Origin of the sequence: Bradyrhizobium sp. CB2312, from assembly GCF_029714425.1 — a bacterium.
Classification (GTDB): domain Bacteria; phylum Pseudomonadota; class Alphaproteobacteria; order Rhizobiales; family Xanthobacteraceae; genus Bradyrhizobium.
Genome location: NZ_CP121668.1, coordinates 2,661,573 through 2,719,243 on the forward strand (window position 1 = coordinate 2,661,573; position 57,671 = coordinate 2,719,243).

Below are 57,671 nucleotides of genomic sequence, written 5' to 3' on the forward strand. Positions count from 1 at the left end.
GGTGAATAGTCGACCGCGTCAATTTCGGCGAGGTCGGCGGCTTTGACGAGCGCGAAGGTCAAGCTCCCGCTGCCGCAGCCGAGGTCGAGAATCCTTTCGCCGTCGGCAGCCCCTGTGAAGTCGATGAATAGCGGCGCGAGTCTTCGGCTCCAGCGGCCCATGAGTTGCTCATAGCCCGCAGCGCTGTGGACGCTGAATTCCGAGGTCATCGAAGTCTCCGTGCGCTCGGACCTCGACGGGGTGGTTACCAAGCCGCTAAAGCAATCGCATTGCAATCGCGGCGAGCACGCCGTGCGGCTGCTCTATGACGCGTATGAGAAGATCCGCCACGGCGGGCTCCATTTGACGGCTACCATGCCTCCTCGAGGCCGAGATGCTCGAACACCTCGCGACGAAGCTCAACGAAATGCGGATCGCCCCGGTGGCGAGGATAGGGCTGGCTGTTGACGACTTCGGCCTTGACCCGTGCAGGTCGGTCGCTCAGCACGATGACGCGGCCGGCGAGCAGGAGCGCCTCCTCGACATCGTGCGTGACCAACAGCGCTGTGAAGCTCGAGCGCTGCCAAAGTGATACAAGTTCCGTCTGCATCGCGATGCGAGTGAGCGAGTCGAGCTGGCCCAAAGGTTCGTCGAGGATGAGCAGCGTCGGGTCGTTGACAAGCGCACGCGCCAGAGCCGCGCGCTGTGCCATGCCGCCGGAAAGCTGGTGCGGGTAGGCATTGGCGAAGTCCGTGAGCCCCACCAGGCGCAAGGCGTCTTCGATACGTCCGCGATGGGTGCGCAGCAAGCCGCGGGCTTCCAGACCGAGCGCAACGTTGCTCCATACTGTCCGCCATGGATAAAGCGTGGGGTCTTGAAAAACGACGACGCGCGACGGATCGGGTGCTTCGATCTCCCTTCCCTCCGTTAGCAGGGCGCCGGCTGTTGGAGTGTCGAGCCCCGCGACCAGTCGGAGCAGTGTCGATTTTCCGCATCCACTCGGTCCAAGGATAGCGACAAATTCGCCGCGGCCGACCTGCAGGCTGATGCGGTCCAACACCGGTAGGGGCTGCCCTTCGAAATTGAAGCGATGGCTCACTTCGCGGAGTGTTAGCGTCGATCCACGGACCGAGTGATCGCCTGACATCGCCGCTACCATCGCACCAGACCTTTCTGCCAGGATAGCAGGCGATCCCGGAAGCGGAACAACAGCGTGATCAGCCCTGAGCACAAGAACGCCATGAGCAGCAGCGCGGCGTACATATTGGCATAGGCCGCCCAACCCTGCGCCCATTGCAGATACCAGCCGAGCCCCGCCTTTACGCCCAGCATTTCGGCTACCACAAGAACCGCGAACGAGTTGCCCAGACCCATGAACAGGCCAACAAAGACATGTGGCATTGCCGCCGGAATGGCCACCTTGAGCACGAGAAAGCGCTGGGTTGCGCCCAAGGTCCGCGCAATATCGTAATAGGCGCTCTTCACGCCGGCGACGCCCGACCAAGTGAGCACGGTGACCGGAAACCCGGTGGCGAGCGCGATCAGGAAAATGCTGGCGCTGAAGCTCGACGGGAAAACGAAAAATGCGAGCGGCAGCCAAGCCGTCGCGGGCAGCGGCCCGATGAACCGCAAGACCGGGTGAATCCAATAGCCGGCGAGCGGCGACCAGCCGATCGCCACGCCGGTCACGAACCCCACCGTCGCACCGAGAAAATAGCCGGTCGCTAGCAGACGAGCTGAGGCGAAGATGCCCTCAGCCAGCCGGCCCCAATCGTCGATTACGACTTCGATGATCGCCTGCGGCGGTGGAAAAAACGGCAACGGCAACAATCCGAGCTTTGCCGTGACGGTCTCCCAAGCAGCCAAAAACACCGCCAGCGCGAAAAGCCACGGAAAAAGCCGCTGGAGGCGCTGAAAAGCAACCAAACGAACGCCGACAAGGGCCGCCAAGGCAAGGACAAGGGCCAATGCGCCGCACGCAATGGCGAAGCCGCCCGTGTAGGCCCAATCGCTTTCGAGCTTATCTGGCCAGAACGCAGCGAGCGCGGCGACCATAGACCATGCGGCGGCCACAGACAGTCCGCCGATTAGCGACCGAGCTGTAGAACTTTCAAAAAAGCCGAAACCCGATTTCTCTGATGGCCTCGGCACTTCATCGATGACCGAGCTCACTGCGGATGTTCCCAATCGGCTCAGCTTAGAACGTCAAGATAGATGCGGTCGGCGAACTTGGCCGGGTCAGTGCTTCGCTTGATGACGTTCACTGCCTTGAGTTCATCGGTATAGAGTAAAAGTTGCTTCTTGAGCACCGCCCCGACGGGATGATTGTGGTGAGTATGGCTGCGATACATGGTGGCGAGATCCTCTACGGACCCTCTCCCGCCGTAGCCCGAATAGATCGTTGCGGCATCGGCGGGATCGCTGGCAACTCGGTCCGCCCCCTCTAGTATCGACCGTGTCAGAGCGGCCGCCACCGCCATTTCGCTTCGGGTGAGGCTGCCACGTATCGCGAGAACGCAGCAGGTGCGGTCGGCGAATTCACCCGATAAATTCGTCGCGATCTCGTTGAGTTTGCCTTCCTTAAGCCAGATGTAGGGCAGCGGATCTATCTCGGCTAGCGCCTGCACTTCGCCCTTATCGACGGCAAGCGCGAGCAGATTGGCCGGGTACTGGCGCCACTCTACCTCTTGGGCCGGATCGATGCCCTTCTTGGCGAGATAGATCGAAAAGAAGTTCTTCGCCGGGCTCGCCTGATCGCTAATCGCGATAGCCTTGCCGCGCAGGGATTCCAGGCTGTCAATATTCGCGGCCTTGGAGCCGAGGAGCCGGATGCAGCCGCCGTGCACACCCGCGGTGATCCGAACATCGAAACCTTGCTCCAACGGTTTGAGCCAGCGCAGGGCCAATCCCAAACCAGCATCGGCCTTGCCAGTCGCAATCGCCTCCAACAACTGGTCGGTCGAACCGCCGAAATTGACGAAATCGACATCGAGATTGTGCTTGGCGAAGATACCCCGTTCTTTTGCGACCGGCGCAGCGACCGTGCACGCCGCGTTCGCGTTCCAGGCGAGCTTTAGGTGCCGGGGCGGCCCCTGCAGCTCTTCGCTGTTGGCCGCGGTGCGGCAAATAAAAGGGGCGCCAGGAATATAAGACAGCGATCCAGTCCCGGATGCCGTCAGCGCGCGAGCCGCTCCGAACATCCCAAACGGCGCTGCGGCGCCGAGGGTGCAAACCAACGACAGCACCGAGCGGCGGGAGAAGGCGCCCCGCTTCGCTTCGGACAGATCTTTCGTTAAACTGTTGCCAATTTCGCGCTTTTCCATGTGTCGCTCCCAAACTCGCGTGTGAATGGAATGGAACTGGGTGGCGCTTTGCGGGGCCGTAGCTCCCCTCTCTTCGGGCATCATGCGAACCCGTCTGCTACACAAGCGTGAAGCGCTTCACATTACCGCAAAAAATTGAAAGCAGATAGCTGCGCGGCGATTAAGGCAGCCGTCAATCGTATTGACCTACTCACGGCAGCGTCTGTCACTTTTGACCCGCGATCGGCGAGAGCGGATGATGGATCTTCCGGTGGGTGCGAACGCACCAGCATGGAGCCTCTGTGTTGCGCGAATTGAGGGATGCCTATTCCAACTATTATAGGGTGAGGCCGAACTTCTAACGTTAGGTCCAGCAGGCTCTGGAATAGTCGGATTGTCGCAGTAGAAGGCTAACGATTCGTTCGGCTTTGCGCCTTTGACCCATGTCGGCTTCCCGCTTCGCTTGCTTGATCGCGGGAATACCTCAATGTTGCGGTCGGAGGCATCCTTGCAAGGAGGTCGCATGATTACCGCCGTTGTACGATACAAACTGCCGCCGCAGATCGACTGCGCCGCGTGTCGCGAACACTTTCACAAGATCGCACCTAACTTCCGCGAGGTGACGGGGCTGATCAGCAAGCACTTCATCTGGTCCGAAAGCGGCTGGGCCGGCGGCGTGTACCAGTGGGAGCGCATCGAGGACGCCAAGGCGTTCTACACCGGGCCGTGGCTCGACGGCATCATCCAACGCTACGGCATGAAGCCGCAGATCGATTTCTACGAGGTCGTTGCGGTGACAGACAACACGTGCGGCAAGGTTGAGCTGTTTAAGGAGGCCGTTGCCTCCAAATGACCCCTGAGCAGATCTCGCTGATCTGCTGTGCGAGAGGTGGCGGTCCGTCGCGCAGGCGAATGCCGGCGCTCGCTTCCGCCTGTGGGGCGAGCTCTTGACGCAAGCCGGCGCGCCGCAGGCTGCACCGCGACGCGCAGTGTCGCCTAGGCGAGGCTCATAAAGTCGCGGACGTCAGCTTTCGACGACCAAGCGGAAATCCTACGATCAGCCAGAGCATTGTCGCTCGTGACCCAACTCCCACACGGCGACGTGCGTCGTCGTGCAGCCGATTAACTCGATTTTACCCCATTGAAGCTCCGAGCTGACGTCCGCCGTGCCGCTGGTCTCGAGGCACGGCGGCGTTCACGCGCGTCACCGCGCGCTGCCCGTGGTAAGCTCTTGCGAGTGCACCGGGATCATCAGGTGCTCATTGGGTTTGCCGGGGAACATGACGTAAGGCTGGGTCGCGTCCTTGACGTCCAGATCGCGCGGATAGGGACTGAGCATCTCACGTGCTGCGCCCCCGACAATCATCACGTGCGGGCCGGTCTGGACCCAATGCTTGTGCGTGTGGCGTTCGGCATGATCATGATTGCTCGTGCCGGTGTCCCCGGCCAGCATGAAAATCAGGCCGATCTTGTTCGGCGGCTCCTGTTTGGCCTGTAGAGCTTTGCGCCATTCCATGGCGTTTTGGTCATCGCATTCGGGCGTTCCGTCCGTGCCGATAAAGCACGTGAAGCCGTTCGATCCGGTTTGGACGGTCTTAGAAGACCCATCCGCCTGCGGCATGGTGATCGTCGCGTTATTCACGACCGAGGGCGGGGCGGCGGTCTTCACCTTGGCGATGTACTCTGGTTCGGTCTTCGGGACTTCCTCCGTTGGAAGAGCCGATGCCGAAGTGGTGGTGAAGGCTGCCAAAGCTACGCAGAACCCAACCGACGCGAGAGCATAGAACCTATTCATGGCTTACCTCCTGCAAGTGGGGCAACCGCACGAATTGTACACCGAAAACGACCGGTGCATCCTCCGAAAAGTATGGCAGGGAAATCTTCAAGTTCCGCCGCCGCCAAGTCGGGGGAAACTAGCTGCCGTTGAGCTAGTGCATTAAATCAATCCTTGAGCGGACGCGACTTCGCTAGAAGCTCAGCACCCACGTGCTCAACATGTCGATCACGGTCCAAAGACAGCAGAGACTCCCACCAAGGTGCGCCATGCGGGCGTGGCTTGCACGCCGTTGTAGTCGTTGAAGACTGGGATGCCGACAAGCACGTAGCTCGACCAGTTATCGACCGTCAGCCGAAGACCCGGCGAAACGAAGATCGTGTTGCCGCCCGAATTGGGATCACTGATCCCGGCAATTCGCTGTCTGCCATGCAATTCGCCGTTGATCTCGAGTAGCGCATCGAGCGCAATGTGGCCGTGCGGTGCGGCGATAGTCGGAGCCTTGGTTACCCTGGAGTGGCTACGACCAGCATGCGCATAAGCTTTCCGTGGATCGTGCGTATGCGGCTCGCTCGTGGTCTCGCCGAAAACCCGGTAAGAAAGCGCGGCGTTATAATGGAAACGGTTGCCAAGGTTGGTATTTTGCGTTCCGGTGCCAGTAGCAATCGCGAGCACGTTGGCATGGAAGCTCAACGCTGAGGTTAGACGCTGGCTAAACGCTGCGCCGACTAGCCCGTCCCAAGAGCCCGATCCTCGCTGAAATTCGGCCTCGAAGAGTTCACCGAACCTGTCAACGAGATCGGTTGTACCCGTCGGAGCCTTGACCCCAAACAGTACTGCCGCTTGCGTTCCGCTTACCTGATTGTTCACGAAGCGGTACTGTCCAAGTAGTGTGACATCACCAAATCCCGATGTACTGCCACGGTCACGCACAGCGGCCTGGTCCGCCGGGTCCTCCTGCGCGGCTTCGAGGATGCCGGTGCGGCGTACCCTTTTAACCCTGACGGACCCGCCATGCGGGCGCTGCAATAAATTGGAGGGCGTGGTAGACTTTCTGTCCCCTCGGTCCGGACTGGATAGCGTGAAGTCCCTAGGGGGCCGTGATGCAGCAGGTTGCCGACTGGCTCGAAAAGCTCGGCATGTCCGAGTACGCCCAGCGTTTTGCTGAAAACCGCATTGATTTCTCGGTCCTTCGTGAACTGACCGATCAGGACCTGAAAGAGCTCGGGGTCGTCCTCGGTGATCGCCGAAAAATATTGCGCGCGATTGCCGACATCGACGATATCGAGAAGAACGCACCAGCCGCGCCCGCCGGGGCGACTGCAGCGCAGCGTCGTACACCCATCGCGTCAGAGCCAATCCCCATCGCGACGCCACCGCCGATCTCCGCCGAGGCCAGCGGCGAGCGCCGCTATGTCACGGTGATGTTCTGTGATCTCGTCGGCTCGACCAGCATTTCCGCGCAGCTCGACGCCGAGGAGTGGCGCGACCTCGTCGGCGGTTATCTCGATGCCGCGTGCGCTGCGGCGACCGAGATGGGCGGCCATGTCGCCAAGAAGTTGGGTGACGGGCTCATGGTGCTGTTCGGCTATCCGGTGGCGCAGGAGAACGACGCCGAACGCGCGGCGCGGGCGGCGCTCTTGATCCAACGCGCACTCGCCGACGTGAACCGCAAGGATACTGAGGCTGGCAAGCCAGCGCTTAACGCGCGCATCGGGATTGAAACTGGAGCGGTCGTGATCGACGCGGCGGGCGAGATTTACGGTGACGCGCCGAACGTTGCGGCACGGGTGCAGGCGCTGGCGGAGCCGGGTACGGTCGTGGTGACGGCGCGGGTGCAGCACCAGGTCGCCGGGCTGTTCGTCGTTGAGGACCGCGGCAGCCATGAACTTAAGGGCGTGCCGGAGCCGGTGACACTGTACCGGCTGGTGCGGGCAAGCGGTGGCGGACGCCGCGCGGGACAGCGCCATCTCGCGCCGCTGGTGGGTCGCGAAGAAGAGATCGCGATGTTAATGCGGCGCTGGGAGCGGGCGCGGCGGGGCGACGGTCAGTTGGTGATGATTGTGGGCGAGCCAGGATTGGGAAAATCCCGCCTGATCGAGGAATTCCACCCGCGGCTGCGCGAGGTGCCGCACACTTGGGTCGAATGGAGTTGCTCGCAGCTTCTGCAGAACACGCCGCTGCACCCGATCGCCGATTGGGGTCGGCAGCGCTTCGGCGGCGCCGACATACCCGCCGAGCGGCGTCTCGCGGACCTGGAGAATACGCTTGCGCTGGTCAAACTCGACCCGGCGGAGAATGTCACCTTGCTCGCGCCATTATTGGACATCCCCTTGTCGCAGGACGGTACGCCGACTTTGGAGCCGGAAGAATTGCGGCGCCGACAGCTGACAGCGCTCACCAATTGGATCATGGCCGGCGCGCGAACTCAGCCGGTGGTGCTGGCACTTGAAGATGTGCACTGGGCTGATCCGACCACGCTCGAACTGTTGCGCGGCATCGCCGAACGCGGTGCGCTGGCGCCCTTGCTCGTTCTCATCACCGCCCGGCCGGAGTTCCGGCCGCCATGGGGCATGCGCTCACATCACAGCACAATCTCCCTGGCTCCGCTCGATCGCTCGCAGGTGCGCCAGATGGTCGGCGAGCTTGCCTCTCGCTATGCGCTGTCAAGGGAAGTGGTTGACGGCGTGACCGATCGCACCGGCGGCGTGCCGCTGTTTGTCGAGGAGGTGACACGGCTCTTGCTGGAGAGCGGCGGGCGGGGCATCCAGGCGATTCCGCCGACCCTGCAGCAATCGTTGACGGCGCGGCTCGACCGGCTTGGCCCGGCGCGCGAGGTCGCCCAGATCGGTGCCGTTATCGGGCGCGACTTTTCCTACACACTCCTTCGCGCCGTGACCGCTATGGAGGACAGGCCGCTACAGATTGCGCTGGAACGGCTCGCCGAGGCGGACATTCTGCTGGTACAGGGCCTACCGCCCGATGCCGATTATCGCTTCAAGCACGTGCTGATCCAGGATGCAGCTTATGAGAATTTGCTTAAGAGCCGGCGCCAGGTTTTGCACCGCCGCGTCGGCGAAGTGTTACGCGATGATTTTGCCGCCACCGCTACGGTCGAGCCGGAACTGTTGGCGCATCACTTCACAGCGGCCGGGCGCAGTGATGCCGCGGTCGAGTATTGGCAACGGGCGGGGGATTTGGCGATGGTGCGCTCGGGCCACGCCGAGGCTATTCATCACTTTTCCGTTGCGCTGGACCTCTTGAGCAAGCTCGGTGAAAAGCCCGATCGTGCAGCGAAAGAGTTGGAGTTATGCGTCAAGCTCGGGCCGGCCCTTATGATGGTGAAGGGCCCAGGGTCATCGGAGGTCGAAGCAATCTATAGCCGCGCCGTCGCTCTCGAGGCGGGTGAAGAAAATTCAGCGCGGTTCAAGGCATTGTGGGGCCTCTACTATCATTCGATGAGCTCCGGACGCTTGCGTGCGGCGACCGCTCATGCCGACGAGCTTCTCGGGCTCGCGCAGCGCTTGGGCGCTGATGATCTCGTCCTAGAGGGGCATCACGCGAAGTGGGCGACGTCGCTTTGGTGCGGCAACTTGCCCGCTGCAGGCGATCATTCTCAAAAAGGCATTTCACAATACGACTGCACCCGGCATCATGCTCTCGCGTTCGCGTTCAGTGGTCATGATCCTGGCGTGTGCGCTCACGCGGCCGGCGCGATCAACCTGGCGCTGTTAGGCTTCCCTCAAAAAGCAATGAAACTCAGTGCCGAGGCCGTCACGTTGGCTCGGAGCTTGTCCCATCCGTACAGCCTCGCCCTGGCAATGTGGTTCTGTGCGATCGTCCTTCAGATCGGCCGCCAGAGACAATCCTGCCGTGATCTTGCAACTGAGCTGATCGAACTGTCGCGAGAGCACGACTTTCCCATGATGCACGGCGCTGGGATCTTCTTCTTGGGGTGGGCGACCGCGGATGGCGGCGAACTGGAGCACGGAATCGCTTCGATGGAACAGGGTCTCGCGCTCTTTTCGGCTGTCCGCCAAGTCACCAGACCTTACATGCTGGCCGTTTTGGCAAGCGCTAAATCAGATCTCGGTAGGCCGGACGAAGGGCTCGAATTGTTGAAGGATGCGCTCGCCTTGACAGCGGTGAGCGGTGAAGTTTGGTGCCAGGCCGAAATGCACAGCCTTAGGGGGCGGCTGCTTGCGGCGCGCGGGCAAACCGACGAGAGCGAAGCCTGTTTTCGATGCGCAATCGAAGTCAGCCGCGGACAGAGTGCGAAGACGCTGGAGCTGCGTGCTGCCACAAGCCTCGCGCGGCTCTGGAGCGACCGAGGCAGGAACGCCGAAGCCCGCGATCTCCTCGCCCCGATCTACGGCTGGTTCACCGAGGGTTTCGGCACGCCCGACTTGCAGGACGCCAAAATGTTACTCGACGCGCTGGCGCCATGAGGGCACCGATCTCGCGAGGTCTGTAAGGAACGTCCGCAGTTGATGCTGTGGACGGCTCCTCCACCGGCACGAGAGTGCCAAGGAGTGGGCGCCGTTTTAAGGCTCCCACGATTCGGAGGAGCAGCCTATGCAGTCAATTTCGGCGATCGGTCTTGATATTGCGAAGTCAGTCTTCCAAGTGCACGGCGTTGATGCATTGGGTCAAGTGGTCGTACGCCGTCAGTTGAAGCGCCGGAATGTCCTGGCATTTTTCCAGAAGCTGCCGCCTGCCTGGTGGGGATCGAAGCTTGCGCATCATCGCACCATTGGTCCCGTGAGCTGCAGGCGTTGGGACATACGGTACGGTTGATGCCTCCGGCCTATGTGAAGCCCTACGTCAAGCGGCAGATGACGCCACGGACGCGGAGGCGATCTGCGAGGCGGTGGCGAGGCCCAACATGCGGTTCGTGCCGACCAAGACAGTTGAGCAGCAGAGCTGTTTGATGCTTCACCGGGCGCGTCATCTCTTCATCCGCCAGCAGACTGCGGTCATCAACTCAATCCGCGCCTATCTTGCCGAGTTCGGGATTGTCGCCCCTGTTGGGCGTCGTGGTGTCGAGCAACTGCTGGAAGTCGTCGCCGATAAAGCGAAGACCGGGTCCCGGAGGTTGCCCGGATGTGCCTTGCTGCTCTTGGCGGTCAATTGCGCGCCCTAAAGGCCCAGATCCTTGAGTTCGACCGACGCATCATAGCCTGGCATCGATCAAACGCGACGAGCAAGCGACTGGACGCGATCCCCGGCGTCGGTCCGGCACTGGCGACAGCGCTGGTCGCCAGCATTGCCGATCCCAAAGCCTTCCGATCCGGGCGAGACTTCTCGGCCTGGGTTGGTCTCGTTCCAAAGCAGAGCTCGAGCGGGGGCAAAGACAAACTAGGCAGCATCAGCAAGCAGGGCGATCGCTACTTGCGCAGCTTGTTCACGGCTGGTGCGCTCGCCGTAATCCGCTACGCCAAGATCCATGGGACCGATCATCGGCCCTGGCTCACGCGATTGTTGGCCCGGCGGCCCACCAAGGTCGCCGCTATCGCGCTTGCCAACAAGCTCCCCAGGATGGCCTGGGCGATGATGGCCAGGGACGAACGCTACCAGGAACCGGCCGCGCTGGCGGCCTAAACGAGATCGCGTCGGGCATATCCGGCGTGACGTAACGGTTGGGAGGACGGACAGCACGTAATGCAGTGCCGGTCGACCCGGCGATCAGGATAACCCACATGGGCCATGGCATCTCGAATGCGTGCTTTTGACCGGGACCTGATCCGCGGAGGGCATTATGGCCAGCGGTCACGTGTACCGCGCGAAAAGGCCGAACACATGGCTGCTCCGACCAACCCTGCAGCGTGAAGATTCTTCTTGCCAACCCGGAGCCGTCCACACATGGCCCGTGGCCGACCCCCGCCGCGTGCGCCGCAATGTCCGCTTCGAACGGAGAGCTGACCAAGGGCATGCTGCCTGTCGAGGGCAGCCTTTGACCATCTGGGACATTCATCCGATCTTTTTCGGACGCTTGAAATTAGCTAGAATTGAGTGAGCTGCCCTCGAAGCGAGATCGCCGAAATCTCGCAGGGGAACGGGCGGCCATATGCCGCCGGCAGGCATTTTACTCCCATCTGGCGCAATCTTTTTAGCTGGCGCCGCAACGATCACATCGACAGGGCGAGCTTACCTTGCGTGCGATCACGGATGAGCTAAGGGAGAAACTGCAATGAACAGGCGCAATATTCTTGACATCGCGGCAATCACCACACTGGCTTTCGTCCTCCCGACCAGCAGCGTTATGAGCCAGAAAGGATCAATGAAGGAGCAACTGGCGGGAACTTGGACACTCGTCTCCGCTACGACCAAGCTCCCGGACGGCAGTCCGGCGTGGGGCACGAATCCGAAAGGGCTGCTGATCTTGACCGAAAATGGATACTTCTCGTCGCAGATCGTTCGCTCCGATCTTCCAAAATTCAAGTCCGAAAACCGCGCGCAGGGTACACCAGAGGAAAACAAGGCCGTGGTAGAGGGAAGCAGTTCCACCTTCGGTACCTATACGGTCGATGAGACGAAAAAGACCTACACGTTGAAATTTGAAGGAAGTTCATTCCCAAATCGGGTGGGGACCGAACAGACGCGGGCATTCACAATCGCTGGCGACGAATTAAAGATCGCCAACCCATCAACATCGGTCGGCGGCTCTTCAGAGCTTGTCTACAAACGCGCCAGGTAGGTCCAAAGCTCGCACACGTAGCACCATAGTAGCTTGTATGTCGTGGCGCCTGCTCTTGGTCCCTTTGAGACATGCCCGCCTATCGAGAAGGTCCGTTCACCCGGGTAGACCGGAAGTCGCCGTGATCCGGTAAGGCCGACGCCAATGACCCTGAACGGACCCGCTCGATTAGACTTGCCCCGCCGCGCCACTAAACCTCAAGCCGCAACGGGTGTCGTCAACTCGACGGCACCATCGGCACGCAGAGCAATTCGACCCCCAGTGGCCCCTTTCGATTTGAGAATGCAAAGATGAGGAGGACAACATGCCGAACGGCTACTGGATCGGGCGCATCGATGTGATCAAACCCGAATACACCAAAGCCTACGGCCCCGCCCTCACAGCGGTGCTCCGCAAATACGACGCGAAATTCCGGGTGCGCGGCGGCACCTTCGAGGCGGTGGAGGGCGAGGCGCGCGAGCGCAACATCGTGATCGAGTTCAAGGACTACGAAACCGCGCTCGCCTGCTACCGCTCACCGGAATACACCAAGGCGAGGGCACTGCGCGCGGGCGCCGTGGACATCGATATCATCGTAATCGAAGGCTACGACGGCCCGCAGCCAACGGATTGAGCCCCGCTTTGGCGGCGCGCACCACGCAGCCTGATATTTTGCCTCGTAGGTCGTTCGCACCGCCGAAGGTCTCATTCTGGCCCGAAGCTGCTGGCGGCCGATGGGCAGAGCCTGTCCGCTCTGCCCAGGTGATTCAGACATCAACTTGTTCGGCAATCGCGAGCGCGTCGTCCACCTCGATGCCGAGATAGCGTACTGTGCTTTCGATCTTGGTGTGGCCGAGCAAGAGCTGCACGGCTCGTAGATTCCCTGTGCGCCGGTAGATCAGCGTTACCTTGGTGCGGCGCAGAGAGTGGATACCATACACCCTCGGATCAAGCCCGGAACAAATACTCACCTGGCCTCTTGCCGGCTTCCTTCAAGTCGTCAACGCCTTGCCGGGTTTGATCCGTCAACTCGAACTTGACCGGCCTCCGGTCTTCTTCTGCCGGACGGTCGCACGATCGACCGCATAGCCATTCGGAGCGACATCTTCGACCCTCAAGGCGACGACGTCGCAACCACGCAACTTGCTGTCGATGGCAAGGTTGAAGGGGCAAGGTCGCGGGCCCGTCTTTCGATCAGGAGCCGGGTTCGGATCAACCAGACTTGGTTTGGCCGCAGCAGAGGTTTGGCTCCGATCAGCTTTCCCTTGTTCCAGGGTGTCCGACGAGCTTTGGTGGAGAGGCTGTTTTCGTCAGGCATGATCGTACTCCTCGGTTCGTGAGGGTACCGAGCATCCGTGTTGATGCGCAGATCGTGTCTGCTTTCAGAGGCTTGCGGCCATACGGGTGCCGCCGGGCCGACTTAGGTGCGCAGCGAGTGCCCAAACCGGTCATTCTTCTAGACAGGCTGCCTCGCCTGGGGGATCATGTAGTGCTGCGCGAACCGGGGCGCCGCCATGGACGTCGGAGGTTGGCTGCGGAGGCTTGGCCTCGAACATTATGAGGCAGCCTTCCGCGAGAACAAGATCGACGACACGGTCCTGCCGAGTTTGACGGCGGAGGACTTGAAGGATCTTGGTGTCGAATTTGTCGGGGATCGCCGCAAGCTGCTCGACGCCATCGCTGCCTTGCGCGCTGGAGCGAGCGCACCAAAGCCACTCTCCGACGCTTCCCCAGCAACCGACAAAGCCGCCAAGGACACCGCCGAGCGCCGCCAGGTCACCGTGATGTTTTCAGACCTTGTCAGTTCGACGGCGCTCTCGGCCCGTCTGGACCCGGAAGACCTGCGCGAGGTCATTTCGGCCTATCAGAGGAGCGTCGCCAAGACCGTGCGCCGTTTCGGGGGCTTCGTCGCCAGATACATGGGCGACGGCGTGCTAGTTTACTTCGGCTATCCGGCAGCGCATGAGGATGACGCCGAGCGTGCAGTTCGGGCTGGCCTGGCGCTGATCGATGCGGTCGCCACGCTTCCGGCTCCTGAGCCCCTACAAGTGCGGATAGCGGCTGCCACCGGGATGGTGGTCGTCGGGGATCTTGTGGGGTCCGGCGAAGCGCCGGAGCATGATATTGTCGGCGAGACACCGAATCTCGCGTCACGCCTTCAAGGCGTCGCCGAGCCGAACACAGTCGTCATTGCCGAGGCCACACGCAATCTGCTCGGCAATCTCTTCGAGCTGCGGGACCTTGGACCAAAGGAGCTCAAGGGGATCGCCGGTCCGGTGCGAGCGTTCGCGCCGCTGCGGGCAAGTTCGGTCGAGAGCCGCTTCGAGGCAATGCACGCCGGCGGCCTCACTGCGCTCGTCGGACGAGAAGAAGAGCTTGAACTGCTGTTGCGCCGCTGGGCGAGAGCCAGGGCCGGCGCCGATCCTATGGGGACTCCACGCGCATGTTACAACGACGGGACGGGTTGCTGAGTCTCTTGGCTGGGCCGCGCAAACACTGGATGCGGCCGAGGTGTACCACGATGGGGATCTCCTGATCGTCGGGCATGCCGACGCCGCGGTGTCCAATTTTTATCTCGGCGAGCTAATGAAGACCAGAGAGCACGCTGGAAAGGTGCTGGCGCTCTACACCGAAGAGCGGCACGGGCCTCTGGTTGGTCTCCTTAATCAGGACCTGAAAATGTTCGCTTTATTCTGGATGGCGCTTTCGACCTGGATGCGCGGCTATCCCGAGCAAGCCGTAAAGATCAACGACGCCCAGGAGTTCCATGCGCGCCGGGTCGGGCATCCTTTCAACCTGAGCTCGTGTCTGACGTATGGCGCATTGGTTTTCGAGCACGTCGGCGAGCCTGAGGAGCTGTTCAAGCGCGTCGAAGAAGGCGAGCGAGTGGCCCGCGAAAACAGCCTTCCGTTTGTGACAGAGGTATTGGTACGTTGCCAATTTGGAGTTGCACTGATCCGCAAGGGCGAATTCACCGCAGGGGTAGCCTCGCTGAAGGCGGGCGTGGCCATCTGGGAGAATGGAGGTGGAAGGCTCGGCAACCCCCACCTGAAATCGGTTCTCGGCGAGGGAATCGCGCAACTAGGCGATCTCGATGGTGCGCTCGATCTGATCGGCGAAATCATCGTCCAGATTGAGCGGCCGGGCTGGGAAGAACGGCACTACTATGCTGAAACCCTCAGGATCAAAGGCTGGGTGCTCTCGCTCAAAGGTGACTTGGAAGGTGCGGAGCGCAATTACCTCGCCTCGCTCGACCGGGCGCGCCAGCAACAGGCGAAGTCCTGGGAGCTGCGCACTGCGACAAGCTATGCGCGGCTCATGTGTCAACGCCGACATAAATCTGACCCACCTTCGCGGAGTCGCCGAAGTAATTCTGACCCACCCCGGCGCTATATTGTGCTGGCCAGCTGCGGAGGGGAGCCCGTAGCGGCTGGCCAGCACAATGTCCTATTTTTCTCCGGTAACCCTCCTGGCGGCCTGACCGGCTTTGCGTTTGTCGCGCAGGCGATAGCTTTCACCGCTGACCTGGACGATGTGGGCATGATGCAGCAGGCGGTCGAGCATGGCGGCCGTCAGCGTCTGATCGTCAGCGAAGGCGCCAGCCCACTGCGTGAACGGGAGGTTGCTGGTGAGCACGATCGAGCCACGCTCGTAACGTTTTGCCACCACGTTGAAGAACAGATTGGCTTCCTCACGTCCGAACGGCAGGTACCCGATCTCGTCGATGACGATCAGCTTTGGCGCCATCACCGCTCGATTGAAGTATTCTTTCAGGCGGCCTTGGGCTCGCGCCGCGGCCAACTGCAGCATGAGATCGGCGGCGGTGATGAAGCGGACCTTGTGACCGGCCATAACCGCCCGGTATGCCAATGCGAGAGCGATGTGCGTTTTTCCAACGCCGCTCGGACCTAGCAGAACGACGTTCTCGGCACGCTCCACGAACGCCAGATGCGCCAGTTCGAGGATCTGCGCCTTGGGTGCACCGCTGCCGGCATTCCAATCAAATTGCTCCAGCGTCTTGACCGCCGACATCGTGGCCAGCTTCAGCAAGGTCGCGCGCTTCCGCTGTTCGCGCGCTGCCAGCTCTCGGTTCAGCAATTTCTCAAGGAAGTCGGCGAAGCTGACCTCGTCCTGCGCCGCCTGTTGAGCCAGGCCTGGCCATTCGGTCGCCAGGCAGGCCATTTTCAGTTGTTCGCACAAGCTGGCGATCCGCTCCTGCTGCTGGATCATGACTGCACCTCCAAAAGCGCGTCATATACCGACAGCGGATGCTGTAAGCTTTCGACTGGAACTGGTACCTGCAGCGGCATCCCCGCAGTCGCCTTCAGCGCCGGTGCCGGTAGCATCACCGCACGCTCTTCCGCCAGACGACGTGCCGGAATCGCCTTAGTCGTGGCATGCACGCGAGCGCGCAGCAACACTGTCGCTGGTATCCATCGCGGCCGCGCCTGGCCGACGCGCTCAAGTAGATAGTCCTTGTACCCGTCCAGTTTGGTCGACCGCGGGGCGCGTGGCCCGTATCGACCTGCCTTCTGGTCCCGCAGGTATCGCCTCACTGTATTCCGCGAACAGCCTAACTGTCGCGCTATCTCTCGCACTCCAGACCCCCGACGGGCCAAAACTCGTATCTCCACTGCTTGCTCCTGGCTCAACATCGACGGCTCGCGCAAAACCGTCATTATTTCCCAGGTGGGTCAGTTTTACTTCGGCGCAGTGGATCACTTTTGCATCGGCGCTAACACTCATGTGCGACCAAGGGCGGATCAGGGAAGCCTATGACCTGCTCGAGCCCATCTATGGCTGGTTCACCGAGGGCTTTGACACGTTGGAATTGAAGCAGGCTAAGGCGTTACTCGACGAGCTGACGTAGTGAGGGTGGGAAGGGCCCGCACTTCCGCTTCTGTGAAGGGTTTCGGATGCCGTCTTCCAGATCAGCACGTGCTCGATCATCGCATCATTGCCAGCTACGGGCTAATTGCCTCGTTCGTCACGATGAACGGTCGCCTGTTGCTTCGCCGTGTCGCCAGCCGCTGCGTTCTACCGCGCGAGCGGTTTAGTCCTTTGACCCATTGCGGACCATAGCCGCGCGCGGCGGACTACGAAGGACCCACTCAACAATCATTGTCGCCGGTTCCTGTACATTGCACCCAGTGTACCGGCTACCGACCCAAGGCACAGCGGCGCACCAAAGCCGATCATTGCCCAGAATGCGAGTAACAGGAGGTGAGCTGCCAATCCTTCTCCTATGAGGTCACCTCGTAACCAAAGAGGTGCCGCTGCGGTTACGAGCAACAGAGACCCGGCAACGGCGACTTTCATCCAAGATGTTGAGCGTGGATCACGCCGGGCGAAGTGAAATGACCCCCATGCGGCCGTGGAGGCAAGAACCGCCCATACGATGCCAAGTGAAAGCATAGAGAGCCAACATTCCTCTAATCGGCTTCCAACGATAGAGAAGATTGATGCACAAATCTTCGTCCATCAGATTAAAAATTCGAGCAAAATCCGTCGATCACTCTCAAGTCGGAGGTCGGCTCCTGTGAAGGGTTTCGGATGCCGGCCCCATGATGGTGGCGCGGCGCGCACGGGGCCGGCGCCCGAAAGCCTCCAAAGGAGGAAACCGCGCTGGGGGGACGTAGGACGATGCCGCGTGATCGAGCTAAATCGCGTCAAACAACCTTCGGACGATCAGGAAGATCGTCTATGGGGATTTAATGTTTGGCGGCACCTGTACTTTCAATGGCTTGGCCGTAGTAAAAATACCACACTGCACAATCTAAACGTGAGCTCGCCGATATTCGAATTCCATGAGGCAAGCGGATCTCTAGCGACCTGAGAAGCACCGGAGCTATCTGAGCCGAAACCGTTTCGAGCTGCTCGTCAAGAGCATCGGCGCGTGAGACGCTGATCCTGCTGTGCGAGCGCGAGATCGCGCGCAAGGATCATCGCCGCGTCGAGATGGCGCTCAAACTCGCACACTTCCCGGCCGTGAAGGAGCTTGCGGGCTTCGACTTCGAGGCACAGCCGTCGATCGATCCGAAGCAGATCCGCGACCTGGCCGCGTCACGTTGGATCGCCAACGGCGAGAACGTGCTGCTGCTCGGCCCGCCGGGCGTCGGTAAGACGCACTTGTCGATCGCGCTCGGGCGAGAGGCGATCCTGGCCGGTTACACGGTGCAGTTCACCACGGCGACGACCCTGGTCGCTGGCATGGCCAAGGTGCACGGCGAGCGGCGCCTGGACGAGAAACTGCTCGCGCTGGCGAAGCCAAAGCTGCTGATCGTCGACGAACTCGGCTACCTGCCGCTGGAGCCCGACGCGGCGCATCTGTTCTTCCAGCTGGTCAGCCGCCGCTACGAAACCGGCGCCATGCTGATCACGTCGAACCGCAGCGTTTCCGAATGGGGCACCGTGTTCGCCGATCCGGTCGTCGCCACTGCGATCCTCGACCGGCTCTTGCACCACAGCCACGTGCTGACCATCCGCGGCGACAGCTATCGGCTCCGCGCCAAGCGAAAGAGCGGCCTCATCAAGGCGCCCGCCGCTGACGGCCCTCCGGTCGGCTCCGCCTCCCTCCGTCCCGTCAGCGGCGGAGCCAACCTTCAACTGCCATCATGAACCCGAGGGTGGGGGCAGTTCTTCATGACGCAAAGGGGGCACTTCCGGATGGCGTTTGACACGCGTCGGACCTGTCTCGTTCCGATGTGCGCGAGCAGCCGTGCAGACCCATGGGTCGGAACGGCCCCAAGCCCATCTCTGGGGCTGGAGGGGGACGAGCCGGGGCCGCCAGCGCACGCTAACGCAACGCATGCGCTGGAGTAATCTCAGCCTGAGATTACTGTTCGTATGTATAAAATGACGAATATCGCAGATTAAATTCAAAGGGAGCGAGAAGACGGCTCCGGGTAGCCCCGGGGTGGGACCCGGAGCCGTCCTGCCAACCCTTCAGGCCAGCCCGCGTGAAGGGCTAACGGGCAGGGAAATTTTCAATGCCCTGCGTCGTTCCTACTACCTTTGGAGGGGCCTTTGCCTCCGTGCTGGAGGGACCGCAATTCAGGGTCTTGATTTTTCCGGCATCATTAAAAGCCAAGACCGCCTTCACGACCTTTTTCGCGGTGACGTAGGAGATCAGTGCCCCGCCGGGCGAGGGCTGAAGATCGTCCAGCTCGGCAGCGGGGTATTCTTTAGACGGGCAGCCCAGTAGCTTCGCAGGGCCTCCCTGCCGGTGATAGCTAATCCGTCACAATCGCAGAACACCACAGCATCTTCGGCGTACATGTCGACTATCGCTTCAATGTCGCCCGCACGGTAGGCATCAAACCAATCGACGGCAGCGGCCATTGGGTCGAAAGACATGACAAGCACCTCCATGTCCGCGATTTGGCGAGGCACCCAGCTAAGTCTTTGGCCAAATCGACCGTGAATGTTTGCTGTTCCCACTCGACCAAGCCCATATGCCGGTTGCCATAGGGCTATACCCATCCACTAGCCTTTTGCCGGACCGTCGAGGCGAAGGTAGCAAGCTAGCTTGTCGGAGGTGTCAGCAGCCGGACATAGGTGCCGCTCTCGTGCAGCTCCATCCATCCCTGCTCGATGGCAGAGGCGAGCCTCGCACCGAATTCCGGCCCCGTCGCCTTGAGAGTGAAGAGAAACGGCGCATTGATCTTCTCGATATGGATGCGCCCGTCTTGAACCGGCGCGATGCAACCAGCCAACTCGATCAGCTTGCGCGCGGCAGCCTCCGGCTTGCCGTAGGGCCGCTCCTCGACGTTTCTGGTCATGCACCGCACGCCGCTTGGACATCGCTGCCACTTTCAAACGGGCGGCGCCGAGTGCGTCAAGATCAGAGCGAAACCACACAGTCAGCCCTCTGCCCACAAAAGAACGCAAGTGAGGCTTGGAACGTGGATAAAACCAAGGGTTGCCGGTTCTTTCCAAAGATCGTGGAGTACCAGTGATGGATGCTTTGGATCAAGTTGGCATCAATTCGGGGGAAGCCCCTCATCAGGAAAAAAAGCAGAGGTAGACCTCGTCGTGGAGGCCACTTTCGGCACTGCCGTGCTGGCTGCGATGGCGGGCTGGCTTTACGTTTTATACCGGGGCGTCACCCTCGCAATAAGTTTGGTGGTTTGACCGGAGGGAAAGACTGCCTGTCAGATGACGGAAATCGCGCGAGGCTCATAGAACGGACCCCGGCCAAATGGGGCATGACCGGGGCCGCATTGCAAGAGCTACTCCAGTTCAGCAGCTCCGCCGGGTTCTTGGGCAAGGACCCGACATCACGATAAATTTTCGGATTGCCAGACGTTCCCTCAAGCTCGGGAGTAGCGGCCCGGTCGTTTGGGGTGATCCATGGGCTCAAACGCCTTTGCCAGCTCTTCGGGTCCGATCGCCTTGAAGGTGAGCCACGCGGTCTTGAAGCGCTCCTTGGCTTCCCGGAGGGTGGGCCTGGAATGGGCACGGTGACGGTCCAGAGCCAGATTGGTGCCCATCCCAGCCCGCTTACCTGGAGCGTGTACAGGAATGGACAGTTGATCTTCTCGATGGGAATGCGCCCGTCGGTCACCCTTGAGCTAGATCAACCTTTTGGCCAGCAAGAACGCGAACCTTGCGGCTCGAAGGTTCAGGATTGCAACGCAGCGCCCATCGCGGTGGGCGTCGCGGTGCAATTGCGCACCATTGATGGAGGGAATGAAAATGAAACGTCCGGTTCTATTGGCGTTGTGCATCCCCTTTATGTTCTCGGCTTCGGCGTATGCCTCTGACTTCAAGCAGGAAGCCAGTCAGATCGCAAAGTCCTACGAGGCTTGCTACACCAAGCAGGACCCGGCATGCGTCGCCGCGCTGTACACCAAGGATGGGGTTTTTATTAACGCGACAGGAATGCAAGACGTGGCGACCGCTTATGCGGGTACTTTCAAGGCGGGTTTCAACAAGCTCGATGCCACGGTCGATGAGGTGTGGCAGGTTGATAATGACACCCCGGCCGCAATGGGCAAATTCCACATCACCGGCAAGAACGACAAGGGCGACGCGCTGGATGCATCGGGTACTTGGAGCGCCGTCTACGTCAAGTCAGACGACAAATGGAAGATCCGAATGCTGACAGCATCGCCAGCTCCACCCAAGAAAGACTGATTATTAAAGCGGAGCACCCGTCTGCCCGACACGAAGGAGGCTGCCACGGTTGCGACACCAAGTCGGCCTCTTGCGCGGCACGGCGCGGCTTCACTTCAATCGCACACGACGTCGAACACGAAGTCGGCCCGATGCACCGGCTTCCAGTCCCCGTGGTGGGCGCGTCAAGATCGGGAGTAGCGACCCGGCCGGTTGGCGTGATCCATGGCCTCGAACGCCTTCGTTAGCTCTTCGGGGCGGACCTTCGCCTTGGAGGAGAGCCAGGCCGCCTTAAAGCGCTCTGGCGCCAATCGTCTGGAACACCCACCGCGGCAGCACGCCGAGGGTGCACCTGCTGCTGGAGAACTGCATTAATCAAAGTGAATCGACTCCACCTGGCCATGGCCACAGCCGTGGAGCGGCGCTGGTTCAAGCTGGCGAACCTTCGTGGTAGCGTATGTCGTGTCGCGCTTTGCCCCCATTGGCGCGGCGCACGCCGCGGGCGCTGTTCCAGACCAACGCGTGCGGCTTTCTTTTGGGCACTTTAGGCCCGTCTGTGCATTTGGGGCTCATGCAAGATGACGCCGACAGATACCTTCGCCAAGCGCAGAACTGCTTTGAAGAAGCTCAGAAGGCGACGCGCCTAGCCGACAAGGAGGCGTGGCTGAGGCTGGCGGAGGAATGGTTGGCCATGGCCGAGAAGGCTCAAGGGTCGCGCACTTACGAGAACTAGGCAGGAATCTCTAGGATCCGTTAGCCTATGTGATTTCAGCTTTGTACACTTTTGCACATAATGAGCGGCTTACCGGGAATGGTGGTGAGTCGTGGAAGACCAAAGCAGTGTTGCTCGACCTATGCGGCCTTCCTGCCCGGCTTGCTCCGCAACCCCGCGCCTGACGGCCTCTATGCTCGATCCCAAGAAAGGGGGGACTGTTCGGGTTTATAAATGCCCGTGCGGCAGGATCGTCTGGGCCGACTCGGAACCGGCCGGCTGAACCTGAGTTCCTCTCCTAGGTTAGCACCTGTGAGAGGCACACCGATGTTGCCAATTGAGCGGGAATGGCGCGATTACATCAAAGTCCACATCGAAAGACACCGTGCAAAGGAAGAGATGACGCATGAAATGCTGCGTCGGTCCTGGGAGGCGCTTGCGCGCTCCGAGGAATTGCTGAGACTGCCGGTGCCGGTCGTCTGGCACCCAGAGCCGCCTAAGGAGCAGGACGGTTCAGTCGGGGATTCGTTCAGATTGCAAGCCATGCTTGCCTAGTTCGTTCTCGGAACTGTTTGTACGTCGCTCTGTTAGGAGTGTCATCGACAACGGCTCCAAGAGGCTCGCGATGACCCTGCACCGCCGTCGAGTGAAGCAGACCCGCTCCCTTGAAGAACGGATGGCTGAGCAAGCTGCTCGGCTCAAAGAACAGGCCAGCCAGTTGCCCGCCGGGCCCGAGCGGGAAGCTCTTCTCAAAAGAGCCAGCATTGCGGAAACAGGCGCGCACATTAGCGATTGGCTGAAATCGCCCGGCCTTCAGCCTCCGGAATAGCTCAGCTCTAGAAACGTACGCCCGGTTTGTTACTTATACGGGGTGCAACGGGTTTATTTGGTTCGGGTCACAACCGACAGCGGAAAATGCCAGCTCTGGCTAGCGGCGACGCAGCGAGGCGCCGCTGTGGATTGAGTGCTCGACGCCATTCCCGAAGGCTGGGCAGCGAGCCTCGTTGAACGGGAGTTGGATGCGGACCTGACGGCTTCATTGAACATGCAGCCGGGCGAAGTCCGGCGACATCTCGTGTCCTAATTCCCCTGCGCCGGTACGAACGGTCCCGGGGCATCTCCGGGGCTGGACCGAGACGCACCGAGACCGCCCGACGCACCATACTCAACGCGGCACGCCCGGTTGATAGCGTCTCGCCCGGGATTTCACTCCCGGAATCTCAAATGATAGAGCGTTCTAAATTTAATCTGCGGGTGTCCTAATTAGAGCAGCACGCTTCAGAGAGGCCGCGCTCAGTCCTTGTTGACAGCCTGACGTAAGTTCCGCTCTCGTGCAGCTCGAGCAGCCGTGTTCGACGGCGTACCTGATGCTGGCTCCGAACTCTGGGCCGCTGCCCTTCAGAGTGAAGAGAAACGGCGCGTTGATCTTCTCGATATGAATCCGGCCATCCTGGACGGGCGCGACGCTAGCAGCGAGCTCGAGGAGCTTGCCGCGCGGCGACAGAGTAGGTCAGCCTGTTGGCCTTCTCCAATACTCGACGATCCATGGCGTGGCGTCGTCTCTCGCGATCTGCCGCCCGATTACCCTCGCAAGCTCTAACCATTGTTCGTGATGGCCTCGATGATCGATGCTACGCGAGTCGCTCGGCGGTGCGCTGCTGCAGATGCCGACTATGGGGTCGCCCTTGCGTTTCAGCATCGGCCTGTCCTGCTCGAAGCACGCTGGGTGCCACTTGCCATGGACAGAATCTCCCTTCTGGTAGGAGATGGTAATGCTGATCACATCCCCGTCTTGTACTTGACAGTGGGCACAGGTGAATATCGGAACGTCTCTCATGCTCTCACTCCGCCGAAGCCTCAACTTCTCCGACATGGCGGGACACCAGCGAAATCTCGCTCGCGGAACGTGGCCCCGACGCCGGGACAGGGGGCTGGTTAAGCGTCGGGGCCAGCGCTCCCCTCCGTGGTACATGTGCTATTGGAGGTAGAACATCCTGGGCGGCAAGCTCACTGATGGTGCAGATATCGCGCTCTCCTGGGCAAGTGCAGTTTGTGCCAAGCGATGTGCCGCACACGGAAAGCCCTGTGCAATGGTGAATTCACCGGAACTGGCGAAAATCGTCGCGGACTTGGCCATAGTTGCTGAAGCCCGTTGAGGTCGGAAAAATGGCGCGCTGGAAGCAGGGTCCGACTGCAGAGAAAATCGAAAAGCTTACTCTGAACATTGCTTGCATCTCATATAGCGCTCGAGCTCGTGGATAGGTGTGGTCTTCGGGCGCGCGGAACGCTCTTGCACTGAGCCGCCGCCTGCATGCGGTACCTCCCAGTGGGGCATGCAGCCAATGGCTCCCAGCAACTGATCGTAGGGCTCGGGATTACCGCCCGCACGTTCAGTGAGATGCATGCGCCGTCTCGCGCCGATGATGCAGCACGATGAAAAGATTTACAGCAGCAGTCGAACTTAGGAACGAGGGCTCGGCTTCCACATTCCTCTCTGAACACAATAAGGAGCCTCAGCATGGCGCTGCAAATCGTGATGGATCACAGCGGCGATAGCCGGCACTTCTTCGACAACTCCAATGCGGAGGCATTGGCAGAGGCGGAGAGGCATTTTCTGCAATTTACTCTCAAAGGATATACGGCCGCGGTGCGGAAAGGTCCCGGGGAAATAACGAGGATCAGCGCGTTCGATCCGACGGCCGAAGAGACATTGTTCTTCCCGCGGCTCGTGGGCGGATGATCACCAAGTGAAGAGAAGGTTCGATCGCATGGGCCCGTTGACCTTTCGCAGCGCCGCGGTGGGTAGGCTTTATCAAGCGGCTAAGGCCGAGAAAACGATTCAGGCTCGTGCGCTGCGGCTGCTGCGTTCCTGGCTTTCGCCTGCGCAAAGGGCGGAGTTCGATAGCAGGGGGTACTTTGAAGTCGTAGGAGGCGATAGCGGGAAGCGTTACCGCATCCGGCGGGGGATATCCGGTAACGTCAAAGAGATCGATGAATACGGGCGGCTCGGAAAGGGCTGGTGTTTCGTCCCGCTGGGTGGCTTGGTCGAGGGCGACGTCATGCTCGCTCAAAAGATAGCTCTCGAGACGGACGAGGAGCGCGCTTTAGGCATTGCCAACACCTTCCCGGGACCGATCCGGTGGCGCCTACCCGGTAATCGTCCATCAGAGAGGAGAAGTTCGGGCGCACGTCTTTAGTTAGGGGCCCGTCGGGCCAATCAAGAAACCGCCCTATCCTCTGCGTGCGGATTCCGACGAAGTCGCCCGGGTGTACCGATATGAAGTCGCCCGGGGACTCCGAGACGATGTCGCCCACCTTTCCGATTTGATCTCGCCCGGGAGCGAGGCATTCTGGCCGATAGATTTTCTGGCATTGGGCGAGCCGGGCGGTCAACCCGGAATCGCGGCTTGAACTCTCCTGTTTCTGTTGCGGTTGCTGTGGGCATGTGGGCAACGCCTTGGCGTTGTCCAAGCGCAGCGGCATGTCCACGGGCGACGGGCTCAGGTCTTTCGGGCGGGTTGCCGGCTTCGGCGCAGGCTCTCACCGGTGAGGTCGAGCCGATGGGCATTGTGGACGAGGCGATCGAGCACGGCGTCGGCATAGGTGGGATCTCCAATGAGCAGATGCCACTGGTCCACGGGGAGCTGGCTGGTGACGATGGTGGAGCGATGACCGTAGCGATCTTCGAGGATTTCCAGGAGGTCGTGACGGGCGCCGGCATCGAGCGGCTCGAGCCCCCAATCATCGAGGATCAGCAGATCGACACGGCCAAGGCCGCGCAACAGGCGTGGATGGCGACCGTCGCCGCGGGCGAGCGCCAGATCGTCGAACAGGCGCGGGACGCGCTGATAGAGCACGGAGCGATTGTCGCGACAGGCCTTGTGGCCGAGCGCCGAGGCGAGCCAACTCTTGCCGACGCCGGCCGGGCCGCAGATCAGGAGATTGACGTGGTCGTCGATCCAGCGGCCCTCGACAAGCTTGGCGAACAGCGGACGGTCGAGACCGCGCGGGGTGCGGTAGTCGATGTCCTCGACGCACGCCTGCTGGCGCAGCTTGGCGTAGCGCAGGCGGGTGGCGAGCCGTTTGTCGTGCCGCAGCGAGGCTTCACGTTCGAGCAGCAGAGCAAGCCATTCGGCGTGACCGAGGCTTGCGGCCTCACCGGTGGCTTCGATGTCGGCGAAGGCCTTGGCCATGCCGTGGAGGCCGAGGGCGTTGAGGCGGTCGAGGGTCGGATGGGTGAGCAAGGGATGATCTCCTAATTGTAGTAGCGCGGTCCGCGGATGTTGGCATGCAGGATCGGCGCATCGTCCGCGGAGCGCTGGTGAGCAGGACGCCGATCGAGATTATTGGCGAGGATCGACTTGACCGAGCCATAGGTGCGCGCGCCGATGTCGATCGCCCGCGCAGCCGCGGCGTCCAGCCGTTCGCGCCCATAGGAGGCGGCGAGCCTGAGGATGCCGAGGCAGGCGCGGAAGCCTTGCTCGGGGTGCGAGCGCTCGTCGAGAATGAGGTCGCACAACGCGCTGGTCGCCGGCCCGATCGCGGCGGCGTCCTGGCGGATACGCGCGATGGTCCAGCCGGCGTAGCGCCGATGGCTGGAGGCCATGTGCTCCGGCACGGTGGTGTGTTTGTGATTGCCGCTCATGCGCTGATGCGCGGCGATCCGCTCGCCCTTGTGGAAGATCTCGACGGTGCGGGCCGTGAACCGCACCTCGACCTCGGCGCGGGCGAAGCGATGCGGAACGCTGTAGTAATGCTTCTCCACCTCGACGTGGTAATCGAGACTGACGCGGCGGATCCGCCACTCGGCGAGGACGTAGGGGGACACCGGCAATGGCTTGAGCGCCGGCCGGTCGACCTCCTCGAGCAACCGGCGGCGTGTCACGCCGAGCCGTCGGATCGGCCGTTCCTCGTTCAGCCTCGTGAGCAGTTCGCCGATCGCCGCATTGACCTCGGCCAGGCTGTAGAAGGTGCGATGACGCAGGCGACTGAGCAGCCAGCGCTCGACGATGAGGACGGCCTGCTCGACCTTGGCCTTGTCGCGCGGCTTGCGCGGCCGCGCCGGCAAGATGGCGGTGCCGTAATGCGCCGCCATCTCCGCATAGGTACGATTGATCTGCGGGTCGTACAGGCTCGCCTTGATGACCGCGACCTTGGTGTTGTCGGGCACCAGCAGCGCCGGTATGCCGCCGATCGCCGCGAAGGCGCCAACATGGGCGCTGATCCAGTCGGCGAGCCCCTGCGTCCACGTCGCCTGCGCGTAGGTGAAGCTCGATGCGCCGAGCACGGCGACGAAGATCTGCGCCGTTCTGCGCTCACCGGTCAGGCGGTCGACCACCACCGGCACGCCATCGCCGGCGTAGTCGACGAACAGCTTGTCGCCAGCCACATGGGCCTGGCGCATCGTCACCGACAGACGGCCCTCCCAGGCGCGGTAGAGCTCACAGAAGCGCGAGTACCGGTATCCGCCGGGCTCGGTGGCGATATATTCCTCCCACAGGATCGACAGCGTCACGTGCTTGCGTTTGAGCTCGCGGTGCACGGTCGCCCAGTCGGGCTCGGCGATGCGGCGGTGACCCTGACGGTTGCCATTGCCGGTCTTAGCGAACAGGCGAAGTTCCAGAACCGTGTCGGTGACGTCGTCTGGCAACGGCCAGCTCAAGCCCGCGGCCTCGAACCGCCGGAGCGCCAGCCGCACCGTCGAGGGTGCCGCGCCCACCCGTCGCGCAATCTCGCGGCTCGGCAGCCCGGCCGCCTTCATTCTGATCACATCGCGCACACGGCGCATCGCAAGCCTCTCCGTCGGCATCCAGGTCCCCTTCGCAAAGCCGAAAGGGTTGACCCTATGGGAGCCAGAAGAGGTCTCGTCACCCGGGCGACATCATCCCGGAATGGTGGGCGACATCATCTCGGAACGGGCGGGCGACTTCAAATCGGAATGGTGGGCGAGATCATCTCGGAATGGTGGGCGACATCGAGCGGAATCCGCACTCTGCGCATCGTCCGCCGACAGAAGCCACGGCCGCCTCGCGCAGCCTATTGCCGAGTGATCTTTGTTGCGCGCGCAAATGCCTGCAGTGCGACGGCGCGAAGCTCAGGCAGGCCGGTTTGTCCAGCCTGAGCAGCTTCTAAAAGCTGCTCCGCAATGATCTTACGGCTCTCATGATCGCCCCCGTGCGGAAGTTGTCGGCACATCTATTCTAGCACCACTTCCATATTAGACTTCACCCGGTCGGACAAAGACATCCAACTTGCTCCGGCTTCATTGTCGGGAAGTTCCAACATTATTGAACTCCGGCGCCCGGTCGTCAATGTCCGGCAGCCGCGGTCGCTTCAGCGGCGATAGCAGGCACCTCGTCCGAAGGTAACCTGTCCAGGGCCCTGCAGGCGGCGACTGTCTGCTCAAGACTCGTTTGCGGAGCCAACCAGGATCATGTATGCGCGCTCAGCCTGCTCCCTGGTCAAATTGGCCGCGACGTCTGTCCCGATCAATGCTGGGCCCCGACGCTCTCGATCGTAAACCATCCAACCAGTGCCTCCCATTCGAATGAGAAATCGGCCCGCCGGCTGCGCAATTTCGCTCATCGTGCCCCCCAATTTCCTGCGAACTGATGAGTAGGCCGCGCTCATGCCCGGCTTGCATTGATGTATGTGAATCGGATCAAAAAAATAGCCATCGAAATTGTGCTAAAACGAACAGAGCAGCCCTTCGAGCTGTGAGTAGGCTCGCCTCTGCTTGGTGCAACCGACACCAAGCCCCCTCCAGAAGGCCCCGGCCTACATCCTCACGTCGGCCGGGGCCAACTCGGAGCCAGTCTATTTGGATTTTTCGCGAAGCGCGCCTCCGTGATCGTGACCACCAATCTCGCCTTCGGCGAATGGCCGAGCGTGTTCGGCGACGCCAAAATGACCACAGCGCTGCTCGACCGATTGACCCATCACTGCGACATTGTCGAGACCGGCAACGATAGTTGGCGATTCAAGAGCCGAGACGACGATCACGCCACCCGCGCTCGTCTCGCCTCCGCTATCCCGGCCAGCTCCGACGAGACGAGCGCTACCAGCAAAGCTCGCCGCGCCAAGGGGTCAAAATTTGCAAGCCGATTGACACGGTGGTTGCGCCTCCCCGCAACCAAGTTGGCAAATAACCTCAGCAGTCTGAAGCACTTGCTGGGGTTATTTTTTGTCCGAAATCGAGCCCAACAACATCAACGGCTTAGCCGACAGGTTCAAATCAACCCCGCAACCACACTCATCGCTTCGTCGCGGCCGCAGACGAGTGCTCCGGCTGCGCTGAGCTTGGCCATCCGGATCCAGAAAACATAACGCGTGCCGGGCCAAGCACCGATTTTCTTGGCGGTCTTTAGGATTTCATTCATGAGGAAAGAGAACGAAGAAATTCCGATCACTGATACTTATGTCACTTCAATCGCGCGGATCAGGCCCTCAAGACGCTCGCTCGCCTGATCGGTCGTCAGATGGCACGCGAGCTGCTTTCATGCTTTCGGAAATGGACTTTGGTAAACGGTCCCAGCGCCAAGCTCGCGCTCGATTTCGAGCAGGCGATTGTAATTCGGGAGCCGCTCATTGCGGGACAGTGATCCAGCCTTGATCTGTCCACTGCCCATGGCAACCGCAAAGTCGGCAATGAACGTGTCCTCGGTCTCGCCTGATCGATGCGAGATCACGTAGCCGCAATCGGCAGGTGTCACTTCTCGCCACAGAACAGCGCCTGCACAGACACGGGAACGCAGGGCTGTCCCACCAACAATTATTGCCTCGGCTATGCGATCTCACGCGTCAGCCAGAGCGCAAGGAGTACAGCTGGAAGGAATTGGAAGCGGCCGGCGGGGACGTCTCAAAAGTCGAGTCCTTGACGGTTTGGAAGGTGCCGCCGTTCCTTCGCACCACGTGGAGCAGGAGCGGCGCAATCGCCCTGTTGGCTTCATCGACTGTTGCGAAGCGCGGCTCGTGGCTTTTTGCGGGAGTCAGACAAATTGGCTCCGGAAGCCCGCTGATCCTCCTGAAACTTGAGCGTCGCTTGAACATGTTCGGCGAGCTTCAACGCGCTATCGGCGTTCGCAGCAAGGCGAGACAGGAGCTGGGACAACACTTTGAACTCCTCGCGTGTCAACACCCCAAACAACGCGTCGTTGACCGGGCGTTGCAAGGCGGCGAGGCTGATCAATTGATCCACTCCGTGTTGGGTGAGGGCGAGCTGTACCCGCCGTCCATCGCCCGGATGGGGGCTCTTCTCGAGCAGGCCGTCGGAAACCAGCTTGTTGATCTCGTTGGTAACGAAGGCGCCGCTTAGATACAGCCTTTCGGCGACCTGGTTGACCCCCATCGGTTCCTCCGCCGTCGAATTCTTGATCGCGATGAGGATCAGGTACTGGGTAGGCGATAGGCCAGCAAAGCTCGCGAACGTTTCACGGGCGGATTCCAGGCTGCGTCCGAACGCGAAATAGTCGTAGAGGAGACCGCGAAACGTGCGGTCCCCATTTTTGTCGAGCAGGTCGGGCTTCGACACTGTCAAAAGCGCATCGATCACGGTCTTCCTCCCCCCGCGAACGGCATTTCGCTGGTTTCCTCTAAAAAGCACGCATGTGCCTGCACAGCAAGGGCTTGACATTTCCAGATAGCTTTGTGAGAAAGCTACTTGAGAATTATAAAGCAGGGCAGGACAGCGAGGCGGTGTCCCATGGAGGACCATGCATTCAGGCGTGCGCTAGGAGAATTCGCGACCGGCGTTGCGGTGGTGACGGCGCGTGGTAAGGGCGAAGAGCTTATCGGCGTGACCATGAGTTCGTTCAATTCAGTCTCGCTTGATCCGCCACTCGTTCTTTTCAGTGTCGACCGCAAGGCGCGCAGCCTGCCTGCGATGCTCGATGCCAAGGGCTTTGCGGTGAACATCCTGGCGCGCGACCAGGAAAGCATCTCCAACCAGTTCGCGCGCGCCCTCTCCAACAAATGGGATCAGGTCAAGACATCGGTCGGCCATGCCGAGGCCCCGCTGATCTCGGGCGCGCTGGTCCACTTCGAATGCGCGCCCTACGCGAACTATGACGGCGGCGACCACGTCATCTTCGTCGTTCGTGTCGTCCGCCACACGACCCGTCCCGATGCAGCTGCGCCCCTGATCTTCTTTCGTGGTCGATACCGCGATCTCATCGATGAAACCGAGCGCGAGCCGACCTGGCCGCTTCCCATTCACTACTAGCTTCGAACCGGAGAAACCGCGATGCGTAGCGCAAAGGAATATTTATCGGGTCTGAAGGACGGCCGCACCATCTACATCAACGGCTCCGCCGTGGGGGATGTGACGAAACACCATGCCTTCCGCAATCTCGCCGGTTCGATGGCGGGTCTGTTCGACTTTGCGAACACTCCCGAGAATGCGGATCTGATGACGTTCGCGACGGACGCCGGGCGTGCCAACCGCATCTGGCAGCTTCCAGCGACCTACGCCGATCTCGTCACGCGGCGAAAGGCGCTTGAGGCATGGGCCGAGTTGCACGCGGGCTTCATGGGCCGCGCGCCGGATCACGTCGCATCCTGCATTTCCGGGCTCTACATGGGGCTGGACGTCTTCAAGGAGTATGATCCGGCCCGTGCCGGTGCGCTCGAGAGCTACTATCGTTATGCGCGCGATAAGGATCTCTATCTTACCTACGTCATCATCAATCCGCAGGCGGACCGTTCGAAGGGGGCGGCCGAGCAGGTCGATCCGTTCTTGACCGCTGGCGTCGTCGATCGCGATGCCGAAGGGATCATAATCCGCGGCGCCAAGATGCTGGCTACCGGCGGCGTCGTAGCCGACGAGGTCTTTGTCACGACCATCCAGCCGATGCGTCCGGGTGAAGAGCGCTATGCGATGTCCTTCGCGATTCCGATGAATACGAAGGGGCTGAAGATGCTGTCGCGCAAATCTTACGAAGATGCCGCGGGCGCCGTGTTCGACAATCCTCTGGCCAGCCGGTTCGACGAGAACGATTCCGTTCTTTATTTCGACGATGTGAAGGTGCCGTGGGATCGCGTCTTCGTCGAAGGCAATGTCGAGATGTGCCAAAGGCAATTTCACGGCACGCCTTGTCACGTGTATCAGAACTATCAGGCGATGGTCCGACTGAGCGTTAAGCTCAAGTTCCTTGCGGGCCTTGCGCACCGAACCGCCGAGATGAACGGCGTCACCCAATTTCCGCAGGTGCGCGAGATGCTGGGGCAGCTCGCGGCCGAGACCGGCATGGTGGACGCGATGGTCGCCGCCATGGAGGCGAAGGGCACGCAGATCGGTCCCTACTTCATCCCGGATCGGCACACGCTCTATTCCGCGCAGGTGCTGACGCAGCAGCTCTATACGCACATCCTCAACACCCTGCGCGAGCTCGCCGGCGGCGGCATGATCATGTTGCCTTCGTCCGTCGCCGATCTCGCCAATCCCGAGATCGCGACCCTGATCGGCAAGACGCAGCAGTCGCCGAAGGCCAACTCACATGATCGCGTGAAGTTCTACAAGCTCGCCTGGGATGCCGTCGGCTCCGAGTTCGGTTCGCGGCATCAGCAATACGAGATGTTCTACTCCGGCGCGACCTTCGTCACCAAGGGCCATTCCTACCGCACCTATGACTGGGCGGGCGCCGATCGGCTGGTCCAGAGCATGCTCGATTCTTACGACCTCAACGGCGTTTCATCTTCCAGCAAAGCCGCCTGAACCAAGGAGACAACCATGCCTGTCAACAAGAAGCACGACGAATTCTATACGCTCGACATGAATGCCGGTTGGGAAGTGCCGGCCGGCTACCCGGCGGGGATCCAGCAGAAGATCCTTGCGGGCGGACTGGACGAGGCGAACAGGCGCGGGACGCGTACCCGGTTGCTCCGCTTCGCGCCTGGCGTCTATACGACCACTCCCTTCTCACACGAGTACTGGGAGGAGGTCTATCTCGTTTCGGGCGACCTGATCGTCGGCAACGACGAGAAGGGCGAGGGTGGCAAGAGCTTCCCGCCGAACACCTATGCCTGCCGGCCACCTCATGCGCCGCACGGGCCGTTCAAATCCGTCAACGGCTGCCTGCTGATCGAGATGCACTACTTTGATCCGGTTTGATACCGGCGCGCGATCGCCAACAACATCCATTTGACCGGCCAAAGGAAGAAAAATTATGGTGTTCAGAGGTATTTCCAGAGCAGTTGTGCGTTGCGCGTCGTCGCTTCAATTGCTCTTCAGATTGGATGGCGGGCTGCCGCAGGCCAATCTACGGTTGGTGGTCGATGGTCTCGCGGGTGCACTTGCGATCGGAGTAGTGGCGACGACTCCAGTCGCGGCACAGGAAAAGCCGAGTTCGGTCGGACTGGGCATCTTCACCTTCACATCTGGTCCCGCGGCCGCCTTTGGCATGCCGGGAAAAAATGCAGCCGACCTGATGATCGAGCAGATCAATGCTCAAGGCGGTATCGCGGGCGTGCCGGTAAGTGCGACCTATGTCGACGAAGGGCAAGGAACCCAAGGCGTCATAGCCGAATATCGCCGCTTGGCCGGCGACGCAAAGAATCAGGTGCTAATTGCGGCGTTATCGAGCGCCAACTGCTTGGCGCTGGCGCCCCTCGCTGAACAGTTGGAGGTTCCAACCGTCGCCTGGAACTGTGACACCCATCAACTTTTGATCGACGGAAAAAGCAAACACATGTTCCGTCCGAACGGCAACACCGTACCTGAATTCGTCGCCTACGCGCTCTATGTTTTGGAGCGCAAACCAAACATGAAGACGGTCGCGATCATCAATCCAGACTACGCCTTCGGCCATGACGCAGCCAAGATATTCACAGCGGCGCTGAAGGCGCTGAAACCCGACGTCGAGATCGTCGCCGAGCTATATCCGAAACTCGGCTCGCCGAACTATCAGACGGAAATTTCGCGCCTCACTACCGCGCGCCCGGATGTCGTTTTTTCTAACCTCTGGGGTGCTGACCTAGAAAATTTCGTGCGCCAGGCCGCGCCGCGCGGGCTGTTCACTTCCAGCCAAGTGATCCTCGCGGTCGGCGAGACTGTGCTGCAACGCGTTCCGTTGCCCGACGGCGTGATCGTTGGCGTTCTGGGTGATGGCTGGTGGATGTCGCCGGATGCCAAGGCCAATCCCGAGGCGATCAAATTTGCTGAGGCATACAAGTCTCGCTTCGGAGAGTATCCGGTTTCCCCATCCATTAAGATGGCCAATACTTTGGTCTATATGAAGGATGCCTATAAGGCCGCGATGTTGAAGAATGGCGGCAGGTGGCCGACGCGTGCAGAACTCGCAAGCGCCATGCAAGGGAGCAAGGTCGCGACACTGACTGGCACCGTGCAAACGCGCGCCGACAATGACGGCCTTGTCGACCAGATTGTCGGCGTCACGATGAAAACGCCGGCGCAGCCGTTCCCCGTCATTGGCGACATGGTTCGCTATAAGGGCGATAGCGTGATGCCGCAGGTCGGTCAGGACCCACTTGCTTGGATTTCGACGCTGACGCCGGAGTTCGCGAAGAACCTGCCGAAGCCGGGAAGCTACAATTAGGTAACAATAGTCACCAACTTGCTTTCTTTTATCACGTGAGGCGTAAGCCGATGTCGAATGCAATCATTCCGTTGCTGGTAGATAGCCTTGCAAGCGCCGCGTTGATCTTCTTCGCTGCGGTCGGCCTGACCTTAGTATTCAGCGTGCTGCGCGTCCTCAACGTAGCTCATGGGAGTCTCTATTCGATCGGAGGCTATGTCGCGGCGTCAATCTGCTTGTTCATAGCGAGCCGGCAGCTCAACCCATATCTATCGTTTGCGGCGCTGTTCTTCAGCGCTGTCTTCGTCGCAGTGATATTCGGTCCGTTGATCGAGCGCAGCTTGATCCGGTGGACCTACGGGAAGTCGGAGGCCGTCCAGATCCTGGTCACCTTTGGGCTGTTTCTCATCCTGGAAGATCTGCAGCGCATGACCTTTGGCGTGCAATCCTTCTACGAGGATGCACCGATGCGATTGCTCGGCACGTCTAGCATTGGCGGGATCGTCTACCTGAACTACCAGATCGCGCTGATTGCGATGGCGCTGCTAGTCGTGATCGGCCTGCGGCTCCTGATCAACCACACTCGGCTTGGGCGGCTGACTACGGCCGTCGTGACCGATCGAGAGATGGCACAGTCGATCGGCATCGATACCAACAAGATATTTATCCTGGCATTCTCGCTTGGGGTATTCCTTGCGGCGTTGGGAGGTGCCTTGGCGACTCCAACCTCCGGCGTCGCGCCGGGCCTCGGTGCCGACACGATGGTCCTCGCCTTTGCGGTGGCGGCGATCGGCGGCCTCGGACAGATCGAAGGCGCTGCAGTGGCTTCGTTGATCGTCGGCCTGGCACGCGTGCTCGCGATCTATCTGGCGCCTTCGCTGGATGCGGTCGCGCCCTATTTGGCGATGCTGGCCGTTCTCCTGATCCGCCCTTACGGCCTGTTCGGATCGATGACGGCGCGGAGAATTTGATGCGTACAATCTTTGCTGCTGCCGCGGTCCTCACCCTCGCGGTACTTCCAATCTTTGCCCCCTGGTTGCAATTCGTGCTGACGCTTGCGATCGCCAAAGGCTTGGCGGCGCTCGGTGTTGCGGTTCTCCTCCGCAGCGGACTGATCTCGATCGGCCATGCCATGTTCTTTGCCGCGAGCGCCTATGGCGTTGCTTTTTTGGCACGGGCTGGCGTCAATGATTTCGGGGGCCTCTTGGTCCTCTCTGTGCTGGCTGCCGCACTTGTGGGCGCCGCCGTGGGATCGTTCCTCGTTCGCTATCGCGCGATCTTCTTCGCGATGCTGAACCTTGCGGTCTCCATGGTATTTTTCGCGCTGTGCGCCAAGCTCTACGGCGTCACCGGCGGGACCGACGGCATGCCCATCCCGATTCCCGGAATGTTCGGCGTCGCAATGGCCGAACCTGTTTTCAAGAGCGTTCTGTTCTATCTGAGCCTGTCGCTGATGGTGTTGGTCGGCATTGCCGTTCAGCGCTACCTGAACAGCCCGTTGGGCCAGGCGCTTTCGGCCGTCCATACCAATGAAATTCGGCTCGAATACCTCGGGATTCCGGTCTGGGCAGTTCTCCTGGTCGCCTATGTCATTTCGGCGGCACTGGCGGGACTTGGCGGCGCGATCGCCGGATTTGCGATTGGTCGTGTTGCGCCTGATTTCGCGTTCTGGACCGCGTCCGGGCATCTCGTGCTGGTTGCCGTGCTCGGCGGAATCGGTGGCGTGCCCGGCGCATTCCTTGGCGCACTGTTCCTGGAGTTGCTCCACAGTGTAGCAGCCAGCGTGACCGACGCTTGGAACCTGATCGTGGGCATGGCGCTGATCATCGTGATCATGTTCATGCCGCAGGGATTTTATGGACTGTTCTCGCGCAAAGAGGCGTCGAGCCTATGACGCAACCCATTCTCGAGGCAAAGGATCTTCACGTCCGATTCAGCGGGGTCAAGGCCGCGGATGGTGTAAGCATCGCGATTCAGGAGGGTGAGTTCCTCGCGATCATCGGACCAAACGGATCTGGCAAGACGACGCTGCTCAATATCTGTACCGGCTATATCAAGCCGAGGTCGGGTAGTGTGCAACTCGACGGCCGGGACATCACCCGGCTTTCGCCACGCGCCATCGCGCGCCGCGGCGTCGCCCGAGCCTTCCAGATTCCGCAGCTGTTCTCCGCGCAGCGCGTGATCGAGAACATGATGCTGGCGCTGGCGGCCAACGAAGGCCTGTGGAGCGCGGCCCGCCCGCTCGAGACCGCCGCTCGGCGCCAGGAGGCGAAGGCGCTGCTCGACCTGGTTGGCCTTGCCGACGACTCCGAGCGAATCAGCAGCACCTTGCCGGAGGGGCATCGCAAACTCCTGGACATCGCGGTCGCGCTGGCGCTCAAGCCACGGCTCTTGCTGCTGGACGAGCCGACCAGCGGCGTCAGCGCGCTGGAGCGCTTCCCTCTGATGGAAGCGCTGATGAGTGCGTTACGCCAACGCCGGATCACGGCGCTATTCGTCGAGCACGATATGGACGTGGTCGCGCGCTACGCAAGCCGCGTCCTGGTCTGGAACGCCGGAAACATCATGGCCGAAGGACGGCCCGACGAAGTGTTCAACAACGCGCAGGTTCGCGAACGCGTCGTGGGGGTGGCGTGATGCTGAGTCTCGACGGGGTCAACGTATCGATCGAGGGCGTTCGCGTTCTGCGCGGGGTCAGCTGCGACATCATCGAGCGCAAGACGACGGTGCTGATCGGCCGCAACGGAGCCGGCAAGACCACGACGCTGCGCGCGATCATGGGTCTTCTCGACCTTGACAGCGGTTCTATCCGTCTCAACGCCGATGACCTGTGCCGCATGCCGGCCCATCATCGTGCGCGCGCGGGGATCGGCTATGCGCCCGAGGATCGTCGCCTGATTCCCGAGCTGAGCGTGGAAGAGAACATCCGTCTTCCGGGTCTGGCGCTAAAGCTCGACAGGGCGGAGATCGCGCGTAGGCTCGACGAGGTCTATGACTTGCTTCCCGAGCTGCACATCATGCGAGCGAGGCCGGCTGGTGGTGTCTCTGGTGGGCAAGGAAAGATGGTTGCACTCGGCCGTGCGCTGATGATCGCGCGCAAGGTGTTGCTGCTCGATGAACCGTTCCAGGGGCTGGCCCCGGCGCTGGCGCTCGACTATGCGCGCACGCTTGGCGAGTTGCGCAAGCGCCGCCCCGAGCTTGCCCTGCTGATCACCGAATCGTCGCCGGCACTGCTGGACCGGATCGCCGACCGGACACTGCAGATTGAGCGCGGCGAAATCCTCATGACATCGACCTCGAATAGGGAAGCCCATGTTGCTGCAATTTGACCGCATCGCAAAAGACCGGACCGACCACATCGGCGTCAAGATCAATACCCTCGTGATTGCGGGGTGGGCAGGCCGGGACGCAGCGACGATCGAACATCACATCGAAGAACTCGCTGCGCTCGGCATTCCACGTCCCTCGACGACGCCGCTCTACTACCGCGTTGCGCCGCAGACATTGACGCAGGAACTCAGCCTGGCCGTGCTTGGCCCGGATAGCTCGGGTGAAGCAGAGCCGATCGTGGTCGCGATGGCAGATGGGCTTTGGATTGGGATTGGATCCGACCATACCGATCGCAAGGCCGAGGCATCGGGCATCGCGCTGTCGAAGCAACTCTGCGGCAAGCCGGTCGGCGCGCAGCTCTGGTGGTACGCCGATATAGAAGAGCACTGGGATCAACTGATGCTGCGGTCGTGGGCCACCATCGACGGTAAGCGCGTGCTCTATCAGGAGAGTCCGGTTTCGTCGATGCGCACACCGCGCGATCTGATCCGCCGCCACACCGGCGCGGACACGCTGCCGGCCGGCACGCTGATGTTTTGCGGCACGCCCGGAGCGATTGGCGGCATTCGGCCGGGGACGCGGTTCGAGATGGAGCTGCAGGACCCCGTCCTCAACCGTGCTCTCACGTATGGTTATGAAGTTGCCGTGCTGCCGATCATTTCCTGATCGTCACACCCAAGAACCGGTCCAAGGCAATGACAGACACTCGAGACAATACATGTCGTTCGGCCGTCGCTCGGCTCGAGGCAACACTTGACCGTAGTCGGTCGCTCAAGATGGAAGGCAGCAAGGTCTTTACCACGGTCTTTGCCGACAGCGCGCAGCGCGAGGCCGAGGCGGCGGACCAGCGCGCCGCCGGGTCCACACGCGGACCGCTTGACGGTCGCATCATCTCAGTGAAGGCAATATTCGACGTTGCGGGCACAGTGACAAGCGCGGGCTCTGCTGTGTTGCGTCGCTTGCCGGTCGCGGCCCATGACTCCGTGGTCGTGGCGAATCTACGCACGGCGGGCGCGATCATCGTTGGCAAAACCCAGATGACCGAGTTTGCCTTCTCCGCACTTGGCACGAATCCTCACGACGGCGTGCCAGGCAATCCGCGCGACCGCAACCGCGCGCCCGGAGGTTCGTCGTCGGGTGCCGTCGTGTCGGTGGTCGATGGCATGGCCGAGATCGCTATTGGCAGCGATACGGGTGGATCAATCAGAATACCCGCGGCGCTATCGGGAGCGGTCGGCTTCAAACCGACGAGCGGACGCGTGCCGTTGACTGGCGCTTTCTCGCTGTCATCTAGCCTTGATACGATCGGCCCGATCGCCATGAGCGTTGCGGATTGCGCGGCCGCCGACATGGTGCTGTCGGAACATCATACACCGTCAGCACTGCGACCCGCGTCTCTCGGGACCTTCCGTCTCAGCGTTGCCCGTGGCCGACTCTTTGAGCGCTGCGAGCCGGAGGTGGCTAATGCGTTCGAACATACAATCCAGCGTCTGGGGTCGTACGGCGTGCTGATTGCGGAGAGATCAATTGACGCAGCTCTCGACGACCTGGCGCGGATCGATGGGATAGGAACGTTTCCATCCATCGAGGTCGGCGCGACGCTGCGCGGCCTCGGGCTTGGGAGTCTCGAGGGGGTCGATCCGAAGACACGGGTTCGCATCGAGGCGGGTGAGGGCATCCTCGCAGTCGACTATGTGCGCATGATGCGGCTTCGCCGTGCCGCCGTGCAATCCTTCGAGCAGTCCTTCGCTGCGAACGAAGTCCTCGTTCTGCCAACGACGCCGATCCGCGCGCCGCTTTTGTCGGCGCTTGAGGACGATGCGACATTTCATGAGTGCAATGGGCTCGTCCTCCGTAACCCTCGCGTCGCCAATATTCTAGACTGCCCCTCGATCTCGCTTCCCTTACCGGTCGGCGGCCTACCCGTCGGGCTGATGCTGATTGGCCGCAGGGGCACAGACCGCCGCCTGTTGGAGATCGCGTCCACCGTCGAGTCAACGTTGCAACGTGGCAGCATGCCAACGACATCGAACCGTTCCGATCAAAATTGAAATAAAGGGAACGAAATGACCAAAGCTGTTGTATTCGCGCCAAGCGATCGACCGGTGGCTAAGCCGTCCAAGCCGCTTGAAGCCAGCTTGCGCGACTATCTTCACAGTCACTCGAACTCAGTTGTCCGAATTCGTAAGCCCGTTGGCCTACGCGACATTGGCGCTCTATCCGCCCAAACGGATGATCCGATCCTCTTCGAGAATGTCATCGAGGCGCCAGGCTTCCGTGTCGCAGACATCCTGGTGAAAAACCGCAAAAATCAGGCGCGCGCGCTCGGCGTTTCGCGCGAGGACTATTTAAAGACGCTTGCATATCGGCTCAGGCTGCCGCCGCGTCCCTTAGTGAAAGTTTCCGGCGGCCCAGTCAAAGAGGTGCGCTGGCTCGGCGGCGATGCCGACCTGACGCGGCTGCCCATTCCCTTTCACAAAGAAGGTGACACGCGGCCCTACATCACGCTCGCCAACATCATCCGGGATCCAGAAACCGGCTTTCTCAACTCCAATCACGCCGGCACGACTGTTACCGGCCGCCATAGTGGCGCGATCAGTTTCGCAACGCCGCACAGCATCCGCATCATGAATAAATATCGCCAGATGGGCGAGACCAAAATGCCGATCGTGATGATGGGCGGCGTACCTCCCGCCTATGAGATCATGGCCAACTACTCCGGTCTGCATCTCGACGTCTGGGGTGAGTTCGACATGATTGGTACGATCATGGATCGCGATATCGAAGTCGCTGATGCGGAGACCGTTCCACTTCCGGTTCCAGCCCAGGCAGAGGTGATCATCGAGGGTTACGTCCACTTTGCCTCGCAGACGGTCGGTGCAGTGACCTCGCCGAGCATGTACCACCTTCCTCAGCACGAGCATGTGCCGACTTTGGAAGTCACCGCGATCACGATGCGGGAGGACAGGCCCATCTATCGAAACCATCAGACGTGCCCAGCAACCGACCATCAGACGTTACCTCGGCTCTGTCACGAAGCTGTTCTGTACAATCGCCTTAGCGAGATGGGGCTTGCCGTCAAGGACGTGCGCTTTCCAACTTGGGGGGCGGCGTTGTCCTGCATCATACAGTTCGACTACCGTCATGACGGCTTTGTCAACGACGCATTGATGATGGTGATGGGGGCGCCCTGGATCAATACGAAGCTTGTTATCGCGGTTAGTCCCGACACCGATCTGGACGATCCTGCGGACGTCTATCACGCGATCGCGACTCGTTGCGACCCGGAGCGCGATACGTTCGTGGTCCCCCGCACGCGCGGCTCGCTCTATGATCCATCCGCGACGCCTCTGCCGGAAGAATTCTATCCATATCGCGTTGTCGGGAAGATGGGAATCGATGCGACGATCAAGTCACGACACGACCGCAATGACTTCAGGCGCGCATGGCCGATGAATTGGGGAAAGGTCAAGCTTTCGGATTATCTCTGATCGGGCCGGCCCGAGAACCGGATGCGGGAGCCTGGAAGAAGGCATCATGAGCAGGCCGCACAACGGGTTCGCCGGTCTCTACTGGCTTCCGGCTAAACCGTTCGTGCGGTGTGGCCGACTGGGGATCTGTCTGGACCCTTCACTTGCGAAGCGGATGGTGGTTTACGAGGACTCCGGTGAGGAACGGCCATGCCCAGTGATAATTGTTCGAATTTGAGCGTGGTACCCCTGAATGCGTTCGCAGAGCACGACGCGCCCAGAAACAAGCGTCTTGAGAGCCAGTCGCGGCATCAGAGGCTGGTAGTAGGAATCAGCGGTGCATCCGGTGCGGTTTACGGCGTTCGTCTGCTCGAATTGCTCCGCGCGGCCGGGGTTGAGACTCATTTGGTAATGTCCAACGCAGCGAGCATTACTGTTGCCCATGAGGTCGGAAAGCCCCTGTCCGAGGTCAGAGCTCTCGCTGATCGGAGCTATGGCCAAAAGGATTTGTCCGCGCCCATTGCAAGCGGGTCCTTTCGGACGTCCGGAATGATCATTGCGCCCTGCTCGGTGCGGACAATGTCGGGCATCGCGTCAGGTGGCGCCGAAGGACTGCTTGCCAGGGCCGCCGACGTGGTGCTGAAGGAACGGCGGCAGCTAGTCCTCCTCCTGAGGGAAACGCCCCTGCACTTGGGGCACCTTCGCGCAATGACGGCCGTTGCCGAGATGGGGGCAATCATCGCTCCGCCGGTCCCTGCATTCTATGCGAAGCCAAGAAATTTAGAGCAAATGATCGACTACACGCTCGGCCGCGTACTTGACCTGTTCGATATCGATATTGATTTGGCTGGCCGCTGGGAAGGTTTACATTCACCGCTGACGAAGTAGCGTGCTTAGCAACGCGGAGATTGTGTGCCATCGCGGCCCTGCGAGCACCGCAGGCGCGAGGCGTAGGATCGCTTCGTCTGGATTCAACGCAGCGACAGTTTGCGACTGAGAGTCATGCTCTGCGAAATCGCGAAGCTCGGTGAAGCGCGTGCGACCGAGTTGAGCAAAGTCTGGTTCGCGGGCAGAACCGTGCATTTGCGGCGGACCGAAACCCGAACTTGGCGATTAGACGGAGGATCTGCTGCCTGCGGAAGCCATTCTAAGCTTGACGCTCTGGGATGCCTGCAAACAGGAGCCCAAGGCCTTCCGCATACGTAAGGTGCGCTATCACAGCATCACGCAGTTTCGTGTAAGATAATCCGGCGATTATGGCTGTCTGGACCGCTGCCACCACTTCGCCGGCGCCTGCGCCGATCATAGTGAAGCCAAGCACGCGGTCATCACTCGCGCTGACGATTGCTTTCATCCATCCGCGCTTTTCTTCCGTCGCTTCGGTTCGAAGGACCCGACTCATCGGCAACTTCGCGACGAGCACCGGAATGCCCTGCCGTTTCGCCTCGTCTTCAGAGAGGCCAACCCGCGCGAGGGGCGGCTCAGTAAACATAACATACGGCACGAGGCGATCGTCCGTTCTACGATTGCCGCCCGCCATATTGTCGCGAACAATCCGGAAATCATCGACGGAAACATGCGTGAACTGCGGACTGCCGGCGCACTCACCGATCGCCCAGATGCCCGGGGCACTGGTTTCCAAACGTTCATTCACGCGGACGAAGGCTCTTGCGTCCAGCTCGACCCCAGTTTTTTCCAACCCGATATCGGCGGTGTTGGCAACCCTACCGGTAGCTACGAGCAGGTCGCTTCCCTCGATGGTCTTCTCGGCGTCCTCAGTGTGCAGCGTGACAGTCACGGCATCACCCGACAGCCCCTTCACCAATGTCGGCCTCACGTTGGTGAGAACCTCAATGCCCTCGCTCGTCAGGATGCTGTTCATCTCCTGAGCGACGTCCGCATCCTCACGGCCCATGGGTTGCCGCCCGGGTTCAATAATAGTCACTCGACTGCCGAGCCGCCGATAGGCTTGCGCCATCTCGATCCCGATATACCCGCCACCGAGAATTATCAGGTGAGAGGGCAAATAATCGAGTTCGAGGACTTCTATGTGCGTAAGAGGGCGAGACGCGATCAGGCCCGGAATGTCGGGAATGGCGGCATGAGTGCCGACGTTGATGACGACCTCCAAGCCGGCGAGCGTGCGTGTGCCCCCGTCGTTCATCCCAACTTCGATAGTCTTCGGACCAATGAACCGACCGTTTCCCATGATCAGTTCGGCACCGCTCTCTTCATAGGCGTTTAGGTGAGCGGCAATCTCCCTGTCGATCATATCTTGTTTTCGACTGCGTACCCTTCGCATGTCTGTTTGAACGCCGTCCACGTTGGTGCCGAAATATGCAGCATTCCGGGCCACATGAGCGACGTTCGCGCTCCAAATCTCGTTTTTGGATGGCAGGCAAGCCACGGCGGGACAGGATCCGCCGACCCACCGGCGCTCGACGACGGCAACCCTCTTGCCAGACTTCGCAAGGTGCCAAGCGAGCAGCTTGCCCCCTTGGCCGCTGCCGAGGATCACCACATCGAATTGCTCGTTGTGGGGCATGGCGACTCTCCTACCGGTTTACTGGTGGACTACTGAGATGTGAGCGTTACGTTTTCTCGTCGGCCTCATCGCTTTCCGAGAGCGCGCGATAGCGCGCCAAATCGGGGTCACCATCCAGGTAAAGTCCGACGAAGCCCCGGTAGCCGAAGTCGTCGCGCAGAAGCACGAGCAGCCGATCCAAATCCTTGTAGGTACGATCGTCCTTGTCGCCCCACGTCCGCAGCGGCAGGAACTCGCGCCTCCAGCTCGGCCGAACATAGGCCAGGTGTTCGACCGTACCGTCAACAATCTTAGTGACGATGAGGACATTGCGCAGGTGCCCGCCGTTTTGCAGCTCCTGCCTAATTTCCCCCTCCTGTAACCCGCTCGTCAAGGGTCGCTCCCGCAAGTTGATCGCCCAAAGGCGGATACCACAATGGGGCAGACTTCCTTGCACCTATCAATCCGCACTCGCCTGGCGACATGCGGTTCAGAAGACTTGGAGCGGGTCGAGCTGCTCCACGGCGGAAGCCTCCTCCTGCCCCGTGTCTACCAGTGAAAGGGGCGATCTTGCGAGCGGACAATGAGGCGACGCGGACCGACAAGCGTTTCAATCCAACTGTCAGAGAAAGCAAATATAGATCAGCATCTTAATAGCTTCATCGCGCGCCATGGCGCCGACACGCATGTTCTCGGCGGCGAAGCGTTTGGCTAAGGCCCAACCGAGCCTTGGTCCGAATCCGAAGACCATGGCGGTTTCGCGCGCTCCCATGCGTTTTCCCCTTGGGACGCCCGGCTACCAGGATCGTGTAGGTGACCGTCGGCGGCGGGCGCGTATGGCACGCATCCAACAGCCGGTCTCCAGAAAAACCTCGACGGATCGCCCCTCTTCGATCCCTGTGCGTAGGACGCCGTCGAGCTCGCACAGATAACGAAGAGGGAATTCGATGTCCGCGGCTTGGGAACCGCCGTCTCGATAGACGCCGTTAGTTCGCGATTGCGCGGGCGGCCTGTTCGATCACGTCGGCCACGACGTCCGGCTTGGAGATGGTGACGGCGTGCGAAGCGTCGACTTCGATGACGGTGGAGCGGGCACGATCGGCTTCGAACTTCTGTTCGGCCAGAGGAATGGCGAGATCCTGCCTGGTCAAGATTTGCCAAGTAGGCTTACTCGCCCATGCAGCGGACGTCACTTTCTCGGTCAAGCATGCGAAGTCCATGTGGCGTTGGGTGGCGAGCAATAAGGCGGCCTCGCTCGCGGGCACATCGGCGGCGACCTGGCTGTGGAACTTGTCGGCCTGGTAGAGGACATACTTGCCGCTGGTTCCGTCGGGCCGGGTGTAGGGGATCACATCGGTTGACGTGGGGAATGAGGTGCCGGGAAACCGTTCGACAAGTTGGTGCGGGGCTTCCCCGGCCGCGGGCAAGATTGAGCCTGCGTACACGAGGCCCTTGACCTTCTCGTCCCCGCCGGCCTCAGTGATGACGGCCCCGCCGTACGAGTGGGCCACCAGAATGATGGGGCCATGGATTCTGTCGATCACGCTCCGCAGGTAGGCCGCGTCGACCGCCACGCCCAGCAGCGGGTTGGCGAAGGCAACGACCGGGTAGCTGTCGCGCTGGAGCCGCTGGATCACGCGATTCCAGATCGATGCGTCTTCGAAAGCCCCATGCACAAGCACGATTGTGGGCTTGGGTGATTTGCTAGTCATTGTGGTTTCCTTCTCAAGAGGGTTACGCAGGAGGTGGATCATCGTCTGTCTTGCAAAGAGGGGCCGTAGAACAGCGCCTTACTTCTCGGCGATCACGTGAAGCCGATGAACTTTCGGAGCCACTGCGAACAGTTCCTCCGCACGCCCGAAGAGCGCCTTCGCAAGTTCACCGTTCAGGTGAGCGTCGCGCCCGACTTCGTCTTTGAAAGTGTCGATGATCCCATAGACGCCTGGCTCTTCTTCCTTCGCCGCATACCACGATACGATCCCGGCCTCGGCCTTCGCCATCACGGCGCCCTGCTTCAGGAAAGACTCGACATCCGCTTCCTTTCCTGGCTTTGCCTTCAATTCAACATAGAAGCCGAACTTCACCATGCGAGTTACCCTTTCGCTGTCGTCTGAGATGCGCGTTTTCAACGCATGATTTCTTACCAAAGCCTCTGCTGCCTATGAAAGTGTTTTTTATAAAACGCCTTTTAAATGACGCTAGATCAATAGCCGTTTGAGGGCGTACATCGATCGGTAAATATGTCGAGTTAACAAGGCTTTATTCTAATAAAATCGGTTATTCGGAAGTACGATTTGGAATAGGCGATGAAAACTTTATCGTGATGATAACTCGTATCGCTCCGATGGGGCTTCCTGGCGCTTGGTCTTGCTCGCTGCCATCCCTGAAGGGAGAAGATGTTCGCGTCGAGCTCTTTCGTCAGTGGCCCTGAAGCCAGCTAAGCTCGACGCCCGAAGAGTGACGTGTTCACTTCGTACCCATAAAGCGGCTGTGTCGTTGCTGCGGTTAAGATATCGGCGCAGCAGTCGTCCCAAGTGGGTGCGGGGCACATCTCAAATGACTAGCCCGGGCTCTGCGCGCCACGAGATGAAGATGGCTCTTGCCGCTTCTGCGGCGCCAGTTCGTTGATCGCATCTCGAAGATGAGCCGCGGCCTTCAAGTGCTCCGGTCCATCTAGCAAGCCCAGCGCTTCTCGCATGAGCGAAAGCGCCACCGAGGCATCAGAGATTGAGTCGAGCATGATCTTCCCTTGCTGCTACGGAAGCAATCTTCGGAAAAGCATCCGGTTCAGTGGTGCGCTGGCGAACATAGTCTCCCGAGATGGTGCAACCAGGCTTCGTTCACATTGCCAGTTCGGTTTCCTTGATGTCGGCGATAGGACCAAGAATGGCCGGTTCGAACTCTTTCAAGGCGCTGCGTTCGGACAGGCGTCTCGGCAGGTCGGGATTCGCGAGTGCTCCTCTACCGATCGTGACGATATCGGCGCCGTCGTCGAGCGCAGCGACCGCCTGCTTGATATTGTGCAAGCTGCCATTCGCGAAGATCTTTGCTCTCGGAGCATAGCGCTTGGCGAGGCGCATCAATGATGGCCCGCCCTCGGCGAACGCCGGTCTCCATGCCTCGAATTCGGTTACATGGATGAAGTCCGCGCCAGCATCGCCAAGGCTGCCGAAGATGATCTCGGCGTCGCTCTCCGTGCCCGCCCACTTATGATCGTAGTCATTCACCTTGCCCTGCGAGATCCGGACGCCGACTGGCACGCTGGTACCGACCTTAGCTCGCACCGCCTTCAAGGTTTCCACGATGAGCCGCACACGGTTTTCCGTGACGCCGCCCCAGCGGTCCGTTCTGTGGTTGGAGTAGGAGGTCAAGAACTGGTCAAGCAGATAGCCGTTGGCGCCGTGAATTTCGATGGCGTCGAACCCGGCAACTTCGATTGCCCGTGCGGCCGAGTCAGCAAAGCCAGTGACGGCATCAGCGATCTGTTCTTCCGTAATGGCCGCTGGCAACGCGTAGCGGTCCTTGCCATGATAGAACGTCATCTGCTTGCCCTTCGGCTGAATTGCCGACGGCCCGACTGTGCCATCGCGAAAGCGATTGCCTTGGCTGATCGCGCCGGCGTGCATCATCTGGGCGATCGCAAGTGCCCCGTGCGCCCGGATGCCGTTGACGACCGGCTTCCAGGCCTTGGCTTGCGCTTGATCGGTCATGCCGGGCTGGTGGACATAGCCCTGCGAGAATGCCTGATCGGTGTAAGTGCCTTCGGTGCTGACGATGCCGAAGCCGCCCCGCGCGAAGCGCTCGTAATAGCGGGTCATGGTTTCGGTCGCCCGGCCGTCCTGGGTCGCCGTGATGCGGGTCATCGGCGCAACAGCGAGGCGGTTCTTTATTGTATGGCCTTTTATAACGATCGGCGCAAAAAGCGCACCAGTGTCGATGTCCATAGCCAAGGCCTCCTTTGACGCCAAAAGAACCGCGTTTTCCTCGAAACCGTGGATTTGCAGCTCGATAGACATTCACTTAGCGTCTGCCGCCACCGTGCAGAAGTCAGACTGGACGATAAACACTTTATCGATTATCGTTATAATATGGATCTCGCAGACATCGTGCTGTTTCGAACGATCGTGTCGGTCGGGAGCCTGTCGGCCGCGGCGCGCCAACTCGGCACAACGCCGATGCTGGTCAGCCGTAGGCTGGCCGGTCTTGAAGCCGAGTTGGGCGTGCGCCTGTTTCACCGCACGACGCGCTCTCTGTCGCTTACTCCCGAGGGCGAGGCCTTTTCGCCTCATGCAGTTGCTCTCATTGAGGCTCGCGATTCAGCGCTCGAGTCGGTGTCGATCGCCGGCTCAGGCCTGTCGGGTGTATTGAAGATCACGGCCCCAAACGTCATTGGGCATTCTGTTGTCGTCCCCGTCGTGGCCGATTTGATCGCCGACAATCCTGCACTGCGCGTCGATCTGACCCTGAGTGATGGTGTTATCGACATTGCCACGGCAGGACTGGATGTGGCGGTTCGCGTAGCGGTGATGAAACCTTCCGACATGATTGCGACCAGCCTGGCAGACAACCCGTTCACGCTCTGCGCGTCGCCCGGCTATGTCGCGCGTTGTGGAGCGCCAACCACAAGCGGCGACCTGGTGGCGCACTCGTGCATCAAGCTGCACGCGATGGATACTTGGCCATTCATGCGTGATGGAGAGATACACCGGGTCCGCGTCAACGGCGCCTTGTCGGCCAGCACAGTCGATGCCGTGCGGACAGCCTGCATCGCCGGCGTCGGCATCGCCTATTTGACCTACTGGGATGTGCATAAACTCGTTGAGCGCGGAGAGTTGCAGCGGATCGTCCTCGCCGATGTCAAGCCGCTCGAAATTGGCATATGGGCGGTCTTCCCGACCCGTACGCAAATGCCCGCCCGTGTGAGAGCCTTCATTGATGCTTTACGGGAACGGCTGCACGCGGGCGCCGTCGATCACGCGAACGACGCCTGAAGAGGGCGCATCCAGCTATTTTACTGTCTTGATCCGTCAACTCGGCTGACGACGACAAGATCGTCGCCAACCGGCGGCGCGGTAACAATAGGCGGCCCGCCGGATAGTCATAAACATTATTTGATGCCTGTAACCAGGCTGGTGCCTGATCCGAACCTTTAGGGCGTACCTATCGGCGGTCAGCCTCGCATTCGCGCGTGTCGCTGTCGCGGCTGGTCAGGCATTTCGGAAGCGAGGTTTTGACGCCCGGTGTTCGCAGTGATGGCTGGGCGTCGTCGTGAGACTGATGGCCGAGGTAGTTGACCGAGGAGGGACCGACTGATGCTGACCCAAACCAAACGTTACGACTTCACGCCGATTGTCGATCGTCCGCTTGTATCCTTTCCGAAAAAGGAACGCGTGGCGGTCGCGATCTACATCAATTTGGAGCACTTTCCGGACGACCGGCCTGGCCCGGCGATCGTGCCGCACACCTCGCATTTCATGCCGGACTCTCTGAACTACGGGTGGCGGGATTATGGACAGCGAGTGGGCATTTGGCGGTTGATGGAGATTTTGGACAAGCATGGCTTGCCGGCAAGCGCGTGTCTCAACTCCGATGTCTGTCGCGAGTATCCCCGGATCATTGAGGAAGGCTCGAAACGCAAGTGGGATTTCATGGGGCACGGACGAAATAACTCCGAGATCGTCAACGGCCTTTCGTTGGAAGAGGAAGCGGCGCTGATTGACGACACGCTCACGGTTATCGCGGCGGCCACTGGTGAAAAGCCAAAGGGCTGGCTCAGCCCGTTCCTGACGGAGACGCACGCCACGCCGGATCTGCTCGCTGAGCGGGGCATCGAGTATCTGTGCGACTATACGTGTGATGATCTGCCCTTTCAGATGAACGTGAAGAAGGGCTCTCTTCTGGGAATGCCGTACTCCGTCGAATGCAACGACCTTCCGTCGGTTCTGACGTTCGGTGCGTCCGCGGAAGATTTTGGCCGGATCATACGAGACCAATTTGACGTCCTTTACGAAGAGGGGGAGCGGGTTCCGAGGGTTCTCCCCATTGCCTTGCATCCCTTTATCACGGGGCAGGCGTTTCGGACGAAGCACCTGGCGGCGGCCTTCGCCCACATCGCGAGCCAAAAGGATGTGTGGGTGACAACCAGCGGCGAGATCAACAAGTGGTACCGGCAACACTATTTGCGGAGTTAGCCGTACCTCGTATCACGCGACTCTTTTCCGCACCGCGATCCTGGACGATCCCACGACCGGCCTTTGCAACTCACAAGGCAGATGATCTTGGGTGGCGCGGCTTAACGCGCACGTCAGCGAACCCACCTCCTGCGTAACTCTCATGAGAAGGAATCAAGATGAATCCCGGAACACTCATGCCCCCCATCGTGCTCGTGCATGGGGCCTTCGAAGACTCGTCGATCTGGAATAAGGTGATCGAGCGGCTCCAGCGCGACGGCTACCCGGTCGTCGCTTTTGCCAATCCGTTGCTGGGCGTGGCGATCGACGCCGCCTACCTGCGTAGCGTGTTGGACAGGATCCAGGGACCTGTGATCCTGGCGGCTCATTCCTACGGCGGCGCCGTCATCACCCAGGCCGGCACGGACCCCAAGGTCAAGGGTCTCGTCTACGCAGCCGCAGTGATGCCCGCGGCAGGGGAAGCTGCAAGCAATTTGCTCGAGCGCTTCCCCGGCAGCACATTCCCCACGTCCGTCGAAGCGGTCGCCTACTCTCTCCCTGACGGAAGCAGCGGCACGTATCTCCTCTATCAGGCCGACAAGTTCCACAGTAACGTCGCTGCCGATGTGCCCGCGCGCGAGGCCGCCATGTTGCTCGCCACCCAACGCCCTATGAACTTGGCAGCCTTGACCGAGACGCTGACATCCGCGGCATGGACGAGTAAGCCGAGCTGGCAAATCAGGACCCTGCAGGATCTTGCCATTCCTGTGGCGGAGCAGGAGTTCGAAGCCGATCGTGCAAAATCGCATGTCATTGAGGTGAATGCATCGCATGCCGTCACGGTCTCGAACCCGGATGTCGTGGCCGACGTAATCGTACAGGCCGCCCGCGCAGCGGCGAAGTAACTGCGGTTTAGACCGCGATGGCTGCGGCGGTGGCGCGGTTCCGTTCAGCCTCTTCGGTGGCCGTCTCGTTGGTCAGTTGTGTCAGCGGGCGGCCCCGGTGGCCGGGGCGATGTAGCGGTCTGTCTCGGAAGGCCATGTAACGCACGCGATATCGCGACATCGTACGAGTTGCTAAGCCAGCTAAAAGCGTCGCAACAAGACGTGATCCGCCTCGTCGAGCTCAGGGGACTTAGCATTGCTGGCGAATGGCCAATCTGCAGCTCTGGTCAAAGTCAACATTCACCGAGGCTTGAGGAAGCTGGCGCCGCTCGTTTCTTGAGACGAATTCTGAGGAAGGGTGAATTCGAATATTGTGCCGTAAGGCTGGTTGGGGGCGCACGACAATGTGCCACCATGCCTCTCGATAATGGAGCGGCAAATGGCCAAGCCGACGCCAAGGCCATTCGGCTTGCTGGTCCAGAACGGTTCAAACAAACGCTCCGTCGCATCTGAGGAAATTCCGGCGCCGGTATCCGCGATCGCAACCTTGATGCGTCCAGAGTGATCGTTTCCGGTGCACAAGGAGAGAATTCGCGGCCGGCCTTCCACCAATGCCATCGCCTCGACGGCGTTCATCATTAAGTTCAGCACGACTTGCTGCAATTGCACCGTGTCGCCCCACACCATCGGCAGGCCAATTGCAAAGTCTAGCTTGAGTACGACCTGCTGCCGCCGAATCTCGCTTCCCAGAAGCGTTACAGTCTCTTTGACGGCATCATTGATGTCCAGCAGCGATCGCGTCGGTGACGCATTTCGGGCCATTTGCCTGATGCTTTCGATCACGGCGGTGGCGCGATCGGCGTATGCGGCGATTTCAGCGGCAGCGATGGTCGCTCGTTCCAAGTTCGGAGAGCTGCGCATGAGCCAGTGTTGCCAGGCACCAGCCCTCGCGGCAATTGCCGACAAAGGTTGCCGTACTTCATGGGCGATCAGGCCGGTCAGTTCGCCAACTGCGGTCAGTCGGGACGCGCGGGCAAGATCGGATTGTGCGGCCGCCAGGGCATCTTGCGCACGCCTGTAGTCGGTTAGATCGCTCGTTGCACCGACATAGGCAAGGAGCCGTCCGGTACCGTCGAAGGACGGCCGGCCCACGATTTGCAGATGCCGTATCCCATCCGTCCGGATCAGACGGCATTCAGTAGTGAACGAACTACCGCTGCGCATCGAAGATTGAACCAACAGACGAAGGCCTGCGCGGTCCTCCGGATGGATCGTCCGAAATGCGCTGGCGATGTTGACGGCGTGCTGCCGATCCGGATGAAGGCCGAACATGCGATAATGTTCATCGGACCAGAGCACTTCGCCGTTTTTCGCATCCCAACTCCAGCTACCGGTGTGGCTGATGCTTTGCCCCTCCGCCAAGAAAGCTTCGCTGCGCTGGAGATTGGTGTAGAGTCGGGCGTTCTCGAGTGCGACCGCCGCTTGTGCTGCGAGGAGATCCAGCAACGCCAGGCGGTGCGGCGTGAACGCGCCGACTGCGGCGTGGCTCTCGAGATAGAGGACTCCAACGAGTTTGGCTTGGAAGACAATGGGCTGGCAGTGCAGCGCGAGGTGAGGTGACTGCCGAAGATAGGGATCGGCTGACAGCAGGTTTTTGGTCGATTCGTGGGAACTAAAGCACGTTCGCGTCCGAATGACGTAATTTACTATCGGTTGCGAGTACGCCAGGTTGCGAACGCCTCCTTCCCACACGGTCACACCGATGTCGTCCGGCTCCAGGTGCGCCTCGGCGACTCCTTCGGGGCCGCTTTGCGACATGAGAAAGAGGATGCCGCGCTCGGCGGCCGCGTGTTCGATCACGACCTTCATCAAGGTTCGGACAAGCGTCGAGAGTTCAATTACTCCCGAGAGCGCGCGGGAGGCAGTGAACAAGGTGTTGATATCGAGCTGTTGCTCGGTCACTTCGGCAGGCTCGAGCGAGGCGCGAATCCGATCGAAGGCCGGCAAGTGCAGGTTGGAGTGCTCGAGTTGGGATACTTTGGCGACCGCACCCCATCTCTGGTAGCAGTCGCGTGCAATCGACAGGTAAGACAGAACGACCGTGCGGATGCCTCTCGCTTCGTAAAATTGTGCTGCGCGTTCGGCGGCAATAGCCTCAATGTGCACGAATCCGGACTCGCGTGCCAAGCGGATCGCGGACTCGTAGAGTTGTTCGGCTTTCAGTTCGTGCCCGTCGATGCGAGCCAACTCCGCCTCGAGCAGCGCATGTCGAGCGGCGAAATTTGCTGGATTGCGCGTCGCCCATGTTGTCATCTTGCGGTGTTGTTCGCGCAGTCCAGCGACATGATTGTCGCTTTCCTCAGGCGTCGATATGTCAAAAGCTGCGGCGTGGGATAGCCCGAGATAAAACCGGTAGTCGGCGAATTCAGTGTAGGACCGCATGCACCAGGAGTGCTTTTCGGCATGTTCGGCCAATGCGACGGCCGTTCGGGGACGCCCAGCGATCATGTTTTGCTGGACCAAGCCGGCATAGTGAAAAAACGCGCTCGGAGGGGACAGATCTCGGTCTTTGGCCGTGGTTTCGGCGCCGGGAATGACAAGTCCATCTTCCTCGTCGTGCCCGATCAACCCGAGGACAAGAGCCTTCTGCACGGCCCAGGCTTCCGCTGCGAGCGCGAAATCGGGGCAGGCGGGAAGCGCGTGTGGCTGCTCAGCTTCCTTGTATATCTCTCGGAGGGGATCGCCGCAAAAGAGACGAACCGCAATCACCGCGTGATGCGCATAGGAAGCATTGGCAAGATCCCCTGCAGCTAAGGAGGTTTTCTTGCCGCGTTGGATGAAAGGCAGACCTGACCGGATCGGGCGGACCCAAGGCGTGACATAGTATCCGAATGAGTAAAGCGCGCGCCCGCTATTTGCGTTCATGGGACGCTGATCCGCGAGCATGGCCCCAAATTCCGACAGTCGAAGTGCGAGCCCCGCATCGTTTGCGTCGACGGCGAGAACCCCGTAAATGCAGGCCAGCGGATAGCATGCCTCGGCGCAGATCCCGTGAAGCAAAGTCAGCCGTGCTGCCGCAAGAAGCATAATGTCCGACAGGTTGCGATCGGTCAGGAACGACGGTACGACGAGGTCGGCAAGAACGGCCATCGTGGCCAAGTGATCGACGTTGGTCATTTCGGGCAATCGATGAAGTTCGTCACGGGAAACGCCGTTGGCAAGCTCTCGGAGCACGCGGCGTTCGCGGTCGACCTCGTCCCGACTCGGATGGGCGGACCATTCGATCCCAACCTGACGCAAGAACTCAAGGCAAACCTCCACCGCTTCTTCGAGCTGAGCGCGCGTGGTGTAGAGGTGCGAGCGAAGTCTGGTCACTTCGGCGCCTGCCTGAAGGTTCGGGTATCGACGGGACAACGTACGCAGCTGCCCCTCGGCCGCGTCCAGGCGGCCGACCAGGAACTCGCATTCCGCGTGCAACAGTTCGATCGCGAAGGCGTCAGGGCCGTCCACCGAACCGGATTTCTCGGCGAGAAGGTTTCGGGCCACTTCGAGGTAGATGATCGCTGTTCCGTACGCTGCGGTGTTCCGCGCGCGAAGTCCGGCAGAGTGATTAATGGCGATGATCATGTCCCGTTCGTCGTCGCTGCGCACCTGAGAGAGGCCGCGGTTCAGCTGATTGGCGACGACATAAGGGTGCTCGCTCGCGTCGTCTTCCGGACGTGTGCGATTTGCCAATGCCATTCCGATTCGCAGATGGAGTGCCGCTCGATCTGCGCTTGGACAAAGCGCATAAGAGGCCTCCTGCACGCGATCATGCACGAAGCTGCAATATTTCGATGTGATCGATATCAAGCCGGCCCGAGACGCCGGCTTCAGGCTCGTCGTGACGGCATGCAGGGGGTGACCGCTGGCCGTCGCAAGATCTTCTAATGTTGCTGAACTTCCCAGGCAGGCGAGATGCAGCAAGGTCCTCCGAGTCTCAGCCGGCACCAAGTCGAGTTTTGCGGCCATCAAGCTCGCGACATTTTCCGCGAAGCCCATCGCGCGAACACGCCCGAGATCCCAATGCCAGCGCCCCAACGAAGGATCAAAGGCGAGAAGGCCGTCGTCGTTCAGCGTCCGTAAAAATTGAGTGGCGAAAAAAGGATTTCCCCCGGTTCTCGAATGGATCAGGTTGGCCAGCGGACGCACTCGATTGTCCCGACATCCCAAGGAATCGACGATCAGTCTGGATACGTCGGAGGACGCGAGCGGCTGCAACCGGAGTTTTTCGACGGGAACGCCGGCTGCGTGGATTGATTCAATCTGAAGCAGGTACGAATGAAGAGGTTCTGTGCCGTTGTCACGAAAAGCGCCGATCAGCATCACGTCCGTTAGATTTCGGTGGACGATCAGGTCGTTGAGAAGCTCGAGCGTTGCAGTGTCGAGCCATTGCAGGTCATCAATGAACAAAATCAGTGGATGACCGCGTCTGCCAAAGGCGCCGATTAGCTTTCGGAAGATGACGCGCAGCCGGTGAGACCGGTCTTGAGGGGCCGGAGTTGGATGAGGCTGCCGCCCGACGACATATTCGAAAGCCGGAATGACCTCGGTCAAGATGCCGCCGTGCGGTTCGGTCGCCTCGGTCAGCGTTCGGCGCCAAGCCGCGACCTCCTCCTCATCGCATGTGAGAAGTTTGCGCAACAGCGAGTCAAAAGCTTGTGTGAGGGCCGCGTAAGGTACGTCTCGCATCTGGATGTCGAGTTTCGCGCTTGCGACGAGTGCCGCATTCGGAGCTATCCCCGAAAGAAATTCCGCGACGAGCGATGTCTTGCCGACGCCGGAGGGTCCGGAGACCAAGGTGAGGACGGATCTTCCCTTTTCGGCGACAAGATCAAAGATCGCGCGAAGCGCGGCGATCTCGCTGGCGCGGCCGTAGAGTTTGCGCGGTATCCGTAGTGAGCGGCCCACGTCGCCTCTGGCGAGTGGGAATCGTTTGATCTGCCGTTTCGCGGCCCATTCCGCTGAGCAATCCTTGAGGTCCGCAAGAAGGCTGCCGGCGGATTGAAATCTATCAGTCGGTTCTTTGGACAGCAGCTTGATGACTATGGCGGAGACCTGCTCGGGCAAACCCGCGAGCCGGTCGCCAGGTGGGCGCGGCGTGCGTGCAAGATGGCAATGGATCCATTCTTCTGGGGTGGAGGCAGAAAATGGCAACGAGCCGGTAAAGAGTTCGTACAACGTGACGCCTAGCGAATAAAGATCCGTGCGGCAATCGATCGGCTGTTTCAGTCGCCCGGTCTGTTCCGGAGCGATATAGGGGAGCGCGCCGGCCAACGCGCTGAACCCGAGATCCTTTTGCGATTGGCGCCTGGCGTTCCAAAAGCCGGTCAGCCGGACTCCGTTGTCTTCGGTGACAAGTATGTTTTTTGGGTTCAGATTGCAGTGAAACAGGCCCTGTCGATGAAGGCAATCGAGCGAGTCTGCGAGTCTCGTAGCCAAATGGAGCCGGGTGTCGAAATCGAGCGGATTCTCGATGACTGTGGCCAACGGCCGGCCGCCCGGATCGTCGAGCACCAGCATCATGTTTTCCTTGTGCGGGACGAGCTCGATCGGGAGCACTGCCCAGGCCGGTTTGAGATCATCCGCGAGGGCGTATTCGCTCTCAAGCTTCTCCAGGCTGCGTATGGTTTGTCGTCGTGGCACCAATGCAAGAAGCGAAGATGGCTCGCTCGGGCCCCACGCTCGATAGAGGACGAACATGTCGTCGGTGCGTAAGCGCTCAACCGTGCATTTTGCCAGATCGATCATCGCTCGCTTCTCCCGACCTCGTTAAGGATGAGAAAATGGCTGCTCGAATTCGATAGAGTATAGCACTCCGAAAGACATTGTGCCTTGGCAGAAGGCGAGGAGAGGGGGCTGTGGCACGAATTGGTTACAACCTCGGCCGCCTCGTGATGCTCCGATCCTTGTTGGCGATCCGGGTGCTTAGAAAGCCACCTGCGTGCGCATGCCAACCGCGTCAAACCTCGATCCCACGTCGACAGTCGGGGTGGGGGAGGCTTGCTTGGCGACGTTGCCATGCAGGTAGTCTAGCATGAAACGGATGTTTCCGTTGACATACCAGTTAGGCGCGGCCGCATAAACGGTCTGCCGTCCTCCGGAAATGCCGGTTGCGGTTGCGAGCCGATCGTAGACCGATTGTGCTGACGCGTCCGGCGATTTCCGACCTCTCGGCCAAAGGTTGCAGCAAGATAAAGAAAGTCACCTCAATCTACAGAAAGGCGGCGCTGTGACCCCTCCGCCTTGCCTTGTTGCTTCATCACAGATGCAGCTATCGGAAGTTCTGGTTCGGGGACAAAGGCGAGTTGAAGCTGTAACAGAAGCGGAGCTCCCTCCGAATAACGATGGACGTCCTGTTCGACGGACCAACCGGTTGCCTGCGTTGGAACCTGCGCGCCGAAGCATCGTGCCTCCGCCAGATTGCGGAAGCAAGTGAAGGGCTGCGAGCCTCGGCACGCTGGCCTTCATGGCTTATGACAAGGGCCGCCCGCACCTACGACGTCCTTGGCGGACTCCTCGAATCGAAGCCGTACAGCCTCAGGCCGGCACAAACGCGCAATCGCCGGCGAACTCGAAAGCTCGCCGGCGACGCATCGCTTCTCGGCAGAGTGCCACCTAATGCCGGATCAGGCGAACCAGGTCCTGCCGCAGCAAGTAGAAGGAGACCGCGAGGAGAACGACATCCTTCATCAGGAAGGGCACGTTGCCCGTCATCGCCGGGAAGCCTCCTGCGGCGAGGTCCCAGCCTTCCGGCATGAAAGGAATGATTGTGACGGTCGCGATGAAGGTGCCGGTCGAGCCCAGCGCTCCCAGCACGCCGAGCCGGTGGCTCCAGAAGCCCGCGAGCAACAGCGCGCCGAAGGTCCATTCCGAGACGCCGAGGAAATAGCTGGCGCCGGTGTGGCCGAACACGGGATAGAGCCACCAGATCAACGGCCCGTTGCCGATGAACGGCACCAACCGCTCGAACTCGTATGGAAACCACTTCTGATAACCGAAGAAGAAGAACATGATCACCATCGAGGCGCGGACGACGTGGTAATCGAGGTCTTCCGCGAGCAGGCCAGAGCCGTTCAGCGCACGGATAGTCGGGTTTTGGGTGGTTGCGGACAACGTGGTCATGCTCGTGATCCTTTCATGGTTGAGATCTGACATCTCGCT

At 60.5% G+C, this 57,671-nt stretch carries 50 protein-coding genes and 7 pseudogenes (1 of these 57 only partly in view); 30 read left to right on the forward strand and 27 right to left on the reverse strand.

The window, feature by feature from the left end:
* From QA642_RS12620 to QA642_RS12635, 4 genes and pseudogenes are all read right to left on the reverse strand, one after another.
* Window positions 1–209 (reverse strand): annotated as a pseudogene (locus tag QA642_RS12620) (class I SAM-dependent methyltransferase); its annotated part reaches 289 nt to the left of the window's first position; the annotation flags it as partial.
* 140 nt (window positions 210–349) lie between these two features.
* A complete protein-coding gene (locus QA642_RS12625) occupies window positions 350–1,126 on the reverse strand; it encodes an ABC transporter ATP-binding protein (protein ID WP_283084957.1) in 777 nt (258 codons plus the stop codon).
* A gap of 5 nt (window positions 1,127–1,131) precedes the next feature.
* Window positions 1,132–2,151 (reverse strand): ABC transporter permease subunit, encoded by a 1,020-nt coding sequence (locus QA642_RS12630; RefSeq protein ID WP_283084958.1) that lies wholly within the window; start codon window positions 2,149–2,151, stop codon window positions 1,132–1,134.
* Between the two features lie 20 nt (window positions 2,152–2,171).
* A complete protein-coding gene (locus QA642_RS12635; RefSeq protein ID WP_283084959.1) occupies window positions 2,172–3,302 on the reverse strand; it encodes an ABC transporter substrate-binding protein in 1,131 nt (376 codons plus the stop codon).
* A 502-nt stretch (window positions 3,303–3,804) separates the two neighbouring features.
* On the opposite strand from QA642_RS12635, the gene QA642_RS12640 reads away from it, so the two are divergent.
* Window positions 3,805–4,134, forward strand: coding sequence for a hypothetical protein (locus QA642_RS12640; RefSeq protein ID WP_283084960.1), 330 nt, complete (start codon window positions 3,805–3,807; stop codon window positions 4,132–4,134).
* A gap of 351 nt (window positions 4,135–4,485) precedes the next feature.
* On the opposite strand, the gene QA642_RS12645 is transcribed toward QA642_RS12640, so the two are convergent.
* Window positions 4,486–5,076 (reverse strand): hypothetical protein, encoded by a 591-nt coding sequence (locus QA642_RS12645; RefSeq protein WP_283084961.1) that lies wholly within the window; start codon window positions 5,074–5,076, stop codon window positions 4,486–4,488.
* A gap of 207 nt (window positions 5,077–5,283) precedes the next feature.
* Window positions 5,284–5,988, reverse strand: coding sequence for a transporter (locus QA642_RS12650; RefSeq protein WP_283084962.1), 705 nt, complete (start codon window positions 5,986–5,988; stop codon window positions 5,284–5,286).
* A gap of 170 nt (window positions 5,989–6,158) precedes the next feature.
* On the opposite strand from QA642_RS12650, the gene QA642_RS12655 reads away from it, so the two are divergent.
* The 4 genes and pseudogenes from QA642_RS12655 to QA642_RS12670 all read left to right on the forward strand — a co-directional run bounded on the left by QA642_RS12655 (window position 6,159) and on the right by QA642_RS12670 (window position 12,365).
* Window positions 6,159–9,503 (forward strand): adenylate/guanylate cyclase domain-containing protein, encoded by a 3,345-nt coding sequence (locus QA642_RS12655; protein ID WP_283084963.1) that lies wholly within the window; start codon window positions 6,159–6,161, stop codon window positions 9,501–9,503.
* A gap of 127 nt (window positions 9,504–9,630) precedes the next feature.
* Window positions 9,631–10,656, forward strand: a pseudogene (locus QA642_RS12660) (IS110 family transposase).
* A gap of 589 nt (window positions 10,657–11,245) precedes the next feature.
* Window positions 11,246–11,752, forward strand: coding sequence for a lipocalin-like domain-containing protein (locus QA642_RS12665; RefSeq protein ID WP_283084964.1), 507 nt, complete (start codon window positions 11,246–11,248; stop codon window positions 11,750–11,752).
* Window positions 11,753–12,056: 304 nt separating this feature from the next.
* The gene (locus QA642_RS12670) at window positions 12,057–12,365 is read left to right on the forward strand and encodes a DUF1330 domain-containing protein (protein ID WP_283084965.1); all 309 of its coding nucleotides are present in this window, start codon (window positions 12,057–12,059) and stop codon (window positions 12,363–12,365) included.
* 133 nt (window positions 12,366–12,498) lie between these two features.
* Here QA642_RS12670 and QA642_RS12675 read toward each other — a convergent pair.
* Window positions 12,499–13,049, reverse strand: a pseudogene (locus tag QA642_RS12675) (integrase).
* Window positions 13,050–13,245: 196 nt separating this feature from the next.
* Between QA642_RS12675 and QA642_RS12680 the strand changes: the two are divergent.
* A complete protein-coding gene (locus QA642_RS12680) occupies window positions 13,246–14,202 on the forward strand; it encodes an adenylate/guanylate cyclase domain-containing protein (RefSeq protein ID WP_283084966.1) in 957 nt (318 codons plus the stop codon).
* 217 nt (window positions 14,203–14,419) lie between these two features.
* On the opposite strand, the gene QA642_RS12685 is transcribed toward QA642_RS12680, so the two are convergent.
* The 4 genes and pseudogenes from QA642_RS12685 to QA642_RS12700 all read right to left on the reverse strand — a co-directional run.
* The gene (locus QA642_RS12685) at window positions 14,420–14,812 is read right to left on the reverse strand and encodes a hypothetical protein (protein WP_283084967.1); all 393 of its coding nucleotides are present in this window, start codon (window positions 14,810–14,812) and stop codon (window positions 14,420–14,422) included.
* Window positions 14,813–15,001: a hypothetical protein gene (locus QA642_RS12690; protein ID WP_283084968.1), complete on the reverse strand. Its 189-nt coding sequence runs from the start codon at window positions 14,999–15,001 to the stop codon at window positions 14,813–14,815.
* Window positions 15,002–15,178: 177 nt separating this feature from the next.
* Window positions 15,179–15,961: an IS21-like element helper ATPase IstB gene (istB, locus tag QA642_RS12695; RefSeq protein ID WP_283084969.1), complete on the reverse strand. Its 783-nt coding sequence runs from the start codon at window positions 15,959–15,961 to the stop codon at window positions 15,179–15,181.
* Window positions 15,962–16,140: 179 nt separating this feature from the next.
* Window positions 16,141–16,386 (reverse strand): annotated as a pseudogene (locus QA642_RS12700) (helix-turn-helix domain-containing protein); the annotation flags it as partial.
* Between the two features lie 89 nt (window positions 16,387–16,475).
* On the opposite strand from QA642_RS12700, the gene QA642_RS12705 reads away from it, so the two are divergent.
* Together QA642_RS12705 and istB (QA642_RS12710) are read left to right on the forward strand one after the other, a co-directional pair.
* The gene (locus QA642_RS12705; protein ID WP_283084970.1) at window positions 16,476–16,601 is read left to right on the forward strand and encodes a hypothetical protein; all 126 of its coding nucleotides are present in this window, start codon (window positions 16,476–16,478) and stop codon (window positions 16,599–16,601) included.
* A gap of 1,010 nt (window positions 16,602–17,611) precedes the next feature.
* Window positions 17,612–18,349, forward strand: a pseudogene (gene istB, locus QA642_RS12710) (IS21-like element helper ATPase IstB); the annotation flags it as partial.
* Window positions 18,350–18,859: 510 nt separating this feature from the next.
* Here the strand turns inward: istB (QA642_RS12710) and QA642_RS12715 are convergent.
* Both QA642_RS12715 and QA642_RS12720 read right to left on the reverse strand, forming a co-directional pair.
* A complete protein-coding gene (locus QA642_RS12715; RefSeq protein WP_283084971.1) occupies window positions 18,860–19,087 on the reverse strand; it encodes a nuclear transport factor 2 family protein in 228 nt (75 codons plus the stop codon).
* 167 nt (window positions 19,088–19,254) lie between these two features.
* A complete protein-coding gene (locus tag QA642_RS12720; protein WP_283084972.1) occupies window positions 19,255–19,512 on the reverse strand; it encodes a hypothetical protein in 258 nt (85 codons plus the stop codon).
* Window positions 19,513–20,184: 672 nt separating this feature from the next.
* Between QA642_RS12720 and QA642_RS12725 the strand changes: the two genes are divergently transcribed.
* From QA642_RS12725 to QA642_RS12755, 6 genes are all read left to right on the forward strand, one after another.
* Entirely contained in the window at window positions 20,185–20,496 is a 312-nt protein-coding gene (locus tag QA642_RS12725; RefSeq protein ID WP_283084973.1) for a hypothetical protein, read from the forward strand.
* Entirely contained in the window at window positions 20,429–20,869 is a 441-nt protein-coding gene (locus tag QA642_RS12730) for a nuclear transport factor 2 family protein (protein WP_283084974.1), read from the forward strand. Before QA642_RS12725 ends, QA642_RS12730 begins: the two co-directional genes overlap by 68 nt.
* A gap of 1,018 nt (window positions 20,870–21,887) precedes the next feature.
* Window positions 21,888–22,115 carry a hypothetical protein gene (locus tag QA642_RS12735; RefSeq protein WP_283084975.1) on the forward strand — a complete coding sequence of 76 codons (228 nt, stop codon included), beginning with the start codon at window positions 21,888–21,890 and terminating at the stop codon, window positions 22,113–22,115.
* A gap of 70 nt (window positions 22,116–22,185) precedes the next feature.
* Entirely contained in the window at window positions 22,186–22,389 is a 204-nt protein-coding gene (locus tag QA642_RS12740; protein ID WP_283084976.1) for a hypothetical protein, read from the forward strand.
* Window positions 22,390–24,078: 1,689 nt separating this feature from the next.
* A complete protein-coding gene (locus QA642_RS12750) occupies window positions 24,079–24,300 on the forward strand; it encodes a hypothetical protein (protein WP_283084977.1) in 222 nt (73 codons plus the stop codon).
* 28 nt (window positions 24,301–24,328) lie between these two features.
* Window positions 24,329–24,757, forward strand: coding sequence for a hypothetical protein (locus QA642_RS12755; protein WP_283084978.1), 429 nt, complete (start codon window positions 24,329–24,331; stop codon window positions 24,755–24,757).
* A gap of 303 nt (window positions 24,758–25,060) precedes the next feature.
* Here the strand turns inward: QA642_RS12755 and istB (QA642_RS12760) are convergent, their stop codons facing one another.
* Together istB (QA642_RS12760) and istA are read right to left on the reverse strand one after the other, a co-directional pair.
* Entirely contained in the window at window positions 25,061–25,804 is a 744-nt protein-coding gene (gene istB, locus QA642_RS12760) for an IS21-like element helper ATPase IstB (RefSeq protein ID WP_271597274.1), read from the reverse strand.
* A gap of 11 nt (window positions 25,805–25,815) precedes the next feature.
* On the reverse strand, window positions 25,816–27,348 hold the full coding sequence (istA, locus tag QA642_RS12765) for an IS21 family transposase (protein ID WP_283086867.1): 1,533 nt from the start codon (window positions 27,346–27,348) through the stop codon (window positions 25,816–25,818).
* A 1,055-nt stretch (window positions 27,349–28,403) separates the two neighbouring features.
* Here istA and QA642_RS12770 point away from each other — a divergent pair.
* Window positions 28,404–28,550 (forward strand): annotated as a pseudogene (locus tag QA642_RS12770) (ATP-binding protein); the annotation flags it as partial.
* Window positions 28,551–29,056: 506 nt separating this feature from the next.
* On the opposite strand, the pseudogene eno reads toward QA642_RS12770, so the two are convergent.
* A pseudogene (gene eno, locus QA642_RS12775) lies at window positions 29,057–29,254 on the reverse strand (phosphopyruvate hydratase); the annotation flags it as partial.
* Window positions 29,255–29,505: 251 nt separating this feature from the next.
* Window positions 29,506–30,111, reverse strand: a complete 606-nt coding sequence (locus tag QA642_RS12780; protein ID WP_283084979.1) for a MarR family winged helix-turn-helix transcriptional regulator — start codon at window positions 30,109–30,111, stop codon at window positions 29,506–29,508.
* Between the two features lie 150 nt (window positions 30,112–30,261).
* On the opposite strand from QA642_RS12780, the gene QA642_RS12785 reads away from it, so the two are divergent.
* From QA642_RS12785 to QA642_RS12840, 12 genes are all read left to right on the forward strand, one after another.
* Window positions 30,262–30,780, forward strand: coding sequence for a flavin reductase family protein (locus tag QA642_RS12785; protein WP_283084980.1), 519 nt, complete (start codon window positions 30,262–30,264; stop codon window positions 30,778–30,780).
* 21 nt (window positions 30,781–30,801) lie between these two features.
* Window positions 30,802–32,271: a 4-hydroxyphenylacetate 3-hydroxylase N-terminal domain-containing protein gene (locus QA642_RS12790; protein WP_283084981.1), complete on the forward strand. Its 1,470-nt coding sequence runs from the start codon at window positions 30,802–30,804 to the stop codon at window positions 32,269–32,271.
* 15 nt (window positions 32,272–32,286) lie between these two features.
* A complete protein-coding gene (locus tag QA642_RS12795) occupies window positions 32,287–32,667 on the forward strand; it encodes a cupin (RefSeq protein ID WP_283084982.1) in 381 nt (126 codons plus the stop codon).
* 55 nt (window positions 32,668–32,722) lie between these two features.
* A complete protein-coding gene (locus QA642_RS12800; RefSeq protein WP_283084983.1) occupies window positions 32,723–34,111 on the forward strand; it encodes an ABC transporter substrate-binding protein in 1,389 nt (462 codons plus the stop codon).
* Window positions 34,048–35,061, forward strand: coding sequence for a branched-chain amino acid ABC transporter permease (locus tag QA642_RS12805; RefSeq protein ID WP_283084984.1), 1,014 nt, complete (start codon window positions 34,048–34,050; stop codon window positions 35,059–35,061). Before QA642_RS12800 ends, QA642_RS12805 begins: the two co-directional genes overlap by 64 nt.
* A 74-nt stretch (window positions 35,062–35,135) precedes the next feature.
* Window positions 35,136–35,984 (forward strand): branched-chain amino acid ABC transporter permease, encoded by an 849-nt coding sequence (locus tag QA642_RS12810; protein WP_283084985.1) that lies wholly within the window; start codon window positions 35,136–35,138, stop codon window positions 35,982–35,984.
* Entirely contained in the window at window positions 35,981–36,727 is a 747-nt protein-coding gene (locus QA642_RS12815; protein WP_283086868.1) for an ATP-binding cassette domain-containing protein, read from the forward strand. The genes QA642_RS12810 and QA642_RS12815 overlap by 4 nt, the downstream gene beginning before the upstream one ends.
* The gene (locus QA642_RS12820) at window positions 36,727–37,419 is read left to right on the forward strand and encodes an ATP-binding cassette domain-containing protein (RefSeq protein WP_283084986.1); all 693 of its coding nucleotides are present in this window, start codon (window positions 36,727–36,729) and stop codon (window positions 37,417–37,419) included. Before QA642_RS12815 ends, QA642_RS12820 begins: the two co-directional genes overlap by 1 nt.
* Window positions 37,403–38,086: a DUF2848 domain-containing protein gene (locus tag QA642_RS12825; RefSeq protein WP_283084987.1), complete on the forward strand. Its 684-nt coding sequence runs from the start codon at window positions 37,403–37,405 to the stop codon at window positions 38,084–38,086. Before QA642_RS12820 ends, QA642_RS12825 begins: the two co-directional genes overlap by 17 nt.
* A gap of 110 nt (window positions 38,087–38,196) precedes the next feature.
* A complete protein-coding gene (locus QA642_RS12830; RefSeq protein ID WP_283084988.1) occupies window positions 38,197–39,471 on the forward strand; it encodes an amidase family protein in 1,275 nt (424 codons plus the stop codon).
* A gap of 15 nt (window positions 39,472–39,486) precedes the next feature.
* On the forward strand, window positions 39,487–40,911 hold the full coding sequence (locus QA642_RS12835; protein WP_283084989.1) for a UbiD family decarboxylase: 1,425 nt from the start codon (window positions 39,487–39,489) through the stop codon (window positions 40,909–40,911).
* Window positions 40,912–41,208: 297 nt separating this feature from the next.
* Window positions 41,209–41,778 carry a UbiX family flavin prenyltransferase gene (locus tag QA642_RS12840; RefSeq protein WP_283086869.1) on the forward strand — a complete coding sequence of 190 codons (570 nt, stop codon included), beginning with the start codon at window positions 41,209–41,211 and terminating at the stop codon, window positions 41,776–41,778.
* A gap of 259 nt (window positions 41,779–42,037) precedes the next feature.
* Here QA642_RS12840 and QA642_RS12845 read toward each other — a convergent pair whose 3' ends face one another.
* From QA642_RS12845 to QA642_RS12875, 7 genes are all read right to left on the reverse strand, one after another.
* Window positions 42,038–43,435 carry an FAD-dependent oxidoreductase gene (locus tag QA642_RS12845; RefSeq protein WP_283084990.1) on the reverse strand — a complete coding sequence of 466 codons (1,398 nt, stop codon included), beginning with the start codon at window positions 43,433–43,435 and terminating at the stop codon, window positions 42,038–42,040.
* Window positions 43,436–43,481: 46 nt separating this feature from the next.
* The gene (locus tag QA642_RS12850; RefSeq protein WP_283084991.1) at window positions 43,482–43,808 is read right to left on the reverse strand and encodes a hypothetical protein; all 327 of its coding nucleotides are present in this window, start codon (window positions 43,806–43,808) and stop codon (window positions 43,482–43,484) included.
* A gap of 228 nt (window positions 43,809–44,036) precedes the next feature.
* Complete coding sequence (locus QA642_RS12855; RefSeq protein WP_283084992.1) at window positions 44,037–44,186, reverse strand: hypothetical protein; 150 nt, start codon at window positions 44,184–44,186, stop codon at window positions 44,037–44,039.
* A 214-nt stretch (window positions 44,187–44,400) separates the two neighbouring features.
* Window positions 44,401–45,126, reverse strand: a complete 726-nt coding sequence (locus QA642_RS12860) for an alpha/beta hydrolase (RefSeq protein ID WP_283084993.1) — start codon at window positions 45,124–45,126, stop codon at window positions 44,401–44,403.
* A gap of 78 nt (window positions 45,127–45,204) precedes the next feature.
* Complete coding sequence (locus QA642_RS12865; protein ID WP_283084994.1) at window positions 45,205–45,501, reverse strand: antibiotic biosynthesis monooxygenase; 297 nt, start codon at window positions 45,499–45,501, stop codon at window positions 45,205–45,207.
* 473 nt (window positions 45,502–45,974) lie between these two features.
* Window positions 45,975–46,154 carry a hypothetical protein gene (locus QA642_RS12870; protein WP_283084995.1) on the reverse strand — a complete coding sequence of 60 codons (180 nt, stop codon included), beginning with the start codon at window positions 46,152–46,154 and terminating at the stop codon, window positions 45,975–45,977.
* 100 nt (window positions 46,155–46,254) lie between these two features.
* A complete protein-coding gene (locus QA642_RS12875; protein ID WP_283084996.1) occupies window positions 46,255–47,430 on the reverse strand; it encodes an NADH:flavin oxidoreductase in 1,176 nt (391 codons plus the stop codon).
* Here QA642_RS12875 and QA642_RS12880 point away from each other — a divergent pair.
* The 3 genes from QA642_RS12880 (at window position 47,407) to QA642_RS12890 (ending at window position 50,489) form a co-directional block, all read left to right on the forward strand.
* Window positions 47,407–48,405 (forward strand): LysR family transcriptional regulator, encoded by a 999-nt coding sequence (locus QA642_RS12880; RefSeq protein WP_283084997.1) that lies wholly within the window; start codon window positions 47,407–47,409, stop codon window positions 48,403–48,405. The two genes, QA642_RS12875 and QA642_RS12880, sit on opposite strands and share 24 nt — an antisense overlap.
* A gap of 321 nt (window positions 48,406–48,726) precedes the next feature.
* Complete coding sequence (locus QA642_RS12885; protein ID WP_283084998.1) at window positions 48,727–49,605, forward strand: polysaccharide deacetylase family protein; 879 nt, start codon at window positions 48,727–48,729, stop codon at window positions 49,603–49,605.
* Between the two features lie 176 nt (window positions 49,606–49,781).
* Window positions 49,782–50,489: an alpha/beta hydrolase gene (locus QA642_RS12890; protein WP_283084999.1), complete on the forward strand. Its 708-nt coding sequence runs from the start codon at window positions 49,782–49,784 to the stop codon at window positions 50,487–50,489.
* 279 nt (window positions 50,490–50,768) lie between these two features.
* Here QA642_RS12890 and QA642_RS12895 read toward each other — a convergent pair whose 3' ends face one another.
* The 3 genes from QA642_RS12895 to QA642_RS12905 form a co-directional block, all read right to left on the reverse strand.
* Window positions 50,769–56,258: an AAA family ATPase gene (locus QA642_RS12895; protein ID WP_283085000.1), complete on the reverse strand. Its 5,490-nt coding sequence runs from the start codon at window positions 56,256–56,258 to the stop codon at window positions 50,769–50,771.
* Window positions 56,259–56,435: 177 nt separating this feature from the next.
* Window positions 56,436–56,615 (reverse strand): porin, encoded by a 180-nt coding sequence (locus QA642_RS12900; RefSeq protein WP_283086870.1) that lies wholly within the window; start codon window positions 56,613–56,615, stop codon window positions 56,436–56,438.
* 510 nt (window positions 56,616–57,125) lie between these two features.
* Window positions 57,126–57,632, reverse strand: a complete 507-nt coding sequence (locus QA642_RS12905; RefSeq protein WP_283085001.1) for a DUF417 family protein — start codon at window positions 57,630–57,632, stop codon at window positions 57,126–57,128.
* Window positions 57,633–57,671: the final 39 nt, after the last annotated feature.

Coding starts and splice junctions, on each gene's coding strand:
- QA642_RS12625 (WP_283084957.1), bottom strand. CDS start 1,126: ATGTCAGGCGATCACTCGGTCCGTGGATCGACGCTAACACTCCGCGAA.
- QA642_RS12635 (WP_283084959.1), bottom strand. CDS start 3,302: ATGGAAAAGCGCGAAATTGGCAACAGTTTAACGAAAGATCTGTCCGAA.
- QA642_RS12640 (WP_283084960.1), top strand. CDS start 3,805: ATGATTACCGCCGTTGTACGATACAAACTGCCGCCGCAGATCGACTGC.
- QA642_RS12645 (WP_283084961.1), bottom strand. CDS start 5,076: ATGAATAGGTTCTATGCTCTCGCGTCGGTTGGGTTCTGCGTAGCTTTG.
- QA642_RS12655 (WP_283084963.1), top strand. CDS start 6,159: ATGCAGCAGGTTGCCGACTGGCTCGAAAAGCTCGGCATGTCCGAGTAC.
- QA642_RS12665 (WP_283084964.1), top strand. CDS start 11,246: ATGAACAGGCGCAATATTCTTGACATCGCGGCAATCACCACACTGGCT.
- QA642_RS12670 (WP_283084965.1), top strand. CDS start 12,057: ATGCCGAACGGCTACTGGATCGGGCGCATCGATGTGATCAAACCCGAA.
- QA642_RS12680 (WP_283084966.1), top strand. CDS start 13,246: ATGGACGTCGGAGGTTGGCTGCGGAGGCTTGGCCTCGAACATTATGAG.
- istB (WP_283084969.1), bottom strand. CDS start 15,961: ATGATCCAGCAGCAGGAGCGGATCGCCAGCTTGTGCGAACAACTGAAA.
- QA642_RS12705 (WP_283084970.1), top strand. CDS start 16,476: ATGTGCGACCAAGGGCGGATCAGGGAAGCCTATGACCTGCTCGAGCCC.
- QA642_RS12715 (WP_283084971.1), bottom strand. CDS start 19,087: ATGTCTTTCGACCCAATGGCCGCTGCCGTCGATTGGTTTGATGCCTAC.
- QA642_RS12720 (WP_283084972.1), bottom strand. CDS start 19,512: ATGACCAGAAACGTCGAGGAGCGGCCCTACGGCAAGCCGGAGGCTGCC.
- QA642_RS12725 (WP_283084973.1), top strand. CDS start 20,185: ATGGGCACGGTGACGGTCCAGAGCCAGATTGGTGCCCATCCCAGCCCG.
- QA642_RS12730 (WP_283084974.1), top strand. CDS start 20,429: ATGAAACGTCCGGTTCTATTGGCGTTGTGCATCCCCTTTATGTTCTCG.
- QA642_RS12735 (WP_283084975.1), top strand. CDS start 21,888: ATGTTGCCAATTGAGCGGGAATGGCGCGATTACATCAAAGTCCACATC.
- QA642_RS12740 (WP_283084976.1), top strand. CDS start 22,186: ATGACCCTGCACCGCCGTCGAGTGAAGCAGACCCGCTCCCTTGAAGAA.
- QA642_RS12750 (WP_283084977.1), top strand. CDS start 24,079: ATGGCGCTGCAAATCGTGATGGATCACAGCGGCGATAGCCGGCACTTC.
- QA642_RS12755 (WP_283084978.1), top strand. CDS start 24,329: ATGGGCCCGTTGACCTTTCGCAGCGCCGCGGTGGGTAGGCTTTATCAA.
- istA (WP_283086867.1), bottom strand. CDS start 27,348: ATGCGCCGTGTGCGCGATGTGATCAGAATGAAGGCGGCCGGGCTGCCG.
- QA642_RS12785 (WP_283084980.1), top strand. CDS start 30,262: ATGGAGGACCATGCATTCAGGCGTGCGCTAGGAGAATTCGCGACCGGC.
- QA642_RS12790 (WP_283084981.1), top strand. CDS start 30,802: ATGCGTAGCGCAAAGGAATATTTATCGGGTCTGAAGGACGGCCGCACC.
- QA642_RS12795 (WP_283084982.1), top strand. CDS start 32,287: ATGCCTGTCAACAAGAAGCACGACGAATTCTATACGCTCGACATGAAT.
- QA642_RS12800 (WP_283084983.1), top strand. CDS start 32,723: ATGGTGTTCAGAGGTATTTCCAGAGCAGTTGTGCGTTGCGCGTCGTCG.
- QA642_RS12815 (WP_283086868.1), top strand. CDS start 35,981: ATGACGCAACCCATTCTCGAGGCAAAGGATCTTCACGTCCGATTCAGC.
- QA642_RS12820 (WP_283084986.1), top strand. CDS start 36,727: ATGCTGAGTCTCGACGGGGTCAACGTATCGATCGAGGGCGTTCGCGTT.
- QA642_RS12825 (WP_283084987.1), top strand. CDS start 37,403: ATGTTGCTGCAATTTGACCGCATCGCAAAAGACCGGACCGACCACATC.
- QA642_RS12830 (WP_283084988.1), top strand. CDS start 38,197: ATGGAAGGCAGCAAGGTCTTTACCACGGTCTTTGCCGACAGCGCGCAG.
- QA642_RS12835 (WP_283084989.1), top strand. CDS start 39,487: ATGACCAAAGCTGTTGTATTCGCGCCAAGCGATCGACCGGTGGCTAAG.
- QA642_RS12845 (WP_283084990.1), bottom strand. CDS start 43,435: ATGCCCCACAACGAGCAATTCGATGTGGTGATCCTCGGCAGCGGCCAA.
- QA642_RS12855 (WP_283084992.1), bottom strand. CDS start 44,186: ATGGGAGCGCGCGAAACCGCCATGGTCTTCGGATTCGGACCAAGGCTC.
- QA642_RS12860 (WP_283084993.1), bottom strand. CDS start 45,126: ATGACTAGCAAATCACCCAAGCCCACAATCGTGCTTGTGCATGGGGCT.
- QA642_RS12865 (WP_283084994.1), bottom strand. CDS start 45,501: ATGGTGAAGTTCGGCTTCTATGTTGAATTGAAGGCAAAGCCAGGAAAG.
- QA642_RS12870 (WP_283084995.1), bottom strand. CDS start 46,154: ATGCTCGACTCAATCTCTGATGCCTCGGTGGCGCTTTCGCTCATGCGA.
- QA642_RS12875 (WP_283084996.1), bottom strand. CDS start 47,430: ATGTCTATCGAGCTGCAAATCCACGGTTTCGAGGAAAACGCGGTTCTT.
- QA642_RS12885 (WP_283084998.1), top strand. CDS start 48,727: ATGCTGACCCAAACCAAACGTTACGACTTCACGCCGATTGTCGATCGT.
- QA642_RS12890 (WP_283084999.1), top strand. CDS start 49,782: ATGCCCCCCATCGTGCTCGTGCATGGGGCCTTCGAAGACTCGTCGATC.
- QA642_RS12895 (WP_283085000.1), bottom strand. CDS start 56,258: ATGATCGATCTGGCAAAATGCACGGTTGAGCGCTTACGCACCGACGAC.
- QA642_RS12905 (WP_283085001.1), bottom strand. CDS start 57,632: ATGACCACGTTGTCCGCAACCACCCAAAACCCGACTATCCGTGCGCTG.